The following is a 57,671-nucleotide window of genomic DNA, read 5'->3' as shown; positions in this document are numbered from 1 at the left end:
TTGCCGTCCGCGTCCCACTTGAGGGCGCCCTCGGCCCGCTCGACGTAGAGGGGGAAGGGCTGCATCCGGCGCACGTCGTGGGTGACGGCGTCCGGGAAGAGGCGGCGGGCGCGCTCGAAGAGGGCCCGCGAGGCGGGCAGGGCCTCGGCGTAGGCGTCCTCGAGCTTGGGCGGGGCGGCGGGCCGGGCCATGGGGGCCTCCTCGTGGAAGATGTGAAGGATGGAATCCCGCTGACGCTACGCCGCGGGGGCGCGTGCGTCAAGAAGAAAGGGTAAGAGCCAACCTAACGGTTCGGCCGTCATTCCGAGCGAAGCGAGGAATCTTCGCGTGTCGCCACCCCCGTAGATTCCTTGGTCGCTGCGCTCCCTCGGAATGACGCAACAAGCCCCCGCCTTGACAGCCCCGCCCGCGCCCTCTAGGCTCGCTGCGCAACCCCTTCAATCATGGCGGCTTGGAACCATACGGGGAGGCGCGCGTGCCCAAATATCCGCACAACAAGGTCTGGATCAACGGGAAGGTGGTGGCGGGCGAGGAGGCCAAGGTCAGCGTCTTCAGCCAGGCCGTCCTCCGAGGCTCGTGCGTGTACGAGGGCATCCGCGGCTACTGGAACGAGGGCCGGAAGAACCTCTTCCTCTGGAAGCTCGAGCCTCACCTCAAGCGCCTCGAGCAGAGCATGAAGATCATGCGCATGGAGTCCCCTTACTCGCGGGAAGACTTCCGCCGCGCCATCGTGGAGTGGGTCCGCGCCAACGGCTTCCGCGAGGACATCCACTTCCGCCTGAACGTCTACTTCGACGACGCGGGCCGGCTCGACATGAAGGCCTTCAAGCCCGAGGAGGTGGACACCTGCGCCTTCATCGCGGGCGGCCCCCGGGGGGACCGCGCCCGCCAGGAGCGGGGCATCCACATGTGCGTGAGCAGCTGGCGCCGCATCGGGGACGACTCCATCCCTCCGCGCGTCAAGGCCACCGCCAACTACCAGAACAGCCGCCTCGCCGGAGTCGAGGCCCGGGTGAACGGCTACGACGACGCCGTCATCCTGAACCAGGCGGGGAAGGTGTCGGAGTCCTCGGGCGCCTGCGTCCTCATCGTCCGGGACGGAGCGCTCATCGCCCCCCCGGTGACGGAGAGCATCCTGGAGAGCGTCACGCGCTCGTGCGTCCTCGAGATGTTCGGGAACTCCATCGGCGCGGCCTCCGAGCGGCCCGTGGACCGCACCGAGCTCTACATCGCGGACGAGGCCATCATGTGCGGCTCGGCCGAGGAGGTGACGCCCATCCTGAGCGTGGACCGCGTGGCCGTCGGCGACGGCAAGCCCGGCCCCCTCACGAAGCGCCTCCAGGGCATCTTCTACTCCGCCGTCCGGGGCGAGGACGAGAGCTACGAGCGGGACCTGGTGGCGGTGTATTAGGCCGGGAGGCGGATGTCATGCACCACGGCGACATATCCCCGCAGATCGCCCTGGGCCTGAAGGAGCTCCAGAAGAGGATCGGGGCCGCCAAGATTCCCTCGTCCAAGCTGGACGAGGCCCTCAACATCGCCACCTGGAACATCCGCGAGTTCGGCAAGACCCCGCGGCTAGAGGCCTCCCTCCATTTCATCGCGGAGATCCTGGGCCAGTTCGACCTCATCGCCGTCACCGAGGTCCGGGACAATCTCGGCGACCTCGGGAAGGTGCTCCGCATCCTGGGCCCTTACTGGAGCGCCGTCTTCTCGGACTATATCGTCGACGCGGGGGGGAACCGGGAGCGCATCGCCTACGTCTACGACAAGCGCGCGGCGGTTTTCACCGGCCTCGCGGCCGAGGCCGATCCGCCCAGGAAGAAGACGAAATCGGGCGAGTACGTCTCCGCCATCTCGTGGTGGAGGAGCCCCTACATCGCCTCGTTCCGCGCGGGCAACTTCGACTTCGTGCTCATCACCGCCCACATCCGCTGGGGGTCAGGGGAGAAGGCGCGGGTCGCCCCCCTCAAGCTCCTGGCCGAGTGGATCGACCGGCGGTCCAAGGAGAAGTACACGGACGACAAGGACATCATCCTCATGGGCGACTTCAACATCCCCAAGGTGGACGATGAGCTCTTCCAGGCCATCACCAGCAAGGACCTGGAGATGCCGGCGGCCCTGCGCGGGGTGAAGCACGGCTCCAACCTCTCCAAGGACAAGCGCTACGACCAGATCCTCCACTACCCGGTCCACACCAAGTCTTTCACGAATCATGCGGGTGTGCTGGACTTCTACGCGGGCGGCCACGGGCCGCTCTTCCCGGGCGTCCAGATGACCAAGGCGGAGTTCACCTACCAGCTTTCCGACCATCTGCCTCTCTGGATGCAGCTCGACGTGGACGTGGAGGGGGAGCGCCTCGATCAGATCATCACGGCGGGTCCCTCCAGCGGGAGGGAACGCTGATGCCCATCGCTTTCGGCGACATCTGGGATTTCCACACCGACCTGCGCTACATGGTGAATCTCCCGCCGGACAAGGCCTACCTCAGCGAGCAGATCGACCTCCCCGCCGCCCGGCGGCTGGGCGGGGTATTCAGCGCCACCGGGCGCAAGGCCGGCGCGCCCCAGGCCGAGCAGCTGAAGGTCCTGGAGGAGGACGTCCGGCTCATTCGCCAGATCCCGGGGCTGACGCTGGTCCTCCGGGCGGCGGACCTCGAGGGGACGGGCCGCCAGGTCCTCCACGCCGAGGGCATCTACTTCATCGAGCGCGAGGCGGACTTCAAGTTCCTCGACTGGATGTGGGATGAGGGCTTCCGCGGCCTGGGGCCCCTCTACAACGAGGACAGCGCCCTGGGCGGCGGGGCCAAGGGCGACCCTGCGCGGGGCCTCACCCCCCTGGGCCGCGACTTCGCCCTGCGCGCCTGGGAGAAGGGCTTTCTCGTGGATTGCTCCCACGCCAACCACCGGACCAAAGACGACCTGATCGACCTGGCCCTCGTGACCGGGAACCCGCTCCATTACTCCCACGGTCACCTCGACGAGGCCGCCGTCCCGGCCTTCGGCGAGCGGGGGCTGCCCCGGACGGCCGCGCGGCGGCTCCTGGAGACGGGGGGCCTCATCGGCCTGGCGCCCCACCCGGGCTTCTACGCCGCCTTCGGGCGGTACATGGAGGAGATCGATTTCCTGGCCGAGGTGGCGCCCGCCCAGGTGTGCCTCGGGACCGACTTCGCCGGGACGCACACCCCCGGCCCGGCCGGCAACCGCACCTTCGGCGAGCTGAAGGGGGTGTGGGGCGTCCCCGCCTTCGCCGGGCGCCTGGCCCGCGCCCACGGGGAGGACTTCGCCCGCTCTTTCTGCGGGAGCACGCTGAAGGAATGCCTCCGGCGGTCGCTGCCGTAGGAAATGGATCGTGCTTGGTTTCTCCCTCCCCCTCCGGGGGAGGGCAGGGTGGGGGACGTTTCTGGTGCATTCCCTCCCCCCACCCCCTCCCGGCGGGAGGGGGAAGAGCAATGCCCTCTCTGAATCGATTGTAGGGACGTATTGCAATACGCCCCTACGCGTCGCCCATCGCTAAATCCTGGAGACTCCCCTTGGCCCGGCTCCTCGAGCACGACTCCCTCGACCTGCTGAGGCGGCACGGCGTGCCCGTGCCCTCGTACCTCCTCGCCGCCTCGGCGGAGGAGGCCGCTTCGGCCGTGAGGCGCCTGGGCGGGCGGGCCGTGCTCAAGGCGCTGGTGCCGGTCGGGAAGCGGGGCCGGGCGGGGGCGGTCAAGCTCGCCGCCTCGCCGGAGCACGCCCATGCCGAGGCGGCGCGCATCCTGGGCATGACGGTGCGCAACTTCCCGGTGCGGCGCCTCCTGGTGATGGAGGCCCTCGACATGAGGCGCGAGTGCTTCGTCTCGCTCACCTTCGACTGGCGGACGAAGTCCCCCCTCCTCCTATTCTCCGCCGAGGGCGGGATGGACGTGGAGGAGATCGCGGCCTCCCGCCCGGACCGCCTCCGCGAGCTCCCCATCGACATCGTGGACGGGCTCTCCTACCTCGATGCGCTCGATCTCGCCCGCGAGGGGAGGCTCGCCGGCCCCCAGGCCGAGGCCGCCGCGCGCGCGATGTGCGGCCTCTACGCCGCCTTCCGCGCCTCGGACGGCCGCCTGGCGGAGGTGAACCCGCTGGCTGTCCTCGGGGACGGCCGGATGGTCGCCGCCTCGTGCGCCTTCGAGGTGGACGATCAGGCCCTCTTCCGCCATCCGGAGCTGGAGGCCCTCCTCGGGGAGGAGCAGGGGAACGGCTGGCGGCCCCTCACGTCCCTGGAGAAGGAAGTGCGGGAGATCGACGCCATCGATCCGCACGTCGGGGCCATCCGCTTCAGCGAGATGGAGGGCGACGTCGGCTTCATGGTCTCGGGAGGGGGCTACGGCCTCACCAGCCTGGAGGAGTTCCTCCGCCGGGGGGGCCGCCCGGCCTGCACCTTCGACATCACCCCGGGCCGCTACGAGGAGAAGATGCGCCGGATGGTGAAGGCCGTCCTCCGGAAGCCGGGCCTCAAGGGCCTGGTGCTCGCCTCGAACGTGAGCAACTTCGCCCGGGTGAACGTTCGCGTGGCGGGCATCGTCCAGGGCCTGAAGGAGGCGGGGCTCGACTACACGAGGTTCCCCGTGGTCGTGCGCTACGCCGGGCCCGGGGCTGAGGAGGCGCGGCGGCTCATCGCCGAGGTGCCGGGGGTCGAGTGGCACGAGGAAGACTTCTCGCTCGAGGACGTCTGCCGCCGCATCGCCAAGCGCGCCTATGGGACCGGGGCGTGAGCATCCTCCTCGACGGCTCGACGCGGGTGCTGGTGCAGGGGGCGACCGGTGGCGAGGCCCGCCGCCTCATCCCCACCATGACGGCCTACGGCACGCGAATCGTGGCGGGCGTCTCCCCCGGCAAGGGGGGCGAGCGGGTGGAGGGGATTCCTATCTATTCCACCGTGGCGGACGCGCTGAAGGAGCACGAAGCCGATCTCTCGGTTCTCTTCATCCCGGCGCGCTTCGCCAAGGCGGCGGCGCTGGAGGCCATCGAGGCCGGGGTTCCGTCCGTGCACATCCTGGCGGAGGGGGTGCCCCACCACGACGCGGCCGAGATCCTCGCCCGCGCGGGGCGGGCGGGGGCCCTCGTCATCGGCCCGAACAGCCAGGGGATGGTGAGCCCCGGGAAGGCCAAGGTGGGGGGGACGGGGGGCGAGGTGCCCCACCTCATGTTCCGCCCGGGGCCCGTCGGGGTCGTGAGCCGGAGCGGGGGGATGGGGGCCGAGATCTGCCTCTTCCTGACGAAGGCCGGGATCGGCCAGAGCACCTACGTGGCCATCGGGGGGGACCTCCTCATCGGCGCGGCCTTCGCCGAGATGCTCGCCCTCTTCGAGAAGGACCCCGAGACGAAGTGCGTCGTCCTCTTCGGGGAGCCCGGCACGGGCCGGGAGGAGGAGGCCGCCGCCTTCATCCGCTCGGGCGGCTTCACCAAGCCCCTCGTCGCCATGATCCCCGGCGAGTTCATGGAGCGCATGCCCCAGCCCCCCGCCGTGAGCCACACCGGCGCCCTCGTCGAGCGAGGCGTGGGCGCGCCCTCCGCCAAGAAGAGGCTCCTGCGCGGGGCGGGGGCGCGGGTGGCGGAGAGATTCAGCGAGATTGTTCCGCTGGTACGCGAGGCGCTGGGGGAGGGGTAAGCGCGCGTTCGCCGGAGCATTGATCCATGCTAACCTGAACCGGATTTGGGGAAGGAGGGGAAGATGCCCGGGAAGACGGCCCCCAAGACGCCCGAGCGCCTGGCGAAGCGGAAAGTCGCCCGTCCGCGGCGCGCCAAGGTCCAGACCCGGCGCGAGGTGCTGTCCCTCCTGCGCGCGAACCGGGACCTCCTGAGAAGATGCAAGGTCAGGCGGATTGGCATCTTCGGTTCCTTCGTCCGAAACGAGCAAACCGCCAGGAGCGACGTGGATTTCCTCGTCGATTTCTCCGAGCCCAATTTCGACCGCTTCATGGAGCTTCATGAGCAGCTCAGGAAGCTTTCCGGCAGGAAAGTCGAGCTTGTCACGCCGGAGGGCTTGAGCAAATATCTCAAGCCCTTCGTGGAGAAAGAGGTCCGGTGGCATGAAGTCGGATGAGCTATTCCTCCGGCATATTCTCGACGAGATCAATTTCCTTCTGCAGCAGACGCAAGACATGACCTACGAGCAGTTCCTTGGGGATGAGGTCATCAAGCGAGCGAGCGCAAGGAGCTTTGAGATCATAGGGGAAGCGGCCAAGAACATATCTGCCGACTTTAAGAAAATATGCAGGGAAATTGATTGGAAAGGCATGGCGGGGTTGCGGGACACGCTGATTCATCGTTATTTTCAGACAAACTGGAGCATTATCTGGAGCGCCCTCAAGGAAAAACTGCCGGGGCTCAAGCTCGCCATCGAGCGGGCGCTGGGCGATCTCAGGAAATAATCTCGCCTTTGGCAGTCGGCCACGCCCTCCCTCACACCATCGTCGCCCCGCCGTTCACGTCGAGCGTCGCCCCGGTGATGTAGCCGGCCTCGGGGCTGCAGAGGAAGACGACGGCCGCGGCGACCTCCCCGGGCTCGGAGAGGCGGCCGGCGGGGGTGGTCCGCTCGATGTGGCGGATGCGCTCCTCGCTCCGGATGGCGAGGGTGCGCGGGGTGCGCACGTTGGCGGGTGCGACGGCGTTCACCGTGATCCCATGGGGGGCGAGCTCCCGCGCCGCTTGGCGCGCCAGGGCGAGGACGCCGCCCTTGGCGGCGGTGTAGTGCGGGGGATTGGGGTTCACCCCGCTCCGGGCGGCCATGCTGGAGAGGGCGACGAAGCGCCCGTAGCGCGCCTGGATCATCAGCGGCGCCGCGGCCTTCAGCAGGTAGAACATCGAGCGCAGGTTGGAGTTCACCACCCCGTCCCACGCCTCGGCGGGGCAATCCATCAGGCTCACGTACTCGGGGAAGCCGCCCGCGCAGTGCACCACGATGTCGAGCCGGCCCTTCTTGTCGTGCGCCTCCTCGACGCCTCTTCGCGTGGCCTTCCAGTCCATCAAATCGGTGACGGAGTCGAAGGCCTCCCCGCCCGCTTCCCGGATGGCGCCCGCCACCCGCCCGGCCCCTCCGGCGTCGATGTCCATCACGCAGACGGCGCAGCCCCGCCGCGCCAGCTCGCGGGCCGCCGCCTCCCCGATGCCGGTCGCGGCCCCCGTGACCACGGCGCACTGGCCCTGGAAATCCCCCGGCGCGTTCATTCTCTCTCCTCGTGAGTGTGTGGGACCCAAGGATATCTCCCTTTTCCGCCCGCGCGCCAGGGTTACCGCAGCCTCCACGCGATGAGGGCGGCGCCCGCCACGATGAGGACGGTGCCCCAGACGATGAGCTTCGTCACGCGCTCGGTCCCGCGCAGGAGGAGGCGGCTCAGCAGGAGCGAGAAGAAGGGCGCCGTCGAGCTCAGCGGGATGACGATCGAGACGTCCCCCAGCCCCAGCGCGTAGAACTGGGTCAAGAAGCCCGCCCCGTTCAGCAGCCCGCAGCTCCCGTAGAAGGCCCACGCCTTGGCGTTCGGGAGCCGGGGGCGCTCGGCGGCGGGCATGAGCGGCCGGAAGAGGGAGAGGAAGAAGAGCCCCGCCAGGCTCGAGACCGTCACCCCCAGCACGGGGGCGTTCACCGCCGTGAGGGCGAGCTTGCGGAAGAGGAACGACCACGCCGCCGCCAGCACGCTCACCCCGATGAGCCACAGGTGGCGCCGGGACCAGCTCGTGTCCGAGGTCTTCTTGTAGGAGAGGGCGGCGCAGCCCGTCACGATGAGGAGCGTCCCCGCCCAGACGTAGGGCCCCGGCCGCTCCCCCAGGACGGCGGCCGCCAGCATCGTCGAGAAGAGCGGCGTTACCGAGGTCAGCGGCATGGTCCGCGCCACGCCCAGGTGGTGCAGCGAGAGATAGAGGAAGACCCGCGAGCAGGCGGGCCCCGACAGCCCGGCCAGGATGAAGAACCCGATGGCGCGCCCGTCCCACCAGGAGGCGTCCCGCATCCAGAGGGCGGCGGCGATGAATAATGGGAGCGGCGCCAGGAGGCTGATGAACACCCCGGTGATGGCGTTGGCGTGCTCGCGCCCCAGGCGCACCAGGATGCTGAAGGCGCCGAAGAAGAACGAGGTGCCCAGCGCGAAGAGGGCGGCGGCGGCCGGCGCGGGCATCAGGGGAGAGTGTCCCGGCGGGCCGTGCGCCCGGCGGTGCTCCGGCTTGCGTGTGGCGCCCTCATGCGGCCTCCGGCGGGAGAATGACGTGCCCCCAATCTAGCCGCCTTTCCGCCCGGAGGGGAAGCCCGGCGCCCCTCACCCCCGCAGGCGCCCCGCCCGCGCGCCGCGCGCGTGCTCCCCGACGGGGTTCTTGGGGCGGTAGTCCGGGTCGCGGCTCAGCCGCTCGAACACCGTCGTGTCCAGCGACTCGGCGCCGTAGAGGGTGTGGCCGATGGTGCGGTAGCGCCGCGGGGAGACGAGGCCGTAGAGCCCGCCCAGGAACTCCTTGTAGGAGTCGCGCACCGCGAGTCCCGCCACGTCGGGCGCGGGCCGGGGCGCCTTGGCCGGGTCGAGGGCCAGGCCGCAGCCCGAGGTCTTCTTCATCATCCAGTCGAGGGTCACGTCCGAGAGCCCGCAGTCGGGGTAGCCGCCCCCCACGTTGGCGTGCGCCCCCACGAACCACACCTGCTCGACCGTCTGGTTGGGCTTCTCCTTCGGGTCCCAGAGGGTGGCCGTGTAGTTCTCCCGGTGCTCGTCGATGGCCACGGCGTGGTAGGCGTTCGCGACGATGCCGCTCAGCTCGGTGTCGTGGAACTGGTAGAAGCCCCGGTTGAACCACTCGAACGACTGGAGCGGGATGCCCAGCGCCCCCACCGTGTCCCACACCCCGAGGAAGTGGATGCGGATCTCCCGCGAGAACTCGCGGCGGAAGAACACGGCGTTCTCGGTGTCGGCGCTCCCGTCCCGGGTGCGGTAGAGGGAGTAGGCCTCGGAGGTGAGGTCCTTGTGCGCGGGCTTGAGGAGGCCGGCGTTGCGGATCATGCCCACCAGGCTGCGGGCCGTGTAGCCGCCCCGGCTGAAGCCGAGGATGAAGACCTCGTCCCCCTCCTCGTAGCGGTCCACGAGGAAGCGGTAGCCCTCCTGGATGTTCTCCGAGAGGCCGACGCCGAAGGCCCCGCCCCGGACCTTCTCGTACCACTTGGTCCCCACCCCCTCGTCGTACCGCTTGACCTGCTCGGTGCCGCCCGCGTCCCGGGGCAGGACCGCCTCGTAGAACTTGTGGACGTTGGTGCTCGTGTTGCCGTCGATGTCGCCGTCCTCGTCCGGGGTGTTCCAGGTGCCGTCGAAACAGACCACCAGCCGCTTGGCCATGGCGCCGCTTCCTCCTCGCCGCGGAAGATGAGAGCCGGAAGATGGGTTCTGGGCGTGCCGTCGGCCATTATAGGGGAGGCGGGGGGAGGGGAGTAGGCCGCTTGCGCGGTCCGGGCGCCCGGCCCCAAAGTGAAGGGATCACGGACGAAGGCGGACGCCCGGCTTGCGCGCGGAGGCCCATCATGGCGGACGGCAAAGGCGTGACGGTGCTGTTTTTGGGGTCGGGGTTTACGCGAGGCATTGGAAGGATTCCCACCCAGAAGGAAGGGAGTTTTATCGACAGCGTATTGGGAGATGGCAGGGAGGCAAGGATCAGCTTTTACAAGATTAATGGTGTGCCGTTGCCGACATGGATAAGAAAAATTGGAGATATCGAAGTCTGCATGTCTCACCTTCACAACCTTGCATATTCTAATCTCGCAACGCCCAGTAGCAAAGGGATGGCTAAGAAAGCAATCATCAATCTACGCAGTGCAATTAGAGATTACATGATAGCTCAAAAAGTGGAGAAATGGGATGTGGCTTGCGAATTTGCAAGGCGTTTCATTCGCGATGCTGGAAAAGACAAGGTCGTCATTCTGACAACAAATTATGATCTCTTTACGGAAAATGTATTGAAAGAGGGGCAAGGACTTGAATTTGAATATCCTGAAATTCCGCTACAGAGGGCGCACCAGGAACACGCGGTTCCACTCTATAAACTTCACGGTTCAATTAATTGGATGGAGGAACGAAGAGTTGGAGACAGGGAACTGATTGGGGTTGAGCCTTTGTATGTAAGGGACGATCTTGCGGATGCCAAATTAGATTTTGTGAATGTCAGTAATGAGACACATATTTCCTGTAAGGAGAAAGGTGGATATTGGGTATACAAGGAGAACGGGACCGGTAGGGTATATACTCCTATCCTGATCCCCTTTTTCTATCAAAAGGAAGAGTGGCTCGGCCAGCGATGGGGATATCTTTTCCAAAGGCATTGGGCCAGCGCGAAGAATTGGTTCTACGATAACGAGATTGAAAAAATGTTTTTCATCGGCTGTGGGCTTCCGCGAGCGGATACGTATTTGATGTCGTGGTTGTTGAGTATCTTTCAGAAGAAGAAACCGGAGACGATCAAGATCGTTTGCGATGGCGATCCAGACAATTTAGGCAAGGCACTGAGCCCTTTCATCAATCCTGACGAAGATATCTACAAATGCGGCCTTAAGCACTTCTTAGACCATTTCAAGTCCTGATTCAGGCAGGTGGCGCAGTACGCAGATCCTTCGCTACGCTCAGGATGACAAGCGGGCTGGGCCGCTCGTCTGGCGAGGTTTCCCCATGTCCTCCATTCTCGGCGACTGGGATTTCCTGCAGCCCTGGTGGTGGGAGCCCATCCTGGCGCCCGTGCTGGGGCTCCTGGCCCTGGCGGGGCTCGCGGCGGTGGGGGCGGGGCTCTACTTCCTCGCGGCGCGCACCACGAGGCTCCAGGACTACCGCGAGGCCCTGCGGGGCCCCGAGGAGGAGGGGGACGAGCCGCCCCTCCCCGAGGACGTGCGCGAGATCCAGCGCTGGATGGAGAGGGAGCTGCCCGAGGTCTCCGAGGAGGAGATCGACGAGATGGAGGCCATCCTCGAGCGCTCGCTCGCCGAGGACATCCACCCGGACATGCGCCGGGAGATCGAGAAACGCGGCATCCCGGTGCGCCTGATGGACCTCCCCACGCCCGAGACGGTGAAGGACGTGGGCTACCTCCCCACGGCCATCTGGCACCCGGCCATGAACGCCATCGAGATCTACGCCGCCCTGGTGAAGGACGAGTGCGGGCGGGACCGCCGCGCCTGGCGCCGCCTCATCGGGGAGCTCCTCCTCCACGAGATGGGCCACGCCCTGGGGCTGGGGGAGAGCGAGGTCAAGGATTTCGGGGTGTGATGGCCGGCGGCTGAGATGCGGGACTTTCCGTCCGTAGGGGCGAGGCGTGCCTCGCCCCTTGCATTCGATGGGTGGAAACCGTAGGGGCAGGCCCCCGTGCCTGCCCCGGGAAGGAGGACACCACAGCCGGGATGACTGGTCTGCCCCCTCCCTTTGGGAGGTCGGGCCCGCACGGGCCCGAGGGGGGAGGGAGGCCGCTCGCGGCATTTCCCCCGCTGTGCAACCGGCTACATGGGTAACACATCAGACCGGGCACATGGGTGACACTTTACCCCACCGGCCCTTGGGGCCTCCCCGGAGGGGGAGGGAGATTCGAAACGCGGGCGGCCAGGCCGCCGCTGTTCCGCGTCACATTCCGCCTCCCCCCAAAAAATTCTTTCCAACCATGAACCTGCGCGAAATTGCGGTGACGCCCCCTCGGCGCCAGGGAGGTATCTTCCCCACGGGGGCATCGCGCCCGGGCCTTCGTAGGGGCGAACCTCGTGTTCGCCCTCCGGCAGCTTGTCTCGCCTAGTGACGGATAAAGCATGGATATTGACGCATAAAGCCCCTTTTTTTCGGGTGGGCCGGTCGACGATTCGACGAGGGCCTCACCCGAACCGCCGGGGGTCGTAAGGGGCGGGGTCGAGGGGCGGCGCCTCGCCCAGGAGGAGGGCGGCGGCGAGCCGGGCGCTGGCCGGGGCGGGGCCGATGCCCGTGGGGCCGTGCCCGGCGCAGAAGAAGAGGCCCTCCAGGCGCCCCGGGCCGATGAGCGGGAGGCCGTCCGCCGAGAGGGGCCGGAAGCCCGTCCAGGTCTCCTCGATGGGGGCATGGGCGAGGGCGGGGATGACGCGGATGCCCGAGGTGAGGAGCCAGGCGAGCCCCCCGGCGGTCAGGCGCGGGTCCTCCCCCGCGAGCTCCCGCGTCGCCCCCAGCACGAGGCGGCCGTCCGCCCGGGGGACGAAGTAGGGGTCCTCCGGGGTGATGAGCACGCGGCGCGGACCGATGCCCCGCGCGTCCAGGGAGAGGATCTGGCCCCGCTGGGGGAGGATGGGGGGCGCGGGCGCGAGCCCGGGCAGCTCCCGGCTCCCCACTCCCGCGCAGACGAGGACGGCCGGGGCCCCGGCCTCGCCGTCGAGGGTGCGCACCCCGCGCGCCCGGCCTCCCTCCACGAGCAGTTCCCGGACGAGCTGGCCCTCCCGTATCTCCACCCCCAGGCGGCGGCAGGCGAGGGCGAGCGCGGGCGCGAGCTTGCGCGGGTCCACGCTCCCGCCCGGGAGGAGGAGCGCCCCCGGCAGGCGGTCCGAGAGCGCGGGCTCGGCCTCCCGGAGCTCGGCGGCGCCGAGCCAGCGCCCCTCGCCGAGGGCATGCGTCCCCGGCTCCGCCTGGAGCTCGCGCGCCTGCCCCTCGTCCAGGGCGAGGAGGAGGACGCCCGTCTCGCGGAACTCGGGGTCGAGGCCGCTCTCTTCCTGGAGGGCGCGGGCGAAGCCGGGCCAGAGGGGAAAGGAGGCCCTGCGCAGCCTGAGCCCCGCCTCCCCGCCCCGGTCCGCGCGCCCGGCCGTGCCGTGGGTCGAGACGATGCCCGCCGAGGCCCAGGTGGCGCCCGAGCCCGTGCGGCCCTTCTCCAGCAGAAGGACCTCCCGCCCCGCGAGGGCCAGCTCCCGGGCGCAGGCGAGGCCCATCACCCCTCCGCCCGCGACGATGACGTCGGCCATGCGTCCTCCTTGGGGCTAGATATGGAATCCAACCACGTTGTTCATTCCGTGGGGCGATCTTCATCTTCTTCGGCCTGCGCCGGCCGAAAGTCGGCTACGGCCGACTGAAGGTCGGAGGCCGTAGCCCCCTGCGGAGGGCAAAGGCCCTCTCCCTTTGGGAGAGGGTGGAGCATCCGGGCGGCCCGCCGCTTGGATGCTCCGGGTGAGGGAGGCCCGGCGCCGCGGCCCCTCACCCCCGACCCCTCTCCCATGGGGAGAGGGGGGCAGAACCTGCAGAGAGAACGCTGAGGAACAGGCACATGGGCGCAGGCCTGCTTCGATTTCACAGCTAGAGGATGAAGAGGCCCCGCTCCGTCCGCGCGAGCCGCACCCTCTCCTCCGCCTCCACCGGGCGGGGGGCGCGGGCGAGCACGGTGCGCGAGAGGCCCTCCGCCCGGCCCTCCACCAGGGCGAAGTGGAGCGGCCCCTCGAAGCCGGCGGGGGGCGAGAAGAGGGTGGTCGAGGCGCGCACCACCCCGCCCTCCGGGTCGGGCGCATCGAGCGGCGCCTGGGGGGCCTCGGGGACGGCGGGCAGGGGAGCGCCGTCATCCGGCGGAGATGCCCCCTCCAGCTCCAGCACGGTGACGAGGTTGTTCGTCGCCAGGCCGCCCATGCTGAGGGCCACCCCGCGCCGGGGCGGCCCCCCGCGCCGGACGCCCTCCCGCCCGAGGCGCCGGGAGAGCTCGATCACCTGGGCGAGGCCCGAGGCCCCGATGGGGTGGCCGCGCGCGAGGAGCCCGCCGGAGGCGTTGACGGGCAGATCGCCGCCCGGGTCCACGCGCCCCGCCTGGAGGGCCGCGCCGTAGGCGCCGGGCGGGAAGAGGCCCAGGTCCTCGGCCGACATGATCTCGATGGCGGTGAAGGCGTCGTGCACCTCGGCCAGCTCGATGTCGGAGGGCCCGATCCCCGCCATCCGGTAGGCCTGGGCGGCGGCCCGGCGCGTCGAGGCGAAGAAGGCGAGGTGGCTCCGGCGCGAGAGGGCCTGGGTGTCGGTGGCGTGGCCGAGGCCGCTCACCCGGAGCGGGGTGCGCCGGGAGGTGACGATCAGGGCGGCGGCGCCGTCCGAGATGGGGCCGCAGTCGAAGAGCCGGAGGGGGGTGGAGACGTGGCGGCTCGCGGAGAACTGCTCGAGGGTGAGCTCGCGCCGGAAGTGGGCCTTCGGGTTCGCGCAGCCGTTGCGGCGGTTCTTCACGGCGACGCGCCCGCGCATGACCTCGAAGGCCTCGGGGCCGATGCGGTGGGCGCGGCGGTAGTACTCGGCGATGAGGGCGGCGAGGGAGGTCATGGTCGCGCCCATCCGCCGCTCGGAACGGTCGATCATGCGCGCGAGGCGCGCCGTGACCTGGGCGGTGTCCTGGTGGCTCTTCTTCTCGCCCCCCAGCACGAGCACGGTGCGGAAGCGCCCGGCGGCCACGGCGTGGCAGGCGGAGTGGAGGGCGGCGGCCCCGGTGGAGGAGGCGGTCTCGACCCGCCAGGCGGCGGCCCCGGCGAGCCCGAGGGAGTCGGTGATGAGGCTGGCGGAGTTGCCCTCGTCGAGGAACTCCGCCGGGTTCAGGATGCCCACGACCACGGCCTCCACGCTCTCGCGGGTCACCCCGTGGGCCCGGGCCTCGGCGAAGGCCACCTCGGCGGCCTCGGCCATGAGCTGCTGCATGGATTCGGATCGTTTGCCGAAGCGGGAGAGCCCGCCCCCGGCGACGTAGGTGTCCAAAGCGTCCGCCCCGGCCGGTGCCCCCGCGCGGAAGGCGGCCGCGCGCGGCGAAAGAGAATGAGCGTCAACCGCGGGAAAATTCTAGCACGGACCGGGGCGGAGGAGCCCCCCCGCCCCCGGCGGGGGGCGGGGGAAGAAGAAGGCTAGTGCTTGCCGTTTCCGTTGCCGTTGAGCCCCCCCATGGCCCGGAGGATGGCCTCGGGCGTGGCGGGGAGATCGGTGATGCGGGCCCCCACGGCGTCGTAGATGGCGTTCAGGATGGCGGGCGTCGTGGGATTCAGGGCGGGCTCGGCCACGCCCTTCGCCCCGAAGGGCCCCGTGGGCTCGGGGGCCTCGACGATGATGGCCTTCATCCGGCCGGGGGTGTCCAGGGCGGTGGGGATGAGGTAGTCGTCGAGGTTCGGGTTCTGGGCGATGCCGCGCTTGTAGACGATGCGCTCCATCATCCCGAAACCGTAGCCCTGGAGGGAGCCGCCCTCGATCTGGCCCTCCACGTTCATCGGGTTGACCGCCTGGCCCACGTCGTGCGCGGCGGCGAGCTGGAGGACGCGGCACTCGCCCGTGTCCACGTCCACCTCGACCTCGGCGGCGTGGGCGGCGAAGACGTAGCAGTCGTAGGGCTTGCCCTGGCCCGTCTTCTTGTCGAGGTACTGGCCGGGCGGGGTGTAGGAGCCCTCGGCGATGGGCATCTCGCCGTCGCGGTGGCACTTGAGCGCGACCTCGGCCAGGGAGCGGCTGCGGTCCGGGGCGCCCTTGACGGAGATACGGCCCTCCGCGATCTCGAGGTCGTCCTCCGCCGCCTCGAGCATCTGGGCGGCCTTCCGCAGGAGAAAGCCCTTGGCACGGGCCACGGCCTGGCGGACGGCGTTGCCCCCGATGTGAGTGACGCGGCTCGCGACCGAGCCCTGGTCGTAGGGGACGGCGTCCGTGTCGCCGGTGACGATCTGGACGCTGTCGAGTCCCACCCCCAGCTCCTCGGCGGCGATCTGGCGGAGGATGATGTGGGCGCCCTGGCCCACGTCGGCGCAGCCGCTCCAGATGGTGAGGGTGGCGTCCTCGTTCACGCGGGCGAAGGCGGAGCTGGGGTTGGGCGCGGCGGTGAAGCCCACCGGATAGATCATCGCGGCCAGCCCGCGGCCCCGGCGCTTGCGGCCGCAGGCCGAGGGGCGCCCGCCCCCGATGGCCTCCCACTTCACCTCGCGCGCCGCGGCCTCCAGGGACTCGGCGAACCCGCAGCTTTGGATGACGTCGCCGCTGTGGGCCTTGTCCCCGGCCTCCATCGCGTTGCGGCGGCGGAACTCCAGGGGGTCCACCCCCAGCCGCTTGGCGATGGTGTCCATGTGGCATTCGCAGGCGTAGGTCGTCTGGGTGACCCCGAAGCCGCGCACGGCCCCCGCGACCCCGTTGTTGGTGTAGATGAGGGTGGAGTCCACGTGGAGGTGGGGGACCCGGTAGGGGCCCGCCCCCATGAGGGCGGCCTTCGAGGCGGTGGTCTCGCCGTAGGAGCAGTAGGCGCCTCCGTCGAGGAGGAGGAGGATTTGGCTCGCCGTGATCCGCCCGTCCTTGGTGACGCCCGTCTTGTAGTCCATGACGATGGAGTGGCGGACCGTCGAGGCGGTGAACTCCTCCTCGCGCGTCATGCGGAACTTGACGGGCCGCCGGGTCTTCATGGCGCAGAGCGCGGCGAGGGGCTCGATCACGCTCTCGTGCTTGCCGCCGAACCCTCCGCCCGTGGAGGGGCAGAGCACCCGCACCCGGGAGATGGGCAGCTTGAGGACCCGGGCGATGCTGAAGCGCATCTGGTAGGGCGTCTGGGAGGAGACGTGGATCGCGAGCTTTCCGGAGGCGTCCGTCTCGGCCAGGCAGATGTGGGTCTCCATCGAGACGTGCTCCTGGGTGCGGCTCTGGTAGCGCTCCTCGACGATGAAGTCCGCCTCGGCGAAGCCCGCCCCCACGTCCCCGCGCCGCACCCTCCACTCCAGGACGATGTTCCCGGTCGGGTGGTTCTCGTGGAGCAGGGTGCAGCCGGGGCGGATGGCCTCCTCGGGATCGGTGACGACGGGGAGGTCCTCGTACTCGACCTGAATGAGGCGGACGGCCTCGGCCGCCGCCTCCCAGCTCTCGGCGCAGAGGGCGCCGACGGGGTCTCCCTCGTAGCGGACTTTGTCCGTGCACAGGACGGGCTGGTCCTGGAGGTGGGGCCCGTAGGCGTTCACGGGGATGTCGTGGCCCGTGATGACGCAGGCCACCCCCGGGGCCCGCTCGGCCCGCCGGGTGTCAATGCGGAGGATGCGCGCGTGGGGGCGCCCGGCCCGGAGGACGGCGCCGTAGAGGACGCCGGCCGGCCGGAGGTCGTCCACGTAGGGAGCCGATCCGGAGGCGAGCAGGGAACCATTCGCCCGGGGGAAGCTCTTGCCGATGGTGTGCCTAAGAGTCATGTCGCCCGCCTCCACGGAAGTTCCTCTCCGCGCCCGCCCGGGCCGGGGGCCGCGGTGGCGCGGCCAATGGATATAATATATAGGGATGTTGTACTCTTGTAATTACGCTCAGCCCGGTGAATGACAGAAAAGTCTGAAAAGGGCTGTTTTTAAAGGCTTATCGTGAGGAGGAGGGAGGATGCGGGCGGTCTGGGTGGAGAAGCCTCATGCGTTCCAGGTGGTGGAGCATCCCGACCCCGAGCCGGGAACCGAGGAGGTGCTCGTCCGGGTGCGGGCCTGCAGCTTCTGCGGGTCGGACATCCACCTCATCGAGGGCCACATGCCGGGAGTGGTGTATCCCCTGATCCCGGGGCATGAGTGGACGGGCGAGGTGGTGCGGGCGGGCGCGCGCGCCGAGGGGTTCAAGCCCGGGGACCGGGTGGCCACCGAGAGCCACGCCGGCTGCGGGAAGTGCACGAACTGCCTGCGGGGCTACTACACCATCTGCGAGAACTACGGCCGCCGGCAGGTCCACCGGCAGATCGGCATCACCTCGAACGGGGGCTTCGCCCAGTACTGCGCGGTGCCCGCCAAGGTGCTGCACCACCTCCCCGAGGGGATGAGCTACACCGCGGGCACCCTGATGACCACGGCGGGGACGGCGGTGGTGGGGCTGGAGCGCTGCGGGGTGGAGACGGGGGATCGCGTGCTGGTGTTCGGCGCGGGCGCGATCGGCCTGCTGACCATGCAGTTCGCACGCCACCTGGGGGCGGGGGAGGTGTGCATCGTGGACCCCGTGGCCTCGCGGCTCGATCTGGCCCGCAAGCTCGGGGCGGAAGTGACCGTCCAGGCGGGCGCGGAAGATCTCGACGCCGCGCTCGAGGCGCGGGGCTGGCGCGGAGGGCCCGACCTGGTGGTGGAGGCGGCGGGGCTGCCGTCCCTGCAGGCGGAATCGATCCAGCGGGTGCGGCGCGGCGGCCGGGTGCTCCTCCTGGGCATCGCGGGGGGAGAGCCCGTCCCGGCGCCTCTCAACCGCGTGCCGCTCGACCAGATCACAATCTACGGGGTGCGCGGCGAGGGCGACCGCGCGGTCGCTCGCGCCATCCGGGCCTATCGCAGCGGCCGGATCGACAGCAGCGCGATCAACACCCATGTCTTCCGGCTCGACCAGTTCGCCGAGGCGTTCGAGGTCTTCCGGCGGAAGAAGGACGGAGCCGTCAAGGTCGTGCTGGAGTGCTGAACCTCCGACCGAGATTGCGGGCTTTCGCCTTCCGGGCCCTTTGCGCGCCTGTTCCGCGAATTTTCTCAAGAGGTTGCGGCGCCCGGACGATATGAATTAGAATCCGCCGGCTTCTTTCCAGCGGATTTTGGAGGCTTCCGCCCGATCATGGCGCGCCGGATTGCCGTCGTCCACGCGATGCGTCTCGCGATCGCGCCATTGGAGGAAGCCTTCCAGCGGCTGTGGCCCGAAGCCCGCCACTTCGGCGTCCTGGACGAGTCCCTGGCGCGCGACCTGGCCGAGGCCGGCCGCCTGACCCCCCGCATCCACGCCCGCATCGCCGACCTCGCCCGGGACTGCCGGGCGCAGGGGGCGGACGCCATCCTCTTCTCCTGCTCCGCGTTCGGGGTCTCCATCGAGGCCGCGCGCGCCTCGATGGACGTGCCGGTCCTCAAGCCGAACGAGGCCATGCTCGAGGAGGCGATCGAGGCGGGGAAGCGGGTCCGCCTCATGGCCACGTTCGAGCAGTCCATCCCCTCCATGGCGAAGGAGCTGCGCGAGCTGGCCGCCCTGCGCGGGAAGGACGTGCGGATCGAGCCCTGCTTCGTCCCCGGGGCGCTCGAGGCGCTGGAGTCCAAGAACCCCGAGCTGCACGACGCCCTCATCGCGGAGGCCGCGCGCCACGGCGGCCCCTGCGACGTCATCCTCCTCGCCCAGTTCTCGATGGCCCGCGCGCTCCCGGCGGTATCCAGGCGCGTGGAGGTCAAGGTCCTCACCAGCCCGGACAGCGCCGTCTCCCGGCTGCGCGGCCTCCTCGCCTCCGCGAACGGGACCAGCGGAAAGCTGGCGCCTGAAGTCAAGAAATCCACCTGACCCAGCCTGCCCCCCTCTGAGTCCGGTTCATTTCACTCTTTACTTGTATTGACAAAAGGCGGGGCCGGGCTGGAAGCGGGCGCTGGGCTTGTCCTTGCCGGGAGTTCCTGGGCGCCGCCGGGCCAGGCGAGTGACGAGGGACACTCATCCGCCGGATTCGCGGCGGCCGGCCGCCCGGCCGGGCCCGCGGATTGCACAAAGGGGCCTGAGCCTGTCCGGAGGAAGCATTTCGCCGTTGCCAGCGACCGAGAGGAGGGGGGCGGTGGGCCAGGGGGGAGAGAAGAAGAGCGCGCTGGGAATCCTGATCGTGTTCCTGTTCGGGCTGGGAGTGGCCGGGGGGAGCGGCTACGGCCTTTGGGTGGTCATCCCGAAGGGGCTGGTGACGACCTCCCTGTGCGTCCGCTCGATGGACATCGTCAAGCGCACGACGCGCTCCCGCAAGGGCTTTTCGCTGACATCCAAGGAGCTCCACCTTCAAGGCCGCAACCAGGCCGCCGTCTTCTACCACACCCTCGGGGCGATCTTCGTCCAGGACGGCTTCGTGAGCCAGGTCGCGGCGGGGAGCTGCTACCGGGTGGAGGTGGAGAAGGCCGTCTACGAGCAGCACCTGAGCCGTCCCGTCGCCACCGGCTACGGCCGATCGCCGGTGCAGTACCAGCGCGGCGATCGGCCCAAGGTCAAGATGTACTCGATGGCCCGGGGGGAGGAGATGCTCTTCACCCCCTTCGACGCCTACGGCTGGGACGCCATCGGCCTGGGGCTCCTCGGCCTGTTCGGGCTGTTCCTGATGTTCTGCGCGGGCAAGTCGGTGGCCGAGGAGATGTGAGCGCCGCTCATGCGCCGGAGAGCCGCTCCCAGACCTCGTCGGCGTCTTTGGCCCGGTTGTAGTCCTGGCCCATGTCGCCGTTGCCGACGGGGCTCTTCGCCGCGAAGAAGGTGGCCGGCCCGCCCACGGCGCGCACCCCGTGCCGGGTGTTGCGCGGGATGTGGATGAGGTCCCCCTTCTCAATGATGCGCTCCTCCTCACCCAGGACCATGCGCAGCCTCCCCTCGAGCATGAGCATGAACTGCTCCTCGTTCGGGTGGAAGTGGGGCATGGGGCCCTCGTTCTCCTGGTAGGTGACGATCCCGACCTTGATGAGCTCCCCGGCGACGCCCTTCTCCATCGCCGAGCTCACGCTGGCCTTTTTCGACTCCATCTCGGAAATGCGGAAGAAAGGCATCGCGGAACTCCTTTGGACAAAAGGCGCGGCCGGCGCGCGCGCCCCGCGGGTTGTCGTGGCTGGGGGACCAGGATTCGAACCTGGGTAACGAGATCCAAAGTCTCGTGTCCTGCCTCTAGACGATCCCCCATTCGGCCTTATTTATACACTCCCCGGGGGCGGCTTGTAACCACCGCGCCCCGCGGCTCCGGGAGGCGCGTTCTCCTTGCCCGGCGGAGGGGGCTGGACGCATAATCCCCTCTCCAGCCGAAAGCCGCAGGCGTCTTTCCTTCATCCCGCGGGTGCGCGGAGAAACCGGAGAGGCATCGAATGAGCCCGTCGAAAGCGAAGCCCGAGGAAGCGAGGAACGTGAGGCGCGTCGGCCACAGCGGCATCAACGGCTGGGGAGACGCCTTCCAGGTCATCGTCCGGGACAACAAGTGGTGCTACGTCGCCGCCTCGGGCATGGAGGGCCACGAGGGGACCTCGGTGCTCGACGTCGAGGACCCGAAGAACCCCAAGGTGGTCCACCAGATCCCCGCGCCCACCGGTACCCACTCCCATAAGGTCCTGTTCCTGGACGACGTGATGATCGTCAACGCCGAACAGATCCGCGGCTGGGAGGGGGAGGGCTTCGTCGGGGGGCTCCGCCTGTTCGACGCCTCGGACCCCGCGAGGCCTAAGCCCATCAAGGCCTTCCCGATGCCCGGGCGGGGCGTCCACCGGCCCATCCTGGACGAGAAGAACCGCATGCTCTACTGCTCCTGCGGGGCGCCGGGCTACCGCGGGAACATCCTCTGGATCCTGGATATCGATGACCCGGCCAACCCGAAGGTGGTGAGCCAGTTCGCGCTCGAGGGCCAAAAGGAGGGCACTCCGCTTCCGCCGGGGGTGAAGACGCTCCAGTTCCACCAGGCCAACCGCCGGGGAGATTATCTCTACGCGGGCTGCGCGGACTGGGGCGTCGTGGTCCTCGACGTGAAGGACCCGGCGCGCCCCCGGCAGATCGCCCACTTCAACCCGACCCCTCCCTACCCGGGGCACTGCCACACCGTGCTGCCCGTGCCGGAGACGGACCTCCTGGTGGTGACGCACGAGTCCACCTCGTTCGACGTGTCGGAGCCGCCGGGCTTCATCTTCATTTACGACGCCAAGCTCCCCAGCAACCCCGTGCCCATCTCCACCTGGATGCCCTACCCGGTGGACCCCAAGACGCTCTATCCGAAGGAAGGGGACTGGACGACCCGGGGCGGGCGCTACGGCGCCCACAACGTGTGGGAGTTCATGGGGCCCAGGGACTTCGTCTACACCACCTGGTTCAACGCGGGGCTCCGCATCGTGGACATCTCCGACCCCTTCCGGCCCGGGGAGGTGGGCTACTACGTCCCCGCGGGCATCAACGGCAAGGCCACGCCCCAGAGCAACGACGTGTTCGTGGACGGCCGGGGGCTCGTCTACGTCTCCGACCGCTGGGGTTGCGGCCTCGACATCGTGGAGTACACCGGCCCGCGCTAGCCCCAAATGAGTCTCGCGCCAGCGCGAAGCCCCCGCCCAGGCGGGGGCTTCGCCGTTCGGAGGGGATGCCGGAAGATAAAGTCAGATGTCGAATACCCGGACCGCCGCCGACACCATGACGTAGAAGCCGATGAGGGCGGTGAGCTCGGCCACGCCCTTTTCCCCGAGATGAAAAACCGCCGCCCGGTAGGCCGCCTCCTCCGCCTCCCTGCGCGCGAGGAGCCCGTGCACGAGATCATAGGCGGCGGCCTCGGCGGGCCCCAGGGCGCCGGGCCTGCGGCCCTCCGCGACGGCGGCGACCGCCTCCGCCGGCAGGCCGCTCTGAAGCGCCAGCGCCTCGTGCGCCTTCCAGGCGTAGTCCGCCCGCCACTCGCGCACCACCATCAGGACGGCCAGCTCCCGCACGCTCCCCGGCAGGGAGGTGCGGTGAGAGAGGAAGTCGATGAGGCCGCGGAGGCGCGCGGCCAACTCCGGGCTTCGCACCCAGGCGTTGAACGGCCCGCGCACCCCGCCGCGCTGGTTCGCGGCGATGTCCTCGTACACCTTGCGCTGCTCCTCGGGCATCGTCTCGGTGGAGAGGGGTGTGAGGCGGCTCATGCGTGCTCCCATGGGATGGCCGGCGGGCGGGGCTAGCCCCGAAGGCCGAAGTGCTCCGGACGGAAGTTCTCCACGATCGCCGACACCTTGGCGACGCAGGCCGCCTTCCGCCGGGCGGCGGGAGGCGGGACTTCTCAGGGCTTGCCGTGCAGGAACTCGTTCTTGGGCGGGCCGGCGTAGCCGGGGAGATAGTCGATGCGCCCCGAGGAGAGGACCTCGATGTAGACCGCGCCCTCGGGCCCCACCCCGGTGGCCGTGTGGTACACCCCGCCCGGCACGGCGGCCAGCTCCCCCGGCCCGAGCCACCTCTCCTCGTCCCCCACCCGCAGGCGCATCTTCCCTTCGAGGAGGACGATGATTTGGTCCTCAGGGTGGCGGTGGGTGCTGCGCTCGTCGAACTTCGTGCCGGGGGCCATCTCGCCGCGCTGGGCGGTCAGGCCGTCGAGTACCACCGTGCGGCGCATGGTGCCGGGCCGGAGGTTCTGGTGGGCCGGGAAGTCCGTCCAGCGGTGGAAGTATCCCATGCAGTGTCACCTCAAGGTGGGTTTCCCGGCCGCCCACGGAAATACGCGGAACGGCGACGTGGCATTGGCGCTACCGCCGAGCGAACTGCATGTTTCCTTTGGGCGGCCGGTAGATAGCGCCGAGAATGGCCCGCTTCCCTCGCGCGCAGGGGCTCAGCCCGTCCCGGAGGCCGCGCTCACGTGCCGCTTCGGCGGCCAGAGGCTTTATTTTTTGCGCGCGTCGAGGGGCGCTGTCGGCGGCTGGGCCCCGGGCTTGGCCTCCTTCAGATACCGATAATAGTCGCTGTCCGTGGTGAGGATCATCACCGAGTTCTTGTTCTGCCCGTCCTTATAGGTCTCCAGGGTGCGCGAGAAGGCGAAGAACTCCGGATCGCGGCCATAGGCGCCGCCGTACACGCGCGTGGCCTCGGCGTCGGCCTTCCCCCGGATCTCCTGCACCCGCCGGTAGGCGGTGGAGCGGATCTGGCGGAGTTCTTTCTCCATGTTTCCCAGAATCTCGGCGCTCCGGCCCTCTCCCTCGGACCGGAATTGGGCGGCAATACGCTTGCGCTCCGAGATCATCCGGTCGAACACCCTCTTTTGGACGCTGTCCACGTAATTCAAGCGCTTGATTCGCACGTCCACCAGTTCAATTCCATACTCCGAAATGACCTTCCGGGCTTCCGTCAAGACGGCCCGGGTGATCTCCTCCCGCCCGCGCGCCACCTCCTTCACCAGCTCCTTCGCCTGCTCGGCCGGCACTTCCTTCAGGGCCTCTCCCTGGGGAACTTCCCACGTGGCGCTTCGGACCAGTTCCACAAGCTCGCTGGAGGAAACCTGGTCCCTGACCACGGAATCGATGATGTCGTCCAGCCGGGATTGGGCCCCGGCCTCCGTGGCCACCCTCTCCAGAAACTTCTTGGCGTCGACGATTCGCCAGCGCGCCGTGGTGTCTATCCAGATGAACTCCCGCCCCTTGGTCGGGATCTGGTTCGGGTCCCCGTCCCAGATGAGGAGGCGCTTCTCGAAGCGGCGCACCTCCTGAATGAAGGGGAGTTTGACGTGGAGGCCCGCCTTCGTGACGGGCTCGCCCACGGGGCGGCCGAACTGGAGGACGATGGCCTGCTGGCCCTCCTCCAGCGTGTAGAAAGTCCCGGAGAGAACGAGAAGGCCCACCACCACTAAGGCTCCGAATATACCCGTTAGAATTCTTGGCATGGCTATTTTCCTCCCGCTGCGGGCGCCTGCCCCGACTCCAGGGGGAGCCACGGCACCAGGGCCTTCTGATCACTATCGACAACGTACAAAGCCCTGGCCGCGGGCAGAATGGCGTTGATGGCTTCCAGGTAGAGGCGCCGACGGGTGACCTCCGGAACGCGTTGGTATTCCTCCAGCACCGCCTCGAACCGATGGGCCTCTCCAGTGGCCCGGTTGACACGTTCGAGCGCATATCCCTCGGCCTCGCTGATGGTTTTTAAAGCTTCTCCCCGGGCCCTGGGAATCTCCCGGTTGGCCTGCTCCTCGGCCTGGTTGATCGTGCGCTCCCTGTCCTGACGTGCCTCGTTCACCTCATTGAAGGCCGGCTTCACGGGATCCGGCGGGGTCACGTCCTGGAGTTCCACGGTAACCAGGCGGACGCCGGTGTCATAGGTGTTCAGAATCTCCTGCATCTCCTTCTTCACCTCCGTGGAAATGGCCACGCGGCCGACGGTGAGCACATCGCTGCCCAGCCGGTTGCCCACCACCCGGCGCATGACGGCTTCGGAGATGTCCCGGATCGTTTGCCCCGTGTCGCGGACCCGGAAGAGGTACCGGATCGGATCTTCGATCCGGTACTGGACGATCCACTGGACGTCGATTACGTTCAGGTCCCCCGTCAGCATCAAGGACACGTCCTTGAACGCCCTGCTGTCCCTGTACTGCGTCCGCTGGCCGGCGACCGGCGCCACCGTCTGGAATCCAAATTCCTCCTTGAGGACGCGGGCCGTGGGAACCAAGCGGGTTGTCTCGACGCCGAGCGGTAGCTTGAAGTGAAGGCCCGGGCCCACCGTCCGGACCACGGCTCCGAAACGCTGAACAACGCCCGTCTGCTCGGGCTGCACCGTGAACCAAGCCGTCCAAAGCAAGAGCAGGAGAAGTCCGGCCAGGACAATCGGGAGAAACTTCAAGCCCTTGAAGTCGCGGAAGCGATTCTGCAGCTCCCGTAACACTTGCTCGGGATCATATGGCTGCATGGTTTCCCTCCTTTCCATGGAAATCTGTCCCGCCGAGGGAGAGCAGGCTGCCCCCCGATCGAGCCCGGAAACGGCTTGAACGAGCCTGCGCATCTATCAGCCGGGAATGATGCGGCAACATTCCTTGGTTCTCCTCAGGTGGATTCCATCGGCTTTCCGCCAGCCGCCCTGGATGCCGCATCCGGGATGCACCGCGCGGCGCCGCCCGTTTGGGAACGCCTCTCCCATACGAACGGTGGAAGATGAAAGCGGCAAGATTGAAGGGAGGCGGCTCGGCGGAACGCCCGCCCGGAACGGCAGCGTCCGGAGATCCCGGGTGAATTCAGGGGATGTCCTTTGACATCCGGAGGACGGCTCATCCAAACGCCTTTTAATCGAAGCGGATCATAAATGGTTTTAGCGAAAAACCAAAACATCCGAAAAGGCTTTGTCGGCTTCAGGAGAAGGTAAAGGCGGCGATCGCCGGAGAGAGGAACGGCGCGAGAGGGAGCACGTGCCAAATCCCACACAGCCGGCGCGGCGGCCATTGAAGGCGTCGGGATTTTTATTGGGAAAAACTGGCTGTGGGTGCAGTCCGCTGCGAACCTTTCTCCGCCCAATTCCCTGTTAAACAGGGAAAATACAGGGAATTTCTCTCCGTCCACGGCACACCCAGCGCCTTTTGCCCCTGGAAACACTCGGCTTTCTTGCACTTTACGTCGAATTCCCTATGCGAGGAAACAGGGAATCTTCCAACGCAGAACAGGGAATTTGCACAAAGGAACAGGGTAACGCCCGGCGGCGAAGAGGGAAGACGCCAGTCCCCTGTAACCACCGAGATCCCGGCCCGCCGACAACCCCACTGATTCCATCCTGTCGGCCACAGCCGCCACATCGCCATCCGGACACCGGTCATGAAATCACCCGCCAATCCTGCGCTTGCGGGGTGCTCGCTCGGGCCATTGCCGGCTCCGGTCGCAGCCTGCGCGGAGGGCCATGACACGGAAGACGGCATCCACGACCGCGCAAGCCTCTTGAGATCCCGACGGGATTGGCGGGACGCGAAGTGGGAAAAATCTCCCGCCAAGCGGGATCGAAGTGGGAATTTCGATCCGGCAAGCGGGATCGGAGCGCACTTAGATGGGATTGACATGAGCAAATCGGAAACGATCAGGGATAATTCTCCCGCTTCCGATCCCGCAGCTGGAACGTGATGGGATTCGATGCAGCCCGCGCCAAATCTCACGATTGACAAAAATCACCGTCCCCCTACTTTCCTCTTGACATCCCCCCCTCGAGCCGGGAATCATCTCCCTCGAACCGCACCAAGAAGCTCACCGAGAAGCTCACCCAGATGCATCCGGATCATCACCGCGACACCACCGCCCGACGAGGACCTGCATGAGAGAGGAACCATCCGATCCGAGGAACCGGGCGCGGAGCATCGAGGAGCGGCCCGTCGCGGCCCTCCGGCCCTACAAAGGCAACGCCCGGACGCACTCGAAGCGCCAGGTCCGGCAGCTCGCGGACAGCATCGCCCGTTTCGGCTTCACCAACCCCGTCCTCGTCGCCGACGACGGCACCATCCTCGCCGGGCACGGCCGGGTGGCGGCGGCGGAGCTCCTCGGCATGACCCACGTGCCCACGGTCCGCCTGTCCCACCTGACGCCCGCCGAGCGGCGGGCCTACGTCATCGCGGACAACAAGCTGGCGCTGAACGCCGGCTGGGACCAGGACCTCCTGGCGGTCGAGCTGCAGGCCCTCGTCGACCTCGACTTCGACGTGGAACTGACCGGCTTCTCCCTGGCCGAGGTGGACCTGGTGCTGGACGCGGCGGGCGAGCGCGACCCCTCCGGCCCGACCGGGCCGGCGGATCGGATTCCGCCCCCGCCCGCCGCGGCGGTCAGCCGGCGCGGCGACCTCTGGCAATGCGGCCGCCACCGGCTGCTCTGCGGCGACGCCCGAGTTCCCTCCGACTACGCGACCCTGCTGAGCGGCGAGACGGCGGACATGATCTTCACCGATCCCCCCTACAACGTCCCCATCGACGGCCACGTGAGCGGCCTGGGCCGTGTGCGCCACCGGGAGTTCGCCATGGGCGTCGGGGAGATGTCCGAGCCGGCGTTCACGGCCTTCTTGGCGGAGACGCTCGGCGCCGCCGCCGGGACGTGCCGCGACGGGGCGATCGCCTTCGTCTGCATGGACTGGCGCCACATGGGCGAGCTCCTGGCGGCGGGGAGGCGGGCCTTCAGCGAGCTCAAGAACCTCTGCGTCTGGAACAAGACCAACGGCGGCATGGGGACCTTCTACCGCTCCAAGCACGAGCTGGTCTTCGTGTTCAAGGTGGGAGACGCCCCCCACCTCAACACCTTCGGCCTCGGCGAGACCGGGCGCTACCGCACCAACGTCTGGGACTACCCGGGCGTGAACAGCTTCGGGGCGGACCGGAGCGCCGAGCTGGCCATGCACCCCACGGTTAAGCCGGTCGCCCTGGTCGCCGACGCCATCCGCGACTGTACGCGGCGGGGGGACATGGTGCTGGACGGCTTCGGGGGCTCGGGCACGACCCTGATCGCGGCCGAGCAGGCGGGCCGCCGCGCCCGGCTCCTGGAGTACGACCCCGCCTACTGCGACACCATCGTCCGGCGCTGGGAGATCCTGACCGGCCGGCACGCGACCCTGGTTGCGACGGGGGAGCGCTTCGAGGAAGCCGAGGAACACCGTATGCACGCGCCCGTAGGGAAGGACCAAGTGGCATGACCGAAATCCACGAACCTCATGAGTCAGAAGGCACAATGCCCGGGGCGGAGGCCGCGGAGCCCGGCCGGACCGCTCCGGGGCGTGGCTACGAGGTCGGCTATAGGAAGCCTCCGGCCGCGAGCCGCTTCGCCAAGGGCCGGTCGGGCAACCCGAACGGCCGGCCGCGCAAGCCGAAGGCGCGCCGGCAGCGCCTGTCCGACGCTCCCTCGGACGGCTTCCTGCAGGAGGAGGCCTACCGCCTCATCACCCTGCTCGAGAACGGGCGGACGGTCGAGCTGCCCGCGGCCCAGGCGGTCTACCGGGCCTCCATCATGCTGGCGCTCAAGGGGAATCGGCTCGCGCAAAAACAGTTCCTGGAGCGCCTCGCGCGCATCGAGGAGGAACATCTGCGGTTCAAGGCGGAGCGTTACGCCGATCTCAAGATCCTCAAGCAGAAAGGCGAAGAGGCGCTCGCCGAGCACCGGCGCGAAGGCCTCCCGGACCCGGATCTCCTGCCGCACCCGGACGACATCGTCCTGGACCCGGAGAGCGGCGAGGCCTTCGTCGACGGGCCCAAGTCCCCGGAAGAAAAGCTCCATTACGATCATTTGGTCCTGCTGCGCGACCATCTCCTGCTGTGGGTGGCCCGTGCCGAGAAAACGGGCAAGGGGTTCACCGTCCGGCACGAAGGCAGAACCATCTGCGGATACCTGTTCTGCGCCCAAACCTATGACGCAAAGCTGCCTCGTCGCTGTCGCTGGAAGGAAGGTGAGGCGGACGCGCTCATGAGGGAGTGCCTGAGCCTCCCGCGGCGCGAACTCGAGAGGCGCATCGCCAGCGAATTCTCTCGGTTAAAGGAGACAACCCCCCGGCCGTCACGGCTGGCGCAGGAAGTCGAGTCGCGCGTCGAGGAGATGATGCGCCGAAGGACCAAGAGGCGGGGAAATCCGCCTGTGCCCCGCGAAGATTCCCAGCCCCTCAGCCCGCATGCGTGATGCGCCATAGGCGGTGGGGGAATTTTCTTCCAGGAATCGGAGAGCTGCTGAGCGAGCGGGGAGCTCTTTCGGAGTCATCCGGGGGAGAAAAAGGAGGGTGTTGATCCCCTATAGGAAGGAGATACTGTCCGGTCCTGGCATCCCGCACCGAGGCCCTCGCGGCCCTTCGTAGGATGCGGGGCCCGAGCCCGGTGGCGAGGCGCCGGGCTTTCTGTTTGAAGTGATCCCGCCACCATTCGACCGGACGCACACAGACGTCTCTCTCTTCTTGGGGATCGGTCGATCTCCCGAGGAAGCTATCCTGGTCTGGTTCGGCACGAAAACGCGGACGAAGCGGGTCGGGGAAGCCCGCTTCAGAGGGCATCTTCCCGCAGGCGGGCCAGGCGCCCGAGAACGGCCGCGATGTGGCCGCGCCCGAGCATGTCGGCGAGGTGGCCGTCGCAGAACCGCTCCATGCGGGCATGGGTGGTCAGGAGCCTGCGGAGGGTCCCGGCGTCCGCGGTCTCGAGCAACGCCGGTGAATCGACGTACTTCGCCGCCTCCTCCTGCCAGGCAAGCCAGTCGAAGGGGATGATCCAGCCGTTGTCGTTCAGGGCGCCGAGGAACTCGCCGACGTCGCGCCCGTACTCATAATAGGGAAAGGTCAGCGCGCCGCCGCCCCCGGGTTTTTTTAGCACCCACCGGCCCGATTGGAAGTCCGCCGATTCGAAGAGGGGCAGGAAGCGGAGAATGGCGTCCATCGCAGGCGCTGAGATCGGCGGCGTTTCTCTCATCCGGCCTCCTCTGCGGATGGACAAGGAATCCGGGGTCTTTCCCACTCGTCATCATACCATAGTAAGCTCGGGTCACGGTCGAAAGGCAGCAAGGGACAAGAAAGACGAATCCATTACGAATGGCGTGAAGAATGCGCCTGGAGAAGCCGAGAAAGCGGACAAGTGGACTTGCCGGCCCTAAACCGAGCGCATCGACCTGGCCGGTAGGGAAAGTTCCGGCAAAGAATGAAGGATCCGAATGACGGTCCAAAGGCCTCGCGGGGAGTTCAATTCCGCTAGACCTCTTTAATCCCTCCTCCAGATGCTGGACGCGGAAAGCTGCAGTTCGATCTCAAAAATCAGACTGAACTTCTGTAAGGAACTACTAGATCAAGCTCTGGGCGAGACGACGCTCGACCGATTGCCCTTGTTTCAATAATTTCGTAAAATTTATGGATTAGATCAAATTCGGGCTTCACAGAAATGAGGCTCCCGGACGATGGAATGGATCATTTTCATCGTGGTGGTCTGGGTCGTCTTCAAGGTTCTGAAGGCTGCCATCACCCCAGCTTCAAGAGCGAAGCCAACCTCGACGCGGGCCGCCCCAAAGGCCGCCCCGCAGTTCTCCATCGAGATCTCCAGTCCCCAACGATACAGCTCATCTAGCCGTCTTACCCCTGAGAAAAGTGCCCAGCAGGCGGACAGGCTCTGGCTGGGACGCAACACCCCCGTCAAGATTGGACCGTATTCCATCCCCAAGGGCTTTCTGTACGTCGGTTCGGGTCTGCCGGCCGTCGCGGGATGGAGCCGCCCCGAGCCCGCCCTCATCAACCCGAAGATCCGCATCGCCCCGGGGAATCCGGCCAAGTTGGGCGAGGGGATGAGCTACTGGCCCTGCTATTCGGATGACGTTCTCCCAAGATCTTGAGCCAGGGATAAAGTGAGGGTTTCTGGCAGAATTCCAACCCAAGCGGGGAGGGTTTTGCCATGCGGAAGTCGAAGTACACCGAGGAGCAGATCGCCTTCGCGCTGAAGCAGGCCGAGACGGGGGTTTCGGTGGCCGAGGTGATCCGGCAGCTGGGGGTCACCGAGCGACGTTCTACCGCTGGAAGAAGTACGGGGGTCTGGGCCCCAGCGAGCTCAGGCGCCTGCGGCAGATGGAGGAGGAGAACCGCAAGCTCAAGCAGATGGTGGCCGACCTGAGCCTGGACAAGCACATGCTCCAGGGGGTCCTCCGAAAAAAATTCTAAGGCCTGTGCAGCGGCGCCCCCTGGTGGAGTTCCTGGCCGAGGGCTTCCGGGTCTCGGAGCGGCGAGCCTGCCGGGCCCTTCGCTTCCCCCGCTCGAGCCACCGCTACCGGGGAAAAACCTCCGCGCAGGCCGCCTTGAGGATGCGGATCCGGGAACTGGCCGCCGTCCGGGTCCGGTGGGGCTACAAACGGATCCACGTCCTCCTCCGCCGGGAGGGCTGGCGGGTGAACCACAAGCGAGTCTGGCGGCTCTACCGCCAGGAGGGCCTGAACCTGCGGGCCAAGCGCCCCCGGCGGCATCCCCGCACCCAGGTCCGGGGCGAGAAGCCCGAGGCCGGAGCCCTGAACGGAATGTTGGAGCATGGACTTCACGTCGGACGTCCCCTTCGACGGGCGGCGGTTCAGGGTCCTGACGGTGGTCGATAATTTTAGCCGGGAGTGCCTGGGGGTCGAGGTGGCGCCAAGCATCCGCGGGGAGGAGGTCGCCGCCCTTCTGGGCGGGCTCAAGGACCGGCGCGGCGCGCCGAAGCGGATTTGCTGTGACAATGGCCCCGAGTTCTACTCGAAGACCGTGGATCGATGGGCCTACGAGAACGGGGTGGCGCTGGACTTCTCCCGGCCGGGAAAGCCCACGGACAACGCCTTTGCCGAGTCCTTCCATGGGAAGCTGCGGGACGAATGCCTGAGTGTAAACTGGTTCTTGTCCCTGGAAGACGCCCGGGGCAAGATTGAGGCGTGGCGAAGGGATTACAACGAGGTCAGACCGCATTCGTCCCCGGGCAACTGGACGCCCAGCGAGTTCGCCCAAGGGGGGCGGGTACCCGCCCCCCTTGGGGGCCAGAAAACTCACCCGTTGCCCGGACCAGGTTTTGGGGGACCCTCACAACGACAAGATAAGTCGCATTCAGGGTGGACTCAGATTCGGGGAGCAGACCAAGGAGCCGTTTCCCCAAACGAAGGCCGCTCCCTTAATGGCCTGATAGTTCGCATCAAGGGCAGGCTCCAGAAGGAGGATGCCCGCGATCCGCCGGGCCATGTCCGTCACCTCGCGCGCCTCATCTGCCGTGAGGGCGCGGCCGAAGAGGTCTCGCTCGCGGTAGCTCAGCCATTTCTTGATGACCTGATAGCCCCCAATATGGTAATCCCACACTCTTTCGGGGATATTCTTCCAATACGCCGTGTCGTTTAGGTAAATGTCCCGTGTATCCGCGCCCAGCCCCTTGAGAGCTTCTTTCGGCGTGAGGCCCAGCACCTCCGCCCCCTCGGCGATGGCTTCCCGCTCCCTGGGTTCGTAGGGCCGAGCCATAACCTTCCCTCTGCCCGGCATGGTGACGCCCCCCTTTCCCGCGTGGCCCCAGCCTGCCGTGACCGCCAGGTCCGCCGCGCTCAGTTTCTTGCCCCCAAATCCTGAAACCACAGCGATGGAGCGCATCTCGGGGCGCAGCTTCCCCGCCGTGACGCCTGGGACGGGACTCTCCGTGTCGAGGAGGGCCGCCACCTTCCGGCCCAGTTCCGCCGAGGCGAGGAGGGTTTCCTTCGAAGCGGGAAGCGGCACCCTCGGCCAGTCTTGCCGCAACGCACTCACATTCTCACTGCTATACGCTGGAGCGTGAAGAACTGCGATGGCATGAAAGAAGAGATCCCGCTCAGTCCCTCCGATCTTCAATAGGTAGTTCTCAGCCTCCCGGCTCAGATTGGCTTTTTGCCCACCCGATTTGTCCCCGGCAAAGATGGGATCAAAGAGAAAAAGGGGGAACATGCTAACATTCGATTCGACGATATGATGGTCGGTTAGGAGAGTGGTAACCTGCGGTTGGTAGAATGCTTCCTTCCGGTTCCGCTGGCCCGCGCTCATCCAGATATTGCCTTCCCGGACGTGCGGAAAATATTCGCTTCGTTTTTCATCCAACAACTTTGTTTCGGGCTCCCAATAGAGCCACCGCACGTCCATGGGGCGATAGCAGCACCGAACAATGTTGTTCGGCAAGAAGCCCCGCTTTAGAAGTCGGTCGCGGATTGCCTCTGGTTTGAACCGTGCGGTGGCCGCCATTACCCCTGGGGCGATGCGCCGCATTTCTTCATGGCTGATCGTCGGATCAAAATATTGCTCCATGCGTCGGGCCAACCGCTCCCGGTCAATGTCAACCACCACATTATCCCGGCTGGTTTTGACCCCGGGGAAGGAGACAGGGAATACCTCTGGAAGAAGGGGCCACCCAAAATACGCGGATTGCGCCCGCACAGGCATGAAGGGGAAACCGAGTTCAGCAGGGCTGGTCGCCGTTTGGTATAGACTCTTGCCATCCTGTGCTGCGGTCTCAACAAGTCGGGCGCGCTTGTTCTTGCCCCATAAATGGCGGAACCGGACCTCACCAGTCTTTCTCGGCTTCCCCTCCCGGACAAGCAAAGCGATGGCCGTCCCCACCTGGATACCTTCCCGGTTGAATTCGGTCGAGAAGACACTGGGGTCCGGTTCGCCCTCAGGAGTTAGCTTTCCTGTCTTGTACTTGTCCCCATTCAGGCAGTCGATCCAGATGTGGTCAAACGCATCAAGGTATCTCTCGCGCATGCCGGGAAAAGACAGCCCATCAAGCCAGGAATAATTGGAGATAAGACAGACAATTCCTTTGCCTGTTCTGTCCACGATCTTGCGTTCCGCCATTCGGAAGAATCGAACATAGAGGTCATTGAGCCCCTGTCCCTGAGGGGCTGGAGCTCGTTGCGTGGTGCGGTATGCGGTGGAGAGGTCTCGTTCCTCACCGACTGCCACCCCGGCGAAACTGTTGTAAGGAGGATTCCCCAAGATTACCAAAATGGGCACTTCCCGTTTTACCTTCCCCGCTGCGTCATGCTCGGCTTCCAACTCCGGAAATAGAAACTTTGTCTTGGGTTCCTCCGGTGGCTCCCAGCCCGTGAGGGCATTCGTGAGGAACACCCCCGCGCGCTCGGTATCCCCGAGAGGTGCACCGAGATTCTGGAGCAGGAGGCCAAGCTGGAGATGAGAAACCACGAAGGGGGCGGGCAGAATCTCGAAGCCGAAGACGCGTTCCATCGCCGCGCGCTTCACGTCCTCCCCGAGGAGGGCGTCTCCGCCTTTTTCCCGCAGGGTGTCGGCGATCCTGCGCAGCGCCTCAACGAGGTAGGAGCCCGTCCCCGCGCAAGGGTCGAGAACATAGACGCGGCGGTCGGCCAGGCCGTCCGGAATATCGAGTTCGGCGCGGAGCACGGCGTCCACGCGCTCCACCATGTAGCGCACGATTTCCGGAGGCGTATACCAGACGCCGAGTTCCTTCCGTAACTCCGGGTCGAAGGCGGCGAGGAAGGGCTCGTAAAAATACTGGACGGCGTGCCCCTCTTCGAAGCGCTGGAAGAAGGAGGCGCGGTCCACGCGGTCGAGCGCCGCCCCCGTCCAGTTCAGCACCTCCTCCAGCCCAAGCGGCCCCAGCCGCGTGGGAGTCGCCAATTGCTCGAAGAGCGCGCGGATCATGGGAACCTTGAGGGACCACGCCGCCTCGCGCCAGTGGAAGCGCTCTTTGCTTCCGGGCGGATGGGTCTTGGCCCAGAGCACCCAGGCGGAAAAGACGCCGTAAAAGAGGGTCTGTATGAAGGTAGAGCGGAAAAAGCGATCCCCCTTCTCACCCTCGAATTTCAGGCCGAGGGCCTGCTCCAGCGCTTCGCGCACGGCCCCGAGGGCGGGAAGATCAGAGCCCTCGATGCGGGCCTTGGCCTCCTTCGCGTAGGAGGCGAGGAAGTAGGCGAGGTCCTGCGGGTCGGCGAGTGCGGCGGCATGGAGCATCGCGCGCTTGAGATATTCCGTTAGGCGTTCGCCCTCCTTCTGCGCGATGGTGCGGGAGGCCGTCCCCCAGAATTCGGCCTCGCTCCCGGCGAGGCGGAGGGACTCGAGCTTGGCGGGACGGCCTTCCTGGTCCTGGCCGATGAGAACGAAATCCCGGTAGTTCGTCACCAGGACCTGACGGTACTTTTTCCAGTAGCGGGAGACCTGCTTCCCGCTCGCCGTCACCCAGGCGTCCTCTTTGGTGGACTTTACTTCGATCACGCCCCGGGCGGGTATCTGGCCGGGGAGAGGTTCCCCCCTCCCGCGCTGAAACTGGTCCCGGGTGAACAGCCCGCCGTCCGGCATCCCGGCCCCCTGGTCAGCGAGGGGCATGACGCAATTCACCCGGGGTTTGAGCGATTTCCCGATCTCGTTCAGGAGGTTGCGGAGAGGACCATAGTAGGAAAGTTCGGCCACGCCCGCGCCGGTGCGGCGGATTTCGCGCAGATCGCGAAAATAGGCTTCGGCGGCGTCCATCGGGCCTCCGGGGCGGTGGCTCTACATGGGCGGGAGACACTTTGCCAAAGAAGAGGATTTCATACAATCGGCCCGGGCGAGTGAATCCGTGCGCCGAACTGCTAAAATATTGTCAGGTTACATTCTCAAATAATTCTCTTGCCGGCACGAAGACGCGGTTCGTCTCGGCGGCGCGGCGCACTTTGCGCCGGAGGACCTCCCGCAAATCCAGCATACCGGACAGGATGTGATAGAGATCAAGGCCGTCCAGACCGATTAGGTTGGTCGGCCGCCCCTGGCCAAATGCCTGAAGTCCGTCTTCGCTAAATCCTGCGTAGCTGACGAAGAGCCCCCGTGACCATTGCGCCTTTCCAGCAATTTTTCCCGCGAAAACCAGGAGGTCAGCATTTGTCGCCCGCTCGTTTCGCCAGCGGGCTTCCAGGAGATAAACATCGCTCTCCAGTTCGAAGCTTCCATCAATCTGTTCGCCAGTCAGACGAAAGGCGCCCCGAGGAGTCAGTCCATACAGACCGAACAGTTCCGAGAGGAGCCGTTCGAAAGCAAATCCACGTTCCACCGCATTTACGGCTTGAAGCTCCGTCAGCTTTTTTTGAAGATCAGCGATAGCCTTGGGATCAGGTGCGCTCGTATCTGCTGACTTGCTCTTGTCCTTTCTCGGCAACCCGTTTAGAAATTCTGGGTCGAGCAGCTCCGGAATTTTAAATCCGACGCGCAGGATTATCGCGTTTACCTCTTCAATCTCCTCGCGCGTCACGGGGTCTTTCTTCATCCTGTAGGCCATGCCCTGCTGCACGATGGCAAGGATGAGCGGACAAAACCGCCCGCGTTCCGTTTCCAGCGTTGCTGTGAGGAGTCTTGTAATGGCGGGACCCTTGCTTCCTGCCGGCCAGTACCCGGCAAGCCCAAGCTTTGCCGCCACCCCCGGAAAGGAAAGGCTTTGGTCCGCATACGGATGCGGCTTGCCCGGCAGGAACGGATAAAGACGGTCCGCTAACTCAGTCAGCGCTTGGCTTTCTTTCAGGGACAGCGCCATCTATGCCGCCCTTTCCGGAAATAGCCCCGGCATCCAGCGGGAGGCGAGTTTGGCGGGGAAGGCGAGGCGTAGCGGCGCGCGCGTGCTTTCCGAGACCAGCACTTCGCGCTCGATGAGCACTGAGGTCACGCGCCTTGCCTGACGCTCGCCGGTGTCGATCAGACGGGCGACTTCGCCCCTGGGCAATTCCCCGCGATAGAGCACCGCTTCCAGGACGGCGCCGGATTTCGGGGGCAGGGCACCGGCCCGGATTTCTTCTTCCGTCCAGATCAGGATGCGGTCGCGCAGCCGGTCGGGCTGGACGAGCCCTTCCATGAATGCCACCTGGTCGAGGCAGGTGGAAAGGAAAAAGTGCGTGAATTCCGCCAAAGCCTCTTCGCTTAGCGGCCCTCTTCCGTCGAGATCGTTGCGGCGTTCCGTATCGCAGGCCATCAGCTGGCTTTTGTAGGTGCTTTGGTTGCGGGCGAGGCCCCGCGCGATGGACCAGATCCCGCCCGTATCGAGGGTTCCCAGCAGCATCGCATAGGACATCAGGCGGGCGACGCGGCCGTTGCCGTCCAGGAAGGGGTGAATCCAGAGCAGCCGATGATGCGCACTGGCGGCCGCCAGGATGGCGTCGGTCTTGCCGAGCTGGCTGTAGACGGTTTCGAAGCGCTCCAGAAAGCGCGGCACGGCACCGGAGCTCACAGGAATATGGAGGCCCACCTTGACGTGGCGCTGGCGGAGCGCACCGGGGACCACCTTGAGCCTTTCTCCTGTATCCGGGTTTTCTACCCAGAGGAGGTCTTCAGGCAGCAATTCGCCGAAGCGCCGATGGATCTCGCACAGGCCCTCAGTTGTCGCGGCGCGGCCCCGCAGACCTCCTTCATCGATCCATTTCTGGACGGTGATATGAGCCTTGGCTTCGAGCTGGAGGTTGCGTTTCTTGGCGTCGGCGCTGTAGTCGCCCTTGAGCGCGCGCTCGATATCGACGGGATGGGTATCGTGGCCCTCGATCAGGTTGCTGTAATAACAGTTCATCGCCCGGACAAGATCGGCGAGCGCGGTCAATACACCCTCCGGCAGGCTGCGCCGGAATCCCGCCGATCGGGCCGCCAGTTCGACCGCGAGGTCCGTCAGGGCCGCCCGGTGCCTGGAGCTTTCGCTCACCAGCAGCGGCTCCATCAGGCTGACCGGCTCGTCCCGGTCGGCCGCTAAGATGTCCGGTTTCTTGTCCGTTTCTCGGCCACGCATAGTCGTAATAATAATAGATGCTTAGGGTGTTTTCAAGCCTTTGTTTGGCCTCGATTATGGCCGCTTTGAAGGCCACTCTGATTACTATATCGTCTCAAAGGCCACTGTTCCAGTATAGAATGACCTTCGAACAATGGGTCGAAACACTAGACGAGAGAGAAAAACGACTAATGCCCGATGAAACTGGTCCGATGGACAATGTTGCTCGCCTTTTGAAGCACCTGGAGGGCGATTCCCTGGCTGCCCGGCTGGTCCATGCACACCATACCCCTCAAAAGAACAACGATCGGGTCGCGTCCATGAAGGCGGTACTCACGGAACGTCTTGAACGGGTGAGAGCGAAGCTCGATGGCGCTACGGATTAGATCATTCTCTGTCAAAGGCTTCCGAGCCTACGGGGCCACCGAGCAGACACTCAACCTGCCAGCAGACATTGCCGCCATCTGGGGACCGAACAGCAAAGGCAAGACCAGCCTGGCGGAAGCCTTCGAGTTCCTGCTCACCGGACGCATCGCGCGGCGGGAATTGATGGCAAGCACTCAGGACGAGTTCGCCGATGCCCTGCGAAATGCGCATCTTCCCCCCGACGTGGGCGTATACGTCGCAGCCAGCGTCACAGCGGCAGATGGAAGTCCCCACGAGATTAGACGTGTCCTCACGAGTGATTATGGCAAGAGACAAGATTGCACATCCCGTCTCGAAATCGACGGGACAGTGGCCGCCGAATCTGACCTCGAAAATCTGGGAATTACGCTGTCACAACCGCCTCTGCAGGCACCAGTCCTCGCCCAGCACACGCTCAGCTACATATTTTCTGTCCGCCCACAGGACCGCGCCACTTATTTCAAAACCCTGCTTGAAATCACTGATCTCGACCTTCTCCGTAGCGACATCGCCGCGCTGGCAGAGGAACTGACACTGCCAGACGATCCGTTGCTCCAGAAATTTGACACCTGTGCAACTATTCCCGATTTTAAGGAGATCCTCGACCAACTCGGGCGCACCCCTCCCGACCTGCCGACGTTTACCGCGCGAATAACCGAGGTGGCACGCGTCCTCCTCAAAGCCGCCGACGAAGAAGCTCCGGAAGGACTCGACGACCAGCTTGCGGCTATCGAGAGGATTCTGGCCGACCGCCGGAACAAGACATTTCCGGTGCGCGGGTTCGAACGTGAGGAGTTGACAGGCTGGAATTCGCCTGCGGTCACCATTTGGACCTGTCTTAATACCTATCTTGACGAACGCGGGAAGATCGATGATGAAACACGCCGGCTCGCGGCACTATTTGATGAGGCGCTGAAACTCCCGACCATCTCCGAGATCACGGAACCGATCGATTGTTCTTTATGCGGCGCGAAGTCAACATTGACGCCGGAACGTGTGCAACTCATCCGCCGCCATGTCGAGGAAACGAGAGACTTCAAAACGGCGGAAACGGCCGCCAAGTCTGCTCTGTTACAGCTTTCATCTTCGGCGACATCGCTTGCAACTGCCGCCGACGACTCGCTGCCGCGTTATCTTAAAACCACGACCGGCACGCGACGGAAAATGGGGTTCACTGTCGCCCGCATCCGGGAACTCCTTGGCGATCGCGCCACGGGATTTGTTGATCCCTGGCTTGCCCAGATCCGACCTCTAGTCCGGGCCGCGGCCGCACTACGCCGCGGCGGACGTGCTACCGCCATGCTCGTCGAACAACAGACAGCGGACATGGTGACCCTCGATCCGAGGATGCTCCAGCCTGCCTATGCAAAGCTCGTCACGCTGCGCGCCCGTTTCGCGGCTGCCATTGACTCCTATAGTGCCCCCGCCGACGAACTCATAGCCGCTCTCAATGAAGTGCTCGATGCCCAGGCAGATTCCGCCGGTTGGCAGGACTTCATCAATATCGCCCGAGAGCCTGCGATGTTACGGACCGTTTTGGTCGAGCGCGCAGCACGCGTCGCCGTTGCCAAGGAGCTTGATTCAGCACTCAAGCAGATCGACCGAGCTAAGGAACAGGTTCTTGACGATAAATTCTCGGACTATAGCGGACTGATCGAGAAATGGTGGAACTGGCTGCGGCCTGATGAGCCCACATTCTTCTCCGCTGTTCAGCCGCGAAAGGGGGCTAAGCGGACTATCGATTTCAAGGCCGGGCTTTCCGCCAATCCCAACCGTTCCGCTCCGAAAGTGCGCGATGTGATCGCTGTATTCAGTCATTCCCAGCTTCATTGTCTCGGCCTCGCTTTGTTTCTCGCTCGCGCCGAACACGATAGGCTGGGCTTCATCGTTCTTGATGATCCCGTGCTTGCGAGTGACGAAGATTACCGGGTCCATTTCAATGCGACGGTGTTGTCCGAACTTCTCGGGCTGCCCATGCAAGTGATAGTCCTCACCCAGGATCACGACACATGGAAGGAATTGGAAACCCGCTACCGTCATCTCGCTATTTCGACCGCCCAGCTATTCGTGGAAACACCTGGCGATGGCAGCGTAATCGAAAACACCAGCGATGCTCTACTAGCCAAGATCAGCCGCGCCAAGTCCCTAGCGCGCGGCGGTCACCCCGATTCACGTAAAGAGTGTGGTCTTCTTTTGCGTGACGCCGGTGAGCGCTTTTGCAAGGAGATGCTGGTCAATGACCGCCGCGCCAAAGGCAATGGAACTGCATCCATCACGGATTATAACTGCAAGGTCTTGGAATGGTTGTGCCCGCGCGTGGATCCGCTGCTGGGCCATGATCCGTCCCACCCCGGAAAACTTCAGGCTTTCAAGGATACCGTCAACCATGCCTGCCATGACAATACCCCGCCGAGCACGGCAGCGATGACGCAGGCCTGCGGCGAAATCAACTTCCTGCAAAAAGAGTATCTACCGCGTTAAGGTCCCTCGCGCGCAGCCCTGCCACTACCAAAGCAGGGGGGGGCCGTTCCCGGCCGCCCCCTTCGGGCCATGCTTTGTCCGCGCCGTCCTGAAATCCCGTGCGCCGGGTTTGGCATGTTCAGTTAAACACAGGGTGAGAACGCCGCCACCGGTCCCCCCGCGGCTTCAAACGGTCCGGAAGGCTCCCGCCCGTCCACGGGCAGGCGATTGCCACCCGGCGGGCCGGTTCCCTGTTTTCCGTTCTTTTCCGTGTTCCTGCGGGCCGGTTTCCTATAGCCCTTCATGTCGGACTATTACCGGCGGAATCGCGGTGTCCAGGATTCTTCAAGGTCTTCTTTTTCGTCGTACTCTTCGGGGTCGTCTATGAGGGAAAGGATCGTCAACACCTTCCCGTAGTTCCCGAGGCCAACCACTTCTTCCGTCATATTCAGGTTGCGATGGCCCCCAAACCAGTCCTGAATGCTTGTGGTGGCATCGACGCGCGCGGCTTGTGCGATCATTTTCGGGTTCTGGTTAAAGCGATGGGTCGCGGTCCCGGCGGGAACGGGAACATTTTTTCGAATCCAATCCAGGCCTCGCATCTCTTTCAACGGGCCGGACATGAAACAGTATTCAATCCTGCCACCGGCGCTCATGACCATGGCCACTGGCACGTCAGAGCATTGAACAAGGCGTAATGCGGTAGAAGTGAGAGAAGTCTGACAGAGTGCCGCAAGGGACTCGACAGCCCGAAGTCCTTCACCTGCCTTATTCATCGCCTTAGAAAAAAGGGGATCCGGCATTAGTAGGCCAGCTGCAAAATGGTCAGCTTCAAGTTCGTAGCGGTCTTCTGAAACAAAGCCACTTCTCGATTCGTGCATTGTCGTCCCGGCCGGAAGAACTTGGTCCATATGTCCCGGCAGCAAGAAATGTCCAATTTCGTGGGCTACACTGAACCTCTGGAATCCATCACTTTCGATGTGGGTCGCATAGGCAATTGCATATTGGTCTCCCAGGCGCAGCAACATGCCTGAGACGCCTTTCTTCGAGGAATCCTTGGCCACGACCTCGATATGCAGCAGATTGCTGGCAATGTGGATGGGGTCAATCGGCAGTTCAGATAATTTCTTATCTTTGACAAACTGCTCCGCAATCCCCATTGCTTTCCTGGCAGCATAGTCATCGAGGGCCATCGCTACCCTTTCTTATTTCGGGTCTGGCCTCTATTCTTCAAAACGTCAAAAATTTTCTCGGCTAGTTCCCTGTCGTCCTGAGACATGTGGTCAAAGTCCCGATGGAGTTGCTCAGCCGTTGCTGGCCCTGCAATTTCTTTGATCCGTCCAAGCAAGTAGTCGGTAGAAACGTCCAGAGCGTCGGCGAGGCGGCGTAAGTTCTCGAAAGATGGTTTCCTGGTTCCGGACTCGAAGTGCGAAATGGCTGAGGGTTGCATACCGGCCCGTGTCGCCAGTGCTCCTTGGCTCAGTTCCCTCATCTCCCGGGCCGCCCGCAGGCGCTCCGGGAAGATTTCTGAGGGGGTTGACTTTCTCATGACTCCTCCGTATACTTAGTTATGACGTTCCCGTAATAGCCCCTCGGGGCCTTTTATTGGCCAACGGGGTTGACGGCACCGACAAGTATTACATGACGGCACCGGCAATATCAAGCAAAAGGAGAACGGCAGACTATGGAACCTCTTTACGACCACGATGGGCAGGTTGTTGCCTTCCTGGGCAAGAACGGCCGCATCATCGACACAAGCGGACAAGGCATTGCCTGGATTCATCGTACCGGCAGCGTCTACGATTACGGCGGCCGACATCTTGGCTGGTGGAGTAATGACCACATGCGTGGTCCGGATGGCGGCGTCGTAGTCTGGCGGCGGGGAGCTCGTGGCGCTGGCCTTGTTCTCCCGATCCCTTCAATACCCCCAATTCCGCCCATCCCAAGTATCGAGTCCATGAGGCCAATCCCCTCCATTGCTCCGATACGGCCGATCAATCGCCTTTCATGGAGCCGTTACAGGCTCGCGTCTTAACCCCCCACACCAAAAGGAGTCAAAGAAATGAGCAAGACCACGAAAATCGGACGCGATGCGAAGAATGGCCAATTCATCCCTGTGAAGGAGGCCGTCCGGCGGCCGAGCACGACGACCGTCGAAACCATCAAGAAGTCCGACAAGGGCAAGTAGGGGCGGAGCCCCTGACACGAAAGGCGAAAAGTGCACCAGCCACCCGGCGAGACTTCTTCCGGGACGCCGTTCCCGTGAGCGTTGGCCAACGGGGTTGTATGAGAAGTACCGACTTGGACCGTAGGTTTCACAAGAGGAATTCGAGAATGGCTCGTAACCGTAATAGCGATGTAAATGGTAAGCCGTTTGGTCAGACGACTGTGGGCGCTGTCTGGAAGAAAGGAAGAACCATCGAAGGGTATGACCCGAACATATGGCGCTACGATATGTGCGGGAAGCCGATGAAGAATTCCGATTACGGCAAGACCAACTCCGAACATGGCTGGGAAGTGGACCATATTAAGCCCGTTGCTAAGGGCGGTACGGACGACCTCAATAATCTTCAGCCGCTTCAGTGGGACAACAATCGGAGGAAGGGGGACACGTATCCCTGGAATTGCAATTGAGCCGCTGCGGCTTAAACTGAGGCTGTAAACTTCTAAATTTCCAGCCCCGTTGCCCTGCCCGAGGGCACAGGGCGGGGCGCTGTGTTTTTGTCTCCTTCCACCCGCATCCTGCTTGTCCTCCCCAATTGAAAACCAAACCTTCCTTTTTGGGGCGCGTCCGGCCGATGGGCCGGAAACGGGTTCTACTCGCCTGAACGGGCAGTCAGGCTCCCCGAGCCGCCGCAGATCCCGGAACCGGGAGCGGCGTCGAGGCCATCCGTAAAGCCTGTCCCCACGCCTCCTGCGAAGCCGCAGGGCGAAGAAGGAAGGCGGGGAATACCGTGCGCAGGTAGATCACCGCGAAGGCGGGGACACCCGCGCGCGTAAGGCCGCCCGGCGAAGGCCGAGGGCGGCTTTTCCTTTTCTGTCGGGCGGCCGTGCGGCCGCACTCCATCACATCTCTTGGGGCCTGCGGCCTCTCTTATTTTTTAGGGGCCTGCGGCCCCCGGGCCGTCAAGGCCAAAGCGAGCGCCGGCGGGGCGTTTCCCCTGCCTTCCTCCACTTTCGCCTCCGCCGAGGCTTCGGCGGACAAGTCGTTCCGTGCAGGCCGGGTGATACCCCTCACCCGCCGGCGGCCTGTGACGGCCCACCCCCGCTGTTCAATTCCGGCCTCCATCGGGTTGCGGCAGCCGCGAAGGCGGCGCGCAACCCGGTTTTTTATTGGAGGACAAGGAAATGACACAGCAGAAGCAAGACATTTACGTCCGCATCACCGACCGCATTGTGGCCAATCTGGAGAAGGGGGCCCGCCCGTGGCTTAAGCCCTGGAATGCGGAACATGCGGCGGGCCGCATCACGAAGCCGCTGCGCCATAACGGCACCCCGTACAGGGCATCAACGTCATTGTGCTGTGGTCGGTTTCTGTGGCCTGTGGCTACGCGGCGCCCATCTGGATGACCTTCCGCCAGACCCAGGAACTTGGCGCGCATGTGCGGAAAGGGGAGAAGGGCTATCTTGTGGTGTATGCCAACACCATTACGAAGACCGAAACGGATGAGGTGACGGGCGAGGAGGAGGAGCGGGAAATCCCCTTCATGAAGGGATATACCGTTTTTAATGTGGAGCAGATCGAGGGCTTGCCCGCGAATTATTACGCGCTTGCCGAGCCCCGGCTGGATCCGGTGCAGCGCATCGAACATGCGGAATCGTTCTTTGCCGGAACGGGCGCGGATGTTCGGCATGGCGGCAATCGGGCGTATTACAGCGTCACGGATGACCGGGTGCAGATGCCGCCCTTTGAAACTTTTCGGGATGTCGAACCTATTACGCCACGCTGGCGCATGAATGCGCGCACTGGACGCGGCACCCTTCGCGCCTGGACCGTGACTTTGGCCGGAAGAAATGAGGGGATGAAGGCTACGCCATGGAGGAACTGGTTGCGGAATTGGGCGCGGCTTTCCTGTCGGCTGACCTGGACCTGACACCGGAGCCAAGGGAGGACCACGCCGCCTATATCGCCTCATGGCTCAAGGCCTTGAAGGACGACAAGCGGGCGATCTTCACGGCGGCGGTGTATGCGCAACGCGCGGCGGATTATCTCAACGGCTTGCAGGGCAGGGGAGAGAGGGAGTCGGCGGCTTAGGGAGGAAATTTTTTATTGATGTCCACATTTAGTTTTGAGATTTTCTGAGACGTGTCCTTGAGTAAGGTCAATGCCTTTTTCTCGTCAAACTGTTCTTCAATGCTTAGCCACTGGAGTTTTCCGTCTTTATTCTTTCCCAGGCCGTTGTGTAAATACTGGTTTCTGATCGGAACTAAGCCTTTAGCCTGTTCTAATTCTTGCTTTATCGGCTGAAGGCTTGCCTCTCCTTTAGCAATATTAATTAGACCGGCAAATTTCTTTGTTGCCGCCCATTCTGAAAGTCCTGACAGCAATCCTCCTATACCTGCTGTCTTGAATTCCTTAAAGACTTCCCAAAATGGCCTCTTGTCCTTTCTCTTAATAACTAATTTGAGCAGGTGTTCAAGTTGGCCGAACCTGTTCGCAAGTCTCCCGAGCTCCAATAAATACTCATCGGAGGGGTCTGCTAATGTCACAACTTGTGTCTTCTTTTCCCTGCTCATTCTCTTGTCCTCTCTGCCCTTTGCGGTTACTTTTTTTAGGTCGTCAATTTCACGACGGTTATAGCCTCCGGCCCGGTTCCATTGTCAAGACCTGGTGCAAAGACCCTGACTTTGACAGGGTGGAGTCTGCGGCCATTTTCGGCTGTCTTGGAAGGGGGGAAAGGGACCCGGCAGCCCACGCCGGACGTGAAAAACGCATAAATACATCTGCACTACGCCATCCTATGTTATCCTGAGTACCCACCGCCCGGCAGGGGGAGGGGTTTATCCATTCCCCCGGATTCCCCCTTTGTAAGTCTCTGCTCGTTCAGGAGGCAAATCCATGAGAGACGGCATCTATAAGGTGCACTTCAAGACCCAGCGGGGCGAAGGTGCGGGTGTGGTCATCCTCCAGGGAGGAAAACTCCGTGGAGGAGATTCCGGCATGTATTACATTGGAACATATCAACAGAACGGAGACGATTTTACGGCTGACGTGGAGACGGGCGTGCATACGAGGACGCCGGGCATAGGGTCCGTTTTCGGTCTGGATAATGTTCACATCAAGCTGACAGGAAAAACGAACGGGGACTCCGCGCAGATGAGCGGAAAGGCCCGTGAAGCGGCGAATGTTTCTTTTCACGCCGCAATGACCAGGATTGGCGATTAGCTGAAACGGAAACGCAAGAGGAAAGAAAACTCGGAGCCGGGCGGCCTCGCTCATGGCCGCCCGGCAGCGCGCTGCCCCTAGCAACAGGTTTGTCCCTTCACGCCCTCGCAAGTTTGCTCCCCAATTAAAACCTCGTTTCCCTGCATCGCATCATGTCCGACATGCCTTCCGAGAAGGTGCCTTACGGAAAACTAACCACTCTTTAACCATTGAGTAATAAAATGTAGGGGGATGAATTTTATGGCCGCAACACTGACAGACATCTGGAATCGGCACGCTCTCTCCGGCAAACGACCGGCCAAAGAAATGCTCTGGGCGCGGGAGGCCGAGCGCCGCAGCGCCGAAATCCGCCGTGATATTTACCTCGAACTGTCCGGCGCGGATCTGAAAATGCGCCGCTATACCAGTGGTGAGGGCACCGGCCCGGACGGCAGGGCAGGGAAGGGCATGGCGATGGACGGCATGACGCTCCTGGCCATCGGCAGCCCTGCCTGGCGCGCCAATTACAACAACCCGGCGGCGATTTCTGTCGGCGGTGAAACGTACAGATTTTCGCAAGGGCAGTGGCACGAGATCGCCCGGAAATATCGCGACAAGGTAGAGCGCGATATCAATAAAGCGCTTGCCCGTGGTGCCGGTTGGTCTGCTCCCCGATTCTGAGTCCAGCAGCCGGATAAGTCGCACTCAGGTTGGACTCAGATCCGGGGAGCAGACCAGGAGTCGGTTTAATCTATCTTTAAGGGGACGACCTTCATCCACCAGAATACGGACGGCCTCGCGCAGCCGGTCCATGTCCGCCGTCATGGGGCTTCCCTGGCGGTGGAGGCTGTCCCAGTGCTGGTTATTCTTGAAGAGAAGAATGAGTCAATCCCAACTTTAGTTGCATTTGAGGCGGCGCCGCCCCGTGGCGTTTTATGCCGCCTCCCTTGAAGCCTTCCCTTCGTCTTCGATCTTGAGCTCCCGCTGCAACGCCTCGCGCAGCTTCGGCAGGTGGCGGTAGCCCTTGATGCGCCTGAGCCTGGGCTCGGTGTCGAGGAGCGAGGCCGCGAGCCAGCGGTGCTTCTGGCCCGAGTTCCTCCAGGCGTCCACCTTCGCGCAGTGGCCCTCCACCTGGGAGAGGACCGACTCGATGACGTTGGTGGTCTTGAGGCTGCGGCCCAGGAGGGCGAACACCCCCAGGCGGTGGAGCGTCAGCGTCTCCTCGAAGCCCTCCTCCAGGCTCCCCGCAGCCGAGAGGTTGCGCTCCTCAAGCTCCCCATGAAGCTCAAGCACCGCCGAGCGGGCCTCGCCGTAGGTGGGCCGCTCCCAGGCCCGCGCCAGGCGCCCCCGCCACGTCCTCTGCTCGCCCTTGGGCAGAGGCCTGACCACGTTCTCGCGCTTGTGCCACTGGCACCGTTGCACGAGGGCCCGCCTGGCCCCCCGATTGAAGGCCGCCTCGACCGCCTTGCGCAGACCCTTGCCTCCGTCAACGACCACCAGCACCCCCCGCGAGATGTCCAGGCCCCGCTCCAGGAGGCCCCTCAGGAAGGGGGCCAGCACTTGGGAGTTCTCGGTGTCCGACTGAACGAAGCCCAGAAGGCGCTTCCGGCCCTCCATCGTCACCCCCAGGGCGATCACCATCCCATCGTCGGCGAAGCCGCTTGCCGTCGAGGAAGAGGACCGGGAAGTCCTCCCCCGAGAGGCCGCGCTCCTGGAACCCCCGCAGCCTCGCGGCGCTCGCCTCGACGAAGGCGCGCGAGACCGAGGACCTCGTGAGCCCCAGTGCCCCTGGAACCTCCAGTGCCGCCCGCTCGTAGTTGCGGCAGCTGAGCCCGTAGAGCACGCCCCGCAGCAGCCGCTCGTCCACGGCCCCATCCCGCTCGCGAAGCGCCCGGTAGCTCCGCAGGGGGACCTCGCCCTCCTCCCCCCGCACCCGGGGAACCCGCACCGGCACCCACTGGCCCGCCAGACGCACCGAACCCGGATTGCTCCCGTGCCGGCGCAGCCCACGGACCTTGCGGGCGTAGCGGGCGCCTGCCAGCTCCTCCAGTTCGGCCTTGAGCATCTCATGAACCCCGAGAAGCCCCAGCGGGATGAGCGCCCGGATGAGCTCGACCCGGGAATCGAGCTCCAAGCCCTCGACCTCCTCCCGGCTCACCACCCGGGGCTCGCCCATCCGGCGGCCCTTCTTGCGTCTTGCGACTGCCTGTAGAATGCTCTCCATCGGTGGCTCCTCCCTTCTGGGTGGTTGGCGTCTGGCGACACCAAACAACCACAGGGGACGGAGCCACCTCAAATCTCAACTAAGAGTGGGACACTCTCGAGAAGAAAACCCAGAAAGGAATCCTTGGTAATATCCCGTTGATCGTTTTCAAGGAACATGGGGCGATATTGGCGTATAACTGATTACTTTGCATCACGGATTTGAGCAGCCGTTTTATTGGTTGGTTCATTTGTGTTCTTCATCATATTTTCGAGAATGTCGTGGAGGCGTTGAATTGCAGACTCATTTATCATCGCTCTTCTCCTTAGCATTCAGTATAAAGGACTTTCCTTCAAAGGTCTTCACTCCTCCTCCGGTGACCCAAGGGGCTCAACCTAGGTGAGCAGCGGTGGAACGTCGTTTGCTAGCAAGAAAGTCAAATGAGTTTTTATTCAACATATGAGATAAATTCCCTTATTTGCTTGTTTAGATCGCCTCCATCACCTCAAGAGGTGGCCAGGGGTTGCCAGTTTCAATGCCCGGATGACGTGGCTCTTCGCTCGGTTTACCGTAACGCAGTCGCCAGATTTCAATCTCTCCGAGCAGGGCAAAAGCAGTTTTCCTCCGTGCCCCGTCATTCAAAACCATCTCAAATAGTCGGCCCCGGATTACGTTGTAGCTACGGGGCTCAAGTGTATACCCGTATCCCGCTTCTCCGTATGGTTTCCGTTCGACGAGGAAGGTTTCAATTGCCTGATTTAAATCAAAAGGTACGGGCGGGCTCGCACCATCTCGAATAAGATTCAGACCCGCCAAAATGGCCTCGGGCGTTCCCAACTTCGCAATGGCATTCGAAATGATGGTACGCTTATCAGGCGGTAGGTTAGTATTGCACAGCCGATAAATGCGTTCCTTTACCCCTGTCTCCTCCCTCGCTAAGGCAACTATATGCGAAGCTAAAAGTTCGTAAATATGATACTCGTTCGATAGGTCGATGCCAGGTTCCGTCATCGTTGGCTCGATGAAACTCACCAAAACTTTTTTTGACTCGGGGAAACCGAGATTGGCGATGGCTTCAATCCATTCCTGAGCAAACACTCGCGATCTGCCTTGAGGTGCACCGGCTAACTCAAGAAGGAGAGTTAATGCATCGTGAGATCGGCTCTGTCCGAGCGCGGTCACTATGTCTCGCAACTCATGAACTGGAAAATTCACCTGAGACAGTATCTCCCCGATCCGGTGGATACCCCTCGACGGGTCGTCAACGAATGGAAGGAGGCACAGACATCGTTTGAGAAGCCAACTGTTTTGATTATTATAAATCCCTTGGGCGAGTGTGTGTTCAATCGTTGGGTTGAGGACCTCAAAAGTCACATCTGTGAACAATACGACACCACTTTGAAGAAGGGATTCGAGGGCTTCAACCCGTGTCCAACCATCCCACTCACCGGAGAGGCTCACAATTTCCATTACGAGTGAAGCCGAATTGCCTCCATCCAAATAGGCGATCATTTTTACCAGTTCTTTGAGCCGTCCATTGAAAGAGTCGGGATTCTCCGCGTGCCTGCGCTGTTTTATGAGCACATCCAGCTGGGTCCTAATCTTATTGGCGTAACGGACCCGACGATCCTCATCGAAGACACTTTGCCTGTTCCCCTCACGCGCCTCCCACACATCCCTAAAGTCGGGTTTCCAATGCTGAAATCGCTCCTCAGCACCTTGTCTCAGGGCCAACCGGGTCAAGGCCCAGCCAGCATCTATCTCGTATTCCGGTTCATTGAATACCTCAAGCAGGACCTCATCAGCGCTCTCGGGGGCCAACTCAGACACCGCCCGAACATGCCACCCACTCTGGCCCATCACAGCGCCAGCAGCCCGAGCCTCACGGTCACCTCTTCTCCAAGCCTCTCGGAATCTCCGAACTCGTTCAATGTCGCTCCGAATGAGTCGGCGCAAATAAACCATATCCTCAGGATCTCCAGCGCTCCCCAAGACTATGGCCAAGTCCGCCTTCATTTGACCTCTGGAATCATCCTGACCTGAAACAAATGAGACGCAATTCTTGAGATACGCACGTAACTCTTGGCGCAACTCATTTGGCACCCGACTTCTGATATCGGATTCCTCAAAAGCGATATGTCCAAAGCGTTCAGAAATAACGAGAAATTCGACCAGGACTATCTCTCCAGACAAAGAATCCGAGATTCCAGAAATGACCAACTCTGGGGAAAGCGCTCGGAATAGTTCTTTCAACTGCCTGTATATCCTCCACATCACCTGGCTGTCCTCTCTCGTGCTTTCAAGAATCCTTGCTCTGAGGGCGCACAGCCTTGAGAAGACCTGGGCGGCGAAAGAGGGATCATTTATTGCTGCCAAAACAGAAATGGTTCTTTGAGCATCCGGATGTGGGAGCTCTTCCGCGCTGATCCGTTGAAGCAAAGCACTGGCCAGTTCACTTGGAACACTTGTGATGAGATCAGTCCAAGGCTTGCCCCAAAGCATGCCATTTGCGATCCGAACCGCAACCCAATGGCTGACCCATTCCGGCTCAGTCACTCGAACCAAATCCGATGCAGATTTAACTAAACGCTCGAGATTGTCACTAATTCGATCCGATGGCATCCGCCCCAGTTCTTCCTTCAGGTCTTCAACAACAGCCAGATCCCCCATTACCGCGATACTAATTAGAAATCGGAGACGTTCACCCACATCAGTAAGCTCGCTTAGAACGCTCTGGTAGGCCCCGATGGCCCTAGAATGCAGAGAGGGGGGTAGCTCTTCGACAATTCGGTCGTGGCGCAGGGCCGCCGTGAAATCCACTCCATCAAAATCGCGAAGAATCTGTTCAACAGATTCGTCAGCGCCAAGCCAACTTAGGGTGCGAAGGCCCTCCACCTTTACCCTTTGGCTCGGATCGACTGCTGCGAAGCTTTCCACCACTTGCACAGCCTCCTTTCCTCCCTTTCCAGTCATCTCGTGCAAAAACTCGATCCGCCGTTCTTCCTCCCATCCCGCCACTAGGCCTCGCCAGTCCGCGCCTAGTGACGACACATAGAACTCACCCAATGCCCGATAGGTTCGCAAGCGAACCTGCTGATCGTTGTCGGTTAGAAGTGGAAGAATTATGTTACAGAAGTCGTCAGAGCCTGTCGCGAGCATGCCAGCCAAAGCACATTGCTTGTGGTGCTCATCCTCAACGCCGTACCATCGGCGGAGTCGCTCTCCTAGCGGGGTTTGAATTTCCCGCCAAACCTTAGAGCCACAGTGCCGAGAAAGTTCACTGGCAAATATCGGATCAACTGGAATCGACCATATAACCAGGCATCTCCCAACTGTAACTGCTTCGACCGCGTCACCAAATTCAATATCGCCCGTTCCTATCCCCTCAGCGATCATGGACAGAGGCTCCGCCCAAATCGGCTTGTTCAGATACTCAGCTTGGAAAACTCGAATTCTGTCTGGATTTTCGTCCGCGACAAGGGTCCCAAGAATAAAAACCAATCGCAAGGAGGAATAGAACTCCTGAAATCGTTGATGTTGGAACCGGAATGCAACCGATTGGTATTCCAACCGTTCCAGAACATGATGCTCACATAGCGCATGAAGAATCGAGGCCGGCTCTGGCACCAATGCAATTTGGCCAGCGTCTCTCAATCCCTGACTCGTTGTCGATACAATTCTACAGGCTTCCCCCTCGGGAATATCAACATGCCCCTGCACTGTCATCTCATGAGCGAGGTCGGTTAGATAGTCCTCCACCCGAGCCGACAGAGGTGGGCGCTGCAAATGATCGCGGTGTTCGTCAGAATCCTCAAGCTTCTGCATCACAGCGCTCAGTATGCCTAACTGTGTCGCAGGTATTGATCGGCCTGAATTGAACAGATTAGTTACTCCGGATAGGATCAAAGGCGTGCGAGTTAACTCGTCGAGTGCCCGATCTCTCTCAATTTGTGAAATAAATTCCCCCGCCCGATCTGCAAGCGCCTGCTCAAGGTATTCTTTCCTTTGCGCTTGATTCAGCGGCAGCAATTTGAGGCGAAACGATCCAGGCAAGGGAGGTCTAATGTGGTGTGGTCGAGTTGCGATGATGATACCAGCCGCGGGAAAGGTTCTTTCTAATTCTGCCAGTGCCCGCACAGCGTCCTCAGAGTGAATCTCCGAAATTTCATTCCACCCATTTAATAGAAATGAAAAGTGGTCTTTCATGTAAAGCGCCGCGAGATCTCCGGGTCCGATGCTTCGAGACCGGAATGCCGGCGCGCGGGTGATGAATTCAAGTATCTCCTGGTGCGACCTAATCCAGGCAGGAAAGTCAATGACAAAACCCAACCTGCTTTCTTTGATCTGTTGATTGGCAAGCTGGATAAGCGTTGTCGTCTTCCCAGCCCCGCCAGGACCTTCGAGTATTATCCGACGCCCATTCAACAGAGAATCCTGAATGCTTGCGAGGTCATGGATCTCTTCTGTTCCCTTGCCTTCCTCGTCGAGCTCGCCTGCTTTAAGGGAAATCAAGGGCTGTCCCACCAAGCGCGGATGCGACAACCAATTTCTAACCTCATCTCGAGTCGCGTCACGCACTCTGTCGAGAATGCCCTCGGTTGCTCTATCAAAGGAGACTGGAGTCTTCAGGATACTGCGGCAGAGCCCCACATTGGAGGGATTCAACAAGGATGTGATTATATCTTCGCGGGAAACTACGATTAATTCATAGCCTAATTCCTGTCTTACCTTTGTGGCCCATTTTTGAATTGTTTCTTGAGAGATGCTACGAGGAGTGTAAAATATATATTTACTAATGTCAGGGTAATTGGCGTGAAAAGTCGTTGCATCACCTTTGATTTTCTCGAAAGTTGGAGTTAAAGAACATGCTAGGCCCTTTCCCTCATGATCTGTTGCAAGAATTCGTGGAGAATACGCGTCGAGTCCGCGATCCTTGTGCGGTTCATTGGCTATGAGGTCTGGCCATTTCTGCTTAGCGAGGATTACAGCCAGAGTCTGAAATCTGAACCATTCCTCATAAGAGGAGAGTTCGTCCAAGGCTCTTTCGATTTCGCCCCTATCTACCGCCATCTTTATGGTTTTCCCGCCTAGTGAGGATTCTGTGACGCTACTGGTCTACTCCCTTGAACCAATATTTTCCTTGCCGGTTTACGAATGGATGAAATGTAACATAGTGGCCATGCGCCTCTGCTCATTTTCTCGATGGAGGGTCTGGGCTAACAGCAATATTGACGTGCCGGTAGATAATGCCGCCTCTGTGCCCATCCGTCGGCATCAACAATCTTTTTTCGGAAACGATAATGATGTATCGATATTGAGCTAGTTCTAGCCCGCCAAGGGAACCAGACGCATATCTCTCCGCTTGCTCTTTAGCTCTTGCTACTTGACCATCAAGTTCGGAGCCCTTTCTGACAACTTTCCACTCGATGAGAACAAGAGCTTCAGCGCTGCTTTCTACTTCTTCGAGGTCTCGCAGCGGCTCACCAAAAACAAGGTCTGTTCGTTCTCCTTCAGCGTTGACCTTGAAAGCCCAGATGCCATGCAGGAGAAGATGAGAAGCTCCAAGCCTTTCACAAGCTAGCTCCCCTTCTTCAAACGCGGCACGCCATCTTTCGCGCTCTGCGGAGTTAGCGACAATCACTCTTTGCAGATGAAGAAAAGCACGTTCGGAAAGCCGTTTGGCTATCTCTGCTGATTCGGCAATTTTGTAAGAGAATTCTGAAGACAACGCAGCCAAAGCGGTAAATCTGAACTGAATCATGCCCTGAGAGTTCTTTTCAGGCTTATTAAAGTTGCTACGGTAAGTTTCGACAAACCTATTAAGACATTCTACGGCCGCATTGGGGAGCGTCGGCCCGTATTTGGCACGGAACTGATCAAGGTTCTGGAAAATGTCTCGCGATTGTGGCAGAAGCTGTTTATCTGCTACCCCATAGTCATCGCTTGAACTAACTCGTTGCGTTTCGAGAAAAAAGCGCCCCGCATTTAAAAGCCCTTGGATACGATCTGAAATTGCCTTCCATTCGGTCCGCCAGCTCAACAGGAATCCCCCTACGGGCTTTCACTCAGAAATGATTCGAGAAGATTAACCGCCACTTTCAATTTCGGCAACTTCACTATTTTACGTATTACGGGAAACTTGGTACTTCTCCAAAAACCTCGCCCCATCCCGCCTTTCCTTATCCGACAGGTAGCGATGGTAATGCCTCAGCACTGTCTCCACCCTGTCCCCCATCATCCTCGCAACCCAGTTGATGTCCTCTCCTGACGAAATCATCAGGCTGGCGAAGGTGCGCCTTGTTTGGCAAATGGTTCTTTGCCTCAAATCTGCCTTCTCAAGTGACGTGCTTCCCTTAGACGAGACCAAGCTAAATCAACACATTTTTGATACTCTTTCAGCAAGGGACAGCTCATATGAGGGGATTTGACCTGCGGAAAGAACGTGATACACCCGAGCCGATCAATGGCAAGCGCCGGCAAGGATGAAAGAGGAGGGAAGGCCAACTAGGCGAAGTGTCTGGAGGAACCCAAATGAGGGTCAGTTGGCTGGCAGCCTTCGCCAAAATCCTGTGTGATTCACCTCGATCTGGACACCGACGCTAAGCGGGCTTCCCTCTGGGGACGCCAGGAGGCCTGTTTTTCCCCCTAAAAACCCCCTGGAACTGGCACAAAATCAGCCCTTGACTCCTTTCGGCACCAGAGCGTCCATGTCCTCGATAGGAGGCCAAAGCATATGGACGCAAACCTGGAGGTCTATCTCGAAAAACTCAAACAACTCAGCCCCGACGAACTGCACGATGCTTGGCACAGTCAACTTGGCTGCCCCGCCCCCACCGGCTTGAACGCACCCCTTCTCCGACAACTCCTTGCCTGGCGTATCCAGGAACATGCTTTTGGTGGCCTTTCATCCGAGAGCAGGCTCCAACTTCGGCGTCTGACCACCTCACTTGGCCGCAACCCCGACCACTCCCTGACTCCGAACCTCGGCCTCAAGCCGGGGACGATTCTGGAGCGCGAGTGGCAAGGCGTCCGCCACCGCGTCCGGGTGCTCGACGCGGGGTTCGAGTATGTGGGGGAGCGCTTCGACTCCCTCTCCAAAGTGGCCCGCAGGATCACCGGCACCCGCTGGTCGGGCCCCTTGTTCTTCGGTCTCCGGAAATGACTCCCCCCCGTCGCTGCGCCATCTACACCCGTAAATCCTCCGAGGAAGGCTTGGAGCAGCAGTTCAACTCCCTCCACGCCCAAAGGGAGGCCTGCGAGGCCTACATTCGGAGCCAGGCAGGGGAGGGCTGGAAGCTTCTCCGGACCGCCTACGACGACGGCGGCTTCTCCGGGGGAAGCATGAACCGGCCGGGGCTCCAGACCCTGCTCGCCGACATCGACGAAGGACGCATCGACATCGTCGTGGTCTACAAGGTCGATCGCCTGACCCGATCCCTGACCGACTTCTCGAAGATCGTGGAGATATTTGAGGCCCACGGAGTCTCCTTCGTCTCCGTCACCCAGGCTTTCAATACCACCACCTCCATGGGAAGGCTCACCCTCAACGTCCTGCTCTCCTTCGCCCAGTTCGAGCGGGAGGTCACAGGCGAGCGCATCCGGGACAAGTTCGCCGCCTCGAAGAAGAAGGGCATGTGGATGGGCGGTCCCCCGCCCCTGGGCTATGACATTCGGGACCGGAAACTTCATGTGAACCCCGGGGAGGCCGAACGGGTCCGGCATATCTACGAGCGCTATCTGGAACTGGGGTCTGTGACCTCGCTCGTTCCGGATCTCAGCGAAAGGGGAATCCGGAGCAAGTCCTGGGTGAGCCAGCGAGGGAATCCCAGGGGTGGCGTTCCTTTCGGCCGCGGCGCGCTCTATGCCTTGCTCAAGAACCGGATCTACCTAGGCCAGGTCACCCACAAGGGAGCGGTCCACGAAGGGGAGCACGAGGCCATCCTTCCCAGCGACCTCTGGGACCGGGTCCAGGCCATCCTCGACACCCACCGCCGCAAGGAACGGAAAGCCCCCTCCAAGTTCGGCCAGAACCTCCTCGTGGGCCTTCTCTTCGACGACCAGGGAAACCCCATGACCCCCTCCCACACCAAGAAGCCGAGCGGGAGGCGCTACCGCTACTACGTGAGCCAGGCCCTCATCCGGGGAAGGCATGAGGGAGTGGGGTCAGTTTCCCGGGTACCCGCGGAGGCAATTGAGAGGTTTGTCGCCGAGCGTGTGAAAGGTTCTATGGAGAAGGAGCCCTGGGGTGAGCTATCGCCAGGAGCGGAAGCCGAGAGAATTCGTAGCGTCCTTCATCGTGTGGTAATCCACACCCAGGAGGTTGTGGTTACCTGGAAAAAGAAGGTCTCGGAGGGTGAGAATGATCAAACGCCGCTGCGGATCCCTTTCCGACTGAAGAGCCGGGGAAGGGAAAGCGTGATTCTGCCTCCGGATGCGCCCCCCTCTAGAGCCCGTCCAGACAAGGCGCTCATCACTGCGGTCGTCCGTGCCCACGCATGGCGGGAGGCCCTCGAATCAGGGAAGGGAGGTGTCCAGCCGATTGGCTGCACGGACCGGTACCTCCGGAAAGTCCGGCCTCTCGCCTTCCTGGCTCCGGACATCACCCAAGCGATTCTCCAGGGAACCCAGCCCGCCGAGCTCACCCTGGCCCGACTTCTCCGGTCAAAATTGACGATTTCCTGGAAAGAGCAGCGCCAAAAACTGGGCTTTCTGCCCATACAATAGCCCCTTCCTGAGTCCCCGAGTGGAACTACAAAAATCCGCCAGAGAAAATCGGGGATTTAGGGCTGGGTTGCGTCTGCATGATTCTCCGGAGAAAAAGAACCCCCCGAAAAGAACCCCCGGAAGCCGGGGGATTTCGGGGGGATTCTTCAACGGAATGCTCGGGAGAGTATCCCGTGTGACTGCATGGCTGGGGGACTAGGATTCGAACCTAGGTTCCATGGTCCAGAGCCATGTGTCCTGCCGCTAGACGATCCCCCAGAGAAAAGCCGCCCTGTTACTTACCAACCGGCCCGCCGGGCGTCAAGGTGCCGCTCCGCCCTGGCCGGCTCCCATCCGGGCCAACGCTGCGTCGAGGCGGGCGAGGGCGCGCTCCTTGCCGAGGAGCGAGAGGGTCTCGTGGATGCCCGGGCTCACCGTGCCCCCCGTGACCGCCACCCGCACCGGCTGGGCGAGCTTCCCGATGGAGAGGCCCTCCTCGGCCAGCACCCCCTCGAAGGCCGCCCGCACCCGCTCCTTGGAGAAGGGCTCGGCCGAGGCCAGCGCCCCCCTGAGCTTGGCGAGCGGCCGGGCCACCTCGGGCCGGAGGAACTTCTCGGCCGCCTTGGGGTCGATCTCCACCTTGGGCGCGAAGAAGAAGCGCGCCCCCTCGGCCATCTCCTCCAAGGTGCGCGAGCGGCTCCGGAGCTCCTCCACCACGCCGAGCCGCGCCTCGCGCGGCAGGGCCTCGGGGTCGAGCCCCCGCTCCCTCAGCCGCTCCTCCAGCAGCGGGAGGAGGCGCCCGGCCTCCGCCTTCTTGATGTACTCCTGGTTCAGCCAGAGGAGCTTCTCGGGGTTGAAGACCGCGGCCGAGCGGTTGAGGGTTTCGAGCGAGAAGTGCTCGATGATCTCCTCCCGCGTGAATATCTCCTGGTCCCCTCGGCTCCAGCCCAGCCGCACCAGGTAATTGATGAGGGCCTCGGGCAGGTAGCCGAGCTTCCGGTACTCGATCACG

The 57,671-nt window shown here is 63.4% G+C and carries 46 protein-coding genes, 2 tRNA genes and 2 pseudogenes (2 of these 50 only partly in view); 25 read left to right on the top strand and 25 right to left on the bottom strand.

The window, feature by feature from the left end; translation table 11 throughout:
* On the bottom strand, positions 1–191 hold the beginning of the coding sequence (locus tag HYZ11_19010) for an aminotransferase class III-fold pyridoxal phosphate-dependent enzyme (GenBank protein MBI3129702.1). The gene continues 1,180 nt to the left of window position 1, outside the view; the window shows 191 of its 1,371 coding nt (coding positions 1–191); the start codon lies at positions 189–191; the stop codon falls past the left edge of the window.
* A 284-nt stretch (positions 192–475) separates the two neighbouring features.
* Between HYZ11_19010 and ilvE the strand changes: the two genes are divergently transcribed.
* The 7 genes from ilvE (at position 476) to HYZ11_18975 (ending at position 6,403) form a co-directional block, all read left to right on the top strand.
* A complete protein-coding gene (ilvE, locus tag HYZ11_19005) occupies positions 476–1,411 on the top strand; it encodes a branched-chain-amino-acid transaminase (protein MBI3129701.1) in 936 nt (311 codons plus the stop codon).
* A 17-nt stretch (positions 1,412–1,428) separates the two neighbouring features.
* Positions 1,429–2,406, top strand: coding sequence for an endonuclease/exonuclease/phosphatase family protein (locus HYZ11_19000; protein MBI3129700.1), 978 nt, complete (start codon positions 1,429–1,431; stop codon positions 2,404–2,406).
* Positions 2,406–3,341, top strand: a complete 936-nt coding sequence (locus tag HYZ11_18995) for a membrane dipeptidase (protein MBI3129699.1) — start codon at positions 2,406–2,408, stop codon at positions 3,339–3,341. The genes HYZ11_19000 and HYZ11_18995 overlap by 1 nt, the downstream gene beginning before the upstream one ends.
* Positions 3,342–3,532: 191 nt before the next feature.
* Positions 3,533–4,744, top strand: a complete 1,212-nt coding sequence (locus HYZ11_18990) for an acetate--CoA ligase family protein (GenBank protein MBI3129698.1) — start codon at positions 3,533–3,535, stop codon at positions 4,742–4,744.
* On the top strand, positions 4,741–5,640 hold the full coding sequence (locus tag HYZ11_18985) for a CoA-binding protein (GenBank protein MBI3129697.1): 900 nt from the start codon (positions 4,741–4,743) through the stop codon (positions 5,638–5,640). Before HYZ11_18990 ends, HYZ11_18985 begins: the two co-directional genes overlap by 4 nt.
* A gap of 63 nt (positions 5,641–5,703) precedes the next feature.
* The gene (locus HYZ11_18980; protein MBI3129696.1) at positions 5,704–6,075 is read left to right on the top strand and encodes a nucleotidyltransferase family protein; all 372 of its coding nucleotides are present in this window, start codon (positions 5,704–5,706) and stop codon (positions 6,073–6,075) included.
* Positions 6,062–6,403, top strand: a complete 342-nt coding sequence (locus HYZ11_18975) for a DUF86 domain-containing protein (protein ID MBI3129695.1) — start codon at positions 6,062–6,064, stop codon at positions 6,401–6,403. The genes HYZ11_18980 and HYZ11_18975 overlap by 14 nt, the downstream gene beginning before the upstream one ends.
* 31 nt (positions 6,404–6,434) lie before the next feature.
* Here the strand turns inward: HYZ11_18975 and HYZ11_18970 are convergent, their stop codons facing one another.
* The 3 genes from HYZ11_18970 to HYZ11_18960 form a co-directional block, all read right to left on the bottom strand.
* Complete coding sequence (locus tag HYZ11_18970) at positions 6,435–7,199, bottom strand: SDR family oxidoreductase (protein MBI3129694.1); 765 nt, start codon at positions 7,197–7,199, stop codon at positions 6,435–6,437.
* Between the two features lie 62 nt (positions 7,200–7,261).
* Entirely contained in the window at positions 7,262–8,143 is an 882-nt protein-coding gene (locus HYZ11_18965) for a DMT family transporter (protein ID MBI3129693.1), read from the bottom strand.
* A 138-nt stretch (positions 8,144–8,281) separates the two neighbouring features.
* Positions 8,282–9,337 (bottom strand): DUF2235 domain-containing protein, encoded by a 1,056-nt coding sequence (locus tag HYZ11_18960; protein MBI3129692.1) that lies wholly within the window; start codon positions 9,335–9,337, stop codon positions 8,282–8,284.
* 182 nt (positions 9,338–9,519) lie between these two features.
* Here HYZ11_18960 and HYZ11_18955 point away from each other — a divergent pair, with 182 nt between their 5' ends.
* Both HYZ11_18955 and HYZ11_18950 read left to right on the top strand, forming a co-directional pair.
* Positions 9,520–10,572, top strand: coding sequence for an SIR2 family protein (locus tag HYZ11_18955; protein ID MBI3129691.1), 1,053 nt, complete (start codon positions 9,520–9,522; stop codon positions 10,570–10,572).
* An 85-nt stretch (positions 10,573–10,657) separates the two neighbouring features.
* Entirely contained in the window at positions 10,658–11,248 is a 591-nt protein-coding gene (locus HYZ11_18950) for a hypothetical protein (protein ID MBI3129690.1), read from the top strand.
* A 590-nt stretch (positions 11,249–11,838) separates the two neighbouring features.
* Here HYZ11_18950 and HYZ11_18945 read toward each other — a convergent pair.
* The 3 genes from HYZ11_18945 to HYZ11_18935 form a co-directional block, all read right to left on the bottom strand.
* Positions 11,839–12,942, bottom strand: coding sequence for an FAD-dependent oxidoreductase (locus HYZ11_18945; protein MBI3129689.1), 1,104 nt, complete (start codon positions 12,940–12,942; stop codon positions 11,839–11,841).
* 328 nt (positions 12,943–13,270) lie between these two features.
* Positions 13,271–14,692, bottom strand: a complete 1,422-nt coding sequence (locus HYZ11_18940) for a thiolase family protein (GenBank protein MBI3129688.1) — start codon at positions 14,690–14,692, stop codon at positions 13,271–13,273.
* Between the two features lie 143 nt (positions 14,693–14,835).
* On the bottom strand, positions 14,836–17,130 hold the full coding sequence (locus HYZ11_18935) for a xanthine dehydrogenase family protein (protein MBI3129687.1): 2,295 nt from the start codon (positions 17,128–17,130) through the stop codon (positions 14,836–14,838).
* Between the two features lie 178 nt (positions 17,131–17,308).
* Here HYZ11_18935 and HYZ11_18930 point away from each other — a divergent pair, with 178 nt between their 5' ends.
* The 3 genes from HYZ11_18930 to HYZ11_18920 all read left to right on the top strand — a co-directional run bounded on the left by HYZ11_18930 (position 17,309) and on the right by HYZ11_18920 (position 20,027).
* Entirely contained in the window at positions 17,309–18,349 is a 1,041-nt protein-coding gene (locus HYZ11_18930) for an alcohol dehydrogenase catalytic domain-containing protein (GenBank protein MBI3129686.1), read from the top strand.
* A gap of 147 nt (positions 18,350–18,496) precedes the next feature.
* Positions 18,497–19,201, top strand: a complete 705-nt coding sequence (locus HYZ11_18925) for an arylsulfatase (GenBank protein MBI3129685.1) — start codon at positions 18,497–18,499, stop codon at positions 19,199–19,201.
* Positions 19,202–19,463: 262 nt separating this feature from the next.
* A complete protein-coding gene (locus HYZ11_18920) occupies positions 19,464–20,027 on the top strand; it encodes a hypothetical protein (protein MBI3129684.1) in 564 nt (187 codons plus the stop codon).
* Between the two features lie 7 nt (positions 20,028–20,034).
* On the opposite strand, the gene HYZ11_18915 is transcribed toward HYZ11_18920, so the two are convergent.
* Entirely contained in the window at positions 20,035–20,424 is a 390-nt protein-coding gene (locus HYZ11_18915; GenBank protein MBI3129683.1) for a cupin domain-containing protein, read from the bottom strand.
* Between the two features lie 56 nt (positions 20,425–20,480).
* Positions 20,481–20,554: transfer RNA gene (locus HYZ11_18910), tRNA-Gln, on the bottom strand.
* A gap of 179 nt (positions 20,555–20,733) precedes the next feature.
* On the opposite strand from HYZ11_18910, the gene HYZ11_18905 reads away from it, so the two are divergent.
* The gene (locus tag HYZ11_18905; GenBank protein MBI3129682.1) at positions 20,734–21,918 is read left to right on the top strand and encodes a hypothetical protein; all 1,185 of its coding nucleotides are present in this window, start codon (positions 20,734–20,736) and stop codon (positions 21,916–21,918) included.
* An 81-nt stretch (positions 21,919–21,999) separates the two neighbouring features.
* Here HYZ11_18905 and HYZ11_18900 read toward each other — a convergent pair whose 3' ends face one another.
* From HYZ11_18900 to hflK, 4 genes are all read right to left on the bottom strand, one after another.
* Positions 22,000–22,515: a carboxymuconolactone decarboxylase family protein gene (locus HYZ11_18900; protein MBI3129681.1), complete on the bottom strand. Its 516-nt coding sequence runs from the start codon at positions 22,513–22,515 to the stop codon at positions 22,000–22,002.
* Positions 22,516–22,649: 134 nt separating this feature from the next.
* Positions 22,650–23,039, bottom strand: a complete 390-nt coding sequence (locus tag HYZ11_18895) for a cupin domain-containing protein (GenBank protein ID MBI3129680.1) — start codon at positions 23,037–23,039, stop codon at positions 22,650–22,652.
* A 204-nt stretch (positions 23,040–23,243) separates the two neighbouring features.
* Entirely contained in the window at positions 23,244–24,236 is a 993-nt protein-coding gene (hflC, locus tag HYZ11_18890; GenBank protein ID MBI3129679.1) for a protease modulator HflC, read from the bottom strand.
* A gap of 2 nt (positions 24,237–24,238) precedes the next feature.
* Complete coding sequence (gene hflK / locus HYZ11_18885) at positions 24,239–25,252, bottom strand: FtsH protease activity modulator HflK (GenBank protein MBI3129678.1); 1,014 nt, start codon at positions 25,250–25,252, stop codon at positions 24,239–24,241.
* Positions 25,253–26,632: 1,380 nt separating this feature from the next.
* On the opposite strand from hflK, the gene HYZ11_18880 reads away from it, so the two are divergent.
* The gene (locus HYZ11_18880; GenBank protein MBI3129677.1) at positions 26,633–27,991 is read left to right on the top strand and encodes a site-specific DNA-methyltransferase; all 1,359 of its coding nucleotides are present in this window, start codon (positions 26,633–26,635) and stop codon (positions 27,989–27,991) included.
* Between the two features lie 35 nt (positions 27,992–28,026).
* Positions 28,027–28,965 carry a hypothetical protein gene (locus HYZ11_18875; GenBank protein MBI3129676.1) on the top strand — a complete coding sequence of 313 codons (939 nt, stop codon included), beginning with the start codon at positions 28,027–28,029 and terminating at the stop codon, positions 28,963–28,965.
* Between the two features lie 353 nt (positions 28,966–29,318).
* Here HYZ11_18875 and HYZ11_18870 read toward each other — a convergent pair whose 3' ends face one another.
* Positions 29,319–29,738: a hypothetical protein gene (locus HYZ11_18870; GenBank protein ID MBI3129675.1), complete on the bottom strand. Its 420-nt coding sequence runs from the start codon at positions 29,736–29,738 to the stop codon at positions 29,319–29,321.
* 478 nt (positions 29,739–30,216) lie between these two features.
* On the opposite strand from HYZ11_18870, the gene HYZ11_18865 reads away from it, so the two are divergent.
* Positions 30,217–30,645 (top strand): TerB N-terminal domain-containing protein, encoded by a 429-nt coding sequence (locus HYZ11_18865; GenBank protein MBI3129674.1) that lies wholly within the window; start codon positions 30,217–30,219, stop codon positions 30,643–30,645.
* 59 nt (positions 30,646–30,704) lie between these two features.
* A pseudogene (locus HYZ11_18860) lies at positions 30,705–31,771 on the top strand (IS3 family transposase).
* 99 nt (positions 31,772–31,870) lie between these two features.
* On the opposite strand, the gene HYZ11_18855 reads toward HYZ11_18860, so the two are convergent.
* The 3 genes from HYZ11_18855 to HYZ11_18845 form a co-directional block, all read right to left on the bottom strand.
* A complete protein-coding gene (locus tag HYZ11_18855; protein MBI3129673.1) occupies positions 31,871–35,278 on the bottom strand; it encodes an N-6 DNA methylase in 3,408 nt (1,135 codons plus the stop codon).
* A 112-nt stretch (positions 35,279–35,390) separates the two neighbouring features.
* Positions 35,391–35,882 carry a hypothetical protein gene (locus HYZ11_18850; protein ID MBI3129672.1) on the bottom strand — a complete coding sequence of 164 codons (492 nt, stop codon included), beginning with the start codon at positions 35,880–35,882 and terminating at the stop codon, positions 35,391–35,393.
* 429 nt (positions 35,883–36,311) lie between these two features.
* Positions 36,312–37,475: a Fic family protein gene (locus HYZ11_18845; protein ID MBI3129671.1), complete on the bottom strand. Its 1,164-nt coding sequence runs from the start codon at positions 37,473–37,475 to the stop codon at positions 36,312–36,314.
* A gap of 417 nt (positions 37,476–37,892) precedes the next feature.
* Between HYZ11_18845 and HYZ11_18840 the strand changes: the two genes are divergently transcribed.
* Positions 37,893–40,409 carry an AAA family ATPase gene (locus HYZ11_18840; GenBank protein MBI3129670.1) on the top strand — a complete coding sequence of 839 codons (2,517 nt, stop codon included), beginning with the start codon at positions 37,893–37,895 and terminating at the stop codon, positions 40,407–40,409.
* 293 nt (positions 40,410–40,702) lie between these two features.
* Here HYZ11_18840 and HYZ11_18835 read toward each other — a convergent pair whose 3' ends face one another.
* Both HYZ11_18835 and HYZ11_18830 read right to left on the bottom strand, forming a co-directional pair.
* Positions 40,703–41,548 carry an ImmA/IrrE family metallo-endopeptidase gene (locus tag HYZ11_18835; protein ID MBI3129669.1) on the bottom strand — a complete coding sequence of 282 codons (846 nt, stop codon included), beginning with the start codon at positions 41,546–41,548 and terminating at the stop codon, positions 40,703–40,705.
* Positions 41,549–41,583: 35 nt separating this feature from the next.
* Positions 41,584–41,937, bottom strand: coding sequence for a helix-turn-helix transcriptional regulator (locus HYZ11_18830; GenBank protein ID MBI3129668.1), 354 nt, complete (start codon positions 41,935–41,937; stop codon positions 41,584–41,586).
* A gap of 785 nt (positions 41,938–42,722) precedes the next feature.
* Between HYZ11_18830 and HYZ11_18825 the strand changes: the two genes are divergently transcribed.
* Together HYZ11_18825 and HYZ11_18820 are read left to right on the top strand one after the other, a co-directional pair.
* The gene (locus HYZ11_18825) at positions 42,723–43,022 is read left to right on the top strand and encodes an HNH endonuclease (protein ID MBI3129667.1); all 300 of its coding nucleotides are present in this window, start codon (positions 42,723–42,725) and stop codon (positions 43,020–43,022) included.
* Between the two features lie 714 nt (positions 43,023–43,736).
* Positions 43,737–44,643, top strand: a pseudogene (locus HYZ11_18820) (DUF1738 domain-containing protein).
* Here HYZ11_18820 and HYZ11_18815 read toward each other — a convergent pair.
* Complete coding sequence (locus HYZ11_18815; GenBank protein ID MBI3129666.1) at positions 44,640–45,125, bottom strand: hypothetical protein; 486 nt, start codon at positions 45,123–45,125, stop codon at positions 44,640–44,642. The pseudogene HYZ11_18820 and the gene HYZ11_18815 sit on opposite strands and share 4 nt — an antisense overlap.
* Before the next feature lie 322 nt (positions 45,126–45,447).
* On the opposite strand from HYZ11_18815, the gene HYZ11_18810 reads away from it, so the two are divergent.
* Entirely contained in the window at positions 45,448–45,774 is a 327-nt protein-coding gene (locus tag HYZ11_18810) for a hypothetical protein (GenBank protein MBI3129665.1), read from the top strand.
* A gap of 240 nt (positions 45,775–46,014) precedes the next feature.
* Positions 46,015–46,434: a hypothetical protein gene (locus tag HYZ11_18805; protein ID MBI3129664.1), complete on the top strand. Its 420-nt coding sequence runs from the start codon at positions 46,015–46,017 to the stop codon at positions 46,432–46,434.
* A 252-nt stretch (positions 46,435–46,686) separates the two neighbouring features.
* Here HYZ11_18805 and HYZ11_18800 read toward each other — a convergent pair whose 3' ends face one another.
* Positions 46,687–47,370 carry a transposase gene (locus tag HYZ11_18800; protein MBI3129663.1) on the bottom strand — a complete coding sequence of 228 codons (684 nt, stop codon included), beginning with the start codon at positions 47,368–47,370 and terminating at the stop codon, positions 46,687–46,689.
* 376 nt (positions 47,371–47,746) lie between these two features.
* On the opposite strand from HYZ11_18800, the gene HYZ11_18795 reads away from it, so the two are divergent.
* Positions 47,747–47,965 carry a hypothetical protein gene (locus HYZ11_18795; GenBank protein ID MBI3129662.1) on the top strand — a complete coding sequence of 73 codons (219 nt, stop codon included), beginning with the start codon at positions 47,747–47,749 and terminating at the stop codon, positions 47,963–47,965.
* A 477-nt stretch (positions 47,966–48,442) separates the two neighbouring features.
* Here HYZ11_18795 and HYZ11_18790 read toward each other — a convergent pair whose 3' ends face one another.
* Positions 48,443–53,026, bottom strand: a complete 4,584-nt coding sequence (locus HYZ11_18790; GenBank protein ID MBI3129661.1) for a hypothetical protein — start codon at positions 53,024–53,026, stop codon at positions 48,443–48,445.
* Between the two features lie 121 nt (positions 53,027–53,147).
* Positions 53,148–53,996, bottom strand: coding sequence for a hypothetical protein (locus tag HYZ11_18785; GenBank protein ID MBI3129660.1), 849 nt, complete (start codon positions 53,994–53,996; stop codon positions 53,148–53,150).
* Positions 53,997–54,689: 693 nt separating this feature from the next.
* Here HYZ11_18785 and HYZ11_18780 point away from each other — a divergent pair.
* Together HYZ11_18780 and HYZ11_18775 are read left to right on the top strand one after the other, a co-directional pair.
* Positions 54,690–55,118, top strand: a complete 429-nt coding sequence (locus HYZ11_18780) for a DUF2924 domain-containing protein (protein MBI3129659.1) — start codon at positions 54,690–54,692, stop codon at positions 55,116–55,118.
* Complete coding sequence (locus HYZ11_18775; protein MBI3129658.1) at positions 55,115–56,680, top strand: recombinase family protein; 1,566 nt, start codon at positions 55,115–55,117, stop codon at positions 56,678–56,680. Before HYZ11_18780 ends, HYZ11_18775 begins: the two co-directional genes overlap by 4 nt.
* A 184-nt stretch (positions 56,681–56,864) precedes the next feature.
* Here HYZ11_18775 and HYZ11_18770 read toward each other — a convergent pair.
* Positions 56,865–56,938 (bottom strand) — tRNA-Gln (locus HYZ11_18770).
* 42 nt (positions 56,939–56,980) lie between these two features.
* A protein-coding gene (gene gltX / locus HYZ11_18765) for a glutamate--tRNA ligase (protein MBI3129657.1) crosses the window boundary here: on the bottom strand, positions 56,981–57,671 show its 3' end. It continues 740 nt past the right edge of the window; 691 of the gene's 1,431 nt are visible here — the last part of the coding sequence; the start codon falls outside the window, past its right edge — the gene reads right to left on this strand; it ends in the stop codon at positions 56,981–56,983.

The sequence above is a fragment of the Candidatus Tectomicrobia bacterium genome (genome assembly GCA_016192135.1).
Lineage (GTDB): Bacteria > UBA8248 > UBA8248 > UBA8248 > UBA8248 > 2-12-FULL-69-37.
Note: the sequence above shows the minus strand (reverse complement) of the source record. Positions and strands in the feature narration are given on the sequence as shown.

Bases quoted from the DNA above. Each gene is read 5' to 3' on its own strand.
- HYZ11_19000 (MBI3129700.1), top strand. From the start codon at position 1,429: ATGCACCACGGCGACATATCCCCGCAGATCGCCCTGGGCCTGAAGGAG.
- HYZ11_18995 (MBI3129699.1), top strand. From the start codon at position 2,406: ATGCCCATCGCTTTCGGCGACATCTGGGATTTCCACACCGACCTGCGC.
- HYZ11_18980 (MBI3129696.1), top strand. From the start codon at position 5,704: ATGCCCGGGAAGACGGCCCCCAAGACGCCCGAGCGCCTGGCGAAGCGG.
- HYZ11_18975 (MBI3129695.1), top strand. From the start codon at position 6,062: ATGAAGTCGGATGAGCTATTCCTCCGGCATATTCTCGACGAGATCAAT.
- HYZ11_18970 (MBI3129694.1), bottom strand. From the start codon at position 7,199: ATGAACGCGCCGGGGGATTTCCAGGGCCAGTGCGCCGTGGTCACGGGG.
- HYZ11_18965 (MBI3129693.1), bottom strand. From the start codon at position 8,143: ATGCCCGCGCCGGCCGCCGCCGCCCTCTTCGCGCTGGGCACCTCGTTC.
- HYZ11_18960 (MBI3129692.1), bottom strand. From the start codon at position 9,337: ATGGCCAAGCGGCTGGTGGTCTGTTTCGACGGCACCTGGAACACCCCG.
- HYZ11_18955 (MBI3129691.1), top strand. From the start codon at position 9,520: ATGGCGGACGGCAAAGGCGTGACGGTGCTGTTTTTGGGGTCGGGGTTT.
- HYZ11_18950 (MBI3129690.1), top strand. From the start codon at position 10,658: ATGTCCTCCATTCTCGGCGACTGGGATTTCCTGCAGCCCTGGTGGTGG.
- HYZ11_18945 (MBI3129689.1), bottom strand. From the start codon at position 12,942: ATGGCCGACGTCATCGTCGCGGGCGGAGGGGTGATGGGCCTCGCCTGC.
- HYZ11_18935 (MBI3129687.1), bottom strand. From the start codon at position 17,130: ATGACTCTTAGGCACACCATCGGCAAGAGCTTCCCCCGGGCGAATGGT.
- HYZ11_18930 (MBI3129686.1), top strand. From the start codon at position 17,309: ATGCGGGCGGTCTGGGTGGAGAAGCCTCATGCGTTCCAGGTGGTGGAG.
- HYZ11_18925 (MBI3129685.1), top strand. From the start codon at position 18,497: ATGGCGCGCCGGATTGCCGTCGTCCACGCGATGCGTCTCGCGATCGCG.
- HYZ11_18915 (MBI3129683.1), bottom strand. From the start codon at position 20,424: ATGCCTTTCTTCCGCATTTCCGAGATGGAGTCGAAAAAGGCCAGCGTG.
- HYZ11_18905 (MBI3129682.1), top strand. From the start codon at position 20,734: ATGAGCCCGTCGAAAGCGAAGCCCGAGGAAGCGAGGAACGTGAGGCGC.
- HYZ11_18900 (MBI3129681.1), bottom strand. From the start codon at position 22,515: ATGAGCCGCCTCACACCCCTCTCCACCGAGACGATGCCCGAGGAGCAG.
- HYZ11_18895 (MBI3129680.1), bottom strand. From the start codon at position 23,039: ATGGGATACTTCCACCGCTGGACGGACTTCCCGGCCCACCAGAACCTC.
- hflC (MBI3129679.1), bottom strand. From the start codon at position 24,236: ATGCCAAGAATTCTAACGGGTATATTCGGAGCCTTAGTGGTGGTGGGC.
- hflK (MBI3129678.1), bottom strand. From the start codon at position 25,252: ATGCAGCCATATGATCCCGAGCAAGTGTTACGGGAGCTGCAGAATCGC.
- HYZ11_18880 (MBI3129677.1), top strand. From the start codon at position 26,633: ATGAGAGAGGAACCATCCGATCCGAGGAACCGGGCGCGGAGCATCGAG.
- HYZ11_18875 (MBI3129676.1), top strand. From the start codon at position 28,027: ATGCCCGGGGCGGAGGCCGCGGAGCCCGGCCGGACCGCTCCGGGGCGT.
- HYZ11_18870 (MBI3129675.1), bottom strand. From the start codon at position 29,738: ATGAGAGAAACGCCGCCGATCTCAGCGCCTGCGATGGACGCCATTCTC.
- HYZ11_18865 (MBI3129674.1), top strand. From the start codon at position 30,217: ATGGAATGGATCATTTTCATCGTGGTGGTCTGGGTCGTCTTCAAGGTT.
- HYZ11_18855 (MBI3129673.1), bottom strand. From the start codon at position 35,278: ATGGACGCCGCCGAAGCCTATTTTCGCGATCTGCGCGAAATCCGCCGC.
- HYZ11_18845 (MBI3129671.1), bottom strand. From the start codon at position 37,475: ATGGAGCCGCTGCTGGTGAGCGAAAGCTCCAGGCACCGGGCGGCCCTG.
- HYZ11_18840 (MBI3129670.1), top strand. From the start codon at position 37,893: ATGGCGCTACGGATTAGATCATTCTCTGTCAAAGGCTTCCGAGCCTAC.
- HYZ11_18835 (MBI3129669.1), bottom strand. From the start codon at position 41,548: ATGGGGATTGCGGAGCAGTTTGTCAAAGATAAGAAATTATCTGAACTG.
- HYZ11_18830 (MBI3129668.1), bottom strand. From the start codon at position 41,937: ATGAGAAAGTCAACCCCCTCAGAAATCTTCCCGGAGCGCCTGCGGGCG.
- HYZ11_18825 (MBI3129667.1), top strand. From the start codon at position 42,723: ATGGCTCGTAACCGTAATAGCGATGTAAATGGTAAGCCGTTTGGTCAG.
- HYZ11_18815 (MBI3129666.1), bottom strand. From the start codon at position 45,125: ATGAGCAGGGAAAAGAAGACACAAGTTGTGACATTAGCAGACCCCTCC.
- HYZ11_18810 (MBI3129665.1), top strand. From the start codon at position 45,448: ATGAGAGACGGCATCTATAAGGTGCACTTCAAGACCCAGCGGGGCGAA.
- HYZ11_18805 (MBI3129664.1), top strand. From the start codon at position 46,015: ATGGCCGCAACACTGACAGACATCTGGAATCGGCACGCTCTCTCCGGC.
- HYZ11_18800 (MBI3129663.1), bottom strand. From the start codon at position 47,370: ATGGAGGGCCGGAAGCGCCTTCTGGGCTTCGTTCAGTCGGACACCGAG.
- HYZ11_18790 (MBI3129661.1), bottom strand. From the start codon at position 53,026: ATGGCGGTAGATAGGGGCGAAATCGAAAGAGCCTTGGACGAACTCTCC.
- HYZ11_18780 (MBI3129659.1), top strand. From the start codon at position 54,690: ATGGACGCAAACCTGGAGGTCTATCTCGAAAAACTCAAACAACTCAGC.
- HYZ11_18775 (MBI3129658.1), top strand. From the start codon at position 55,115: ATGACTCCCCCCCGTCGCTGCGCCATCTACACCCGTAAATCCTCCGAG.